Source organism: Anthropogastromicrobium aceti, assembly GCF_020687335.1.
GTDB lineage: Bacteria > Bacillota > Clostridia > Lachnospirales > Lachnospiraceae > Anthropogastromicrobium > Anthropogastromicrobium aceti.
In genome coordinates, this window is record NZ_JAJEQN010000014.1 from 1 (window position 1) to 57,671 (window position 57,671).

At 41.4% G+C, this 57,671-nt stretch carries 48 protein-coding genes, 6 tRNA genes and 1 other annotated feature (1 of these 55 running past the window's edge); of the genes, 5 read left to right on the forward strand and 49 right to left on the reverse strand.

Annotated features, from left to right (window positions below; translation table 11 throughout):
* Positions 1-2: 2 nt before the first annotated feature.
* The 11 genes from LKD48_RS06970 to rplS form a co-directional block, all read right to left on the reverse strand.
* Positions 3-76, reverse strand: a tRNA-Pro gene (locus LKD48_RS06970).
* A 7-nt stretch (positions 77-83) separates the two neighbouring features.
* Positions 84-155, reverse strand: a tRNA-Glu gene (locus tag LKD48_RS06975).
* A gap of 72 nt (positions 156-227) precedes the next feature.
* Positions 228-1,379 carry a hypothetical protein gene (locus LKD48_RS06980; protein ID WP_308731581.1) on the reverse strand — a complete coding sequence of 384 codons (1,152 nt, stop codon included), beginning with the start codon at positions 1,377-1,379 and terminating at the stop codon, positions 228-230.
* Between the two features lie 142 nt (positions 1,380-1,521).
* Positions 1,522-1,788 (reverse strand): helix-turn-helix domain-containing protein, encoded by a 267-nt coding sequence (locus tag LKD48_RS06985; RefSeq protein WP_066562318.1) that lies wholly within the window; start codon positions 1,786-1,788, stop codon positions 1,522-1,524.
* A 130-nt stretch (positions 1,789-1,918) separates the two neighbouring features.
* Positions 1,919-3,679, reverse strand: coding sequence for a DUF885 family protein (locus LKD48_RS06990; protein ID WP_308731582.1), 1,761 nt, complete (start codon positions 3,677-3,679; stop codon positions 1,919-1,921).
* Between the two features lie 48 nt (positions 3,680-3,727).
* Positions 3,728-4,576 (reverse strand): peptidoglycan editing factor PgeF, encoded by an 849-nt coding sequence (pgeF, locus tag LKD48_RS06995; protein WP_331466815.1) that lies wholly within the window; start codon positions 4,574-4,576, stop codon positions 3,728-3,730.
* A gap of 32 nt (positions 4,577-4,608) precedes the next feature.
* Positions 4,609-4,956: a YraN family protein gene (locus LKD48_RS07000; protein WP_118612112.1), complete on the reverse strand. Its 348-nt coding sequence runs from the start codon at positions 4,954-4,956 to the stop codon at positions 4,609-4,611.
* Positions 4,953-5,735, reverse strand: a complete 783-nt coding sequence (locus LKD48_RS07005) for a ribonuclease HII (RefSeq protein ID WP_118612111.1) — start codon at positions 5,733-5,735, stop codon at positions 4,953-4,955. The genes LKD48_RS07000 and LKD48_RS07005 overlap by 4 nt, the downstream gene beginning before the upstream one ends.
* A gap of 56 nt (positions 5,736-5,791) precedes the next feature.
* On the reverse strand, positions 5,792-6,658 hold the full coding sequence (gene ylqF, locus LKD48_RS07010) for a ribosome biogenesis GTPase YlqF (protein ID WP_118612110.1): 867 nt from the start codon (positions 6,656-6,658) through the stop codon (positions 5,792-5,794).
* 85 nt (positions 6,659-6,743) lie between these two features.
* Complete coding sequence (gene lepB / locus LKD48_RS07015; RefSeq protein WP_118612109.1) at positions 6,744-7,301, reverse strand: signal peptidase I; 558 nt, start codon at positions 7,299-7,301, stop codon at positions 6,744-6,746.
* A gap of 112 nt (positions 7,302-7,413) precedes the next feature.
* Positions 7,414-7,761 carry a 50S ribosomal protein L19 gene (gene rplS / locus LKD48_RS07020; protein WP_066562328.1) on the reverse strand — a complete coding sequence of 116 codons (348 nt, stop codon included), beginning with the start codon at positions 7,759-7,761 and terminating at the stop codon, positions 7,414-7,416.
* A 252-nt stretch (positions 7,762-8,013) separates the two neighbouring features.
* Here rplS and LKD48_RS07025 point away from each other — a divergent pair, with 252 nt between their 5' ends.
* Entirely contained in the window at positions 8,014-8,334 is a 321-nt protein-coding gene (locus LKD48_RS07025; RefSeq protein ID WP_262537416.1) for a DUF1540 domain-containing protein, read from the forward strand.
* Positions 8,335-8,373: 39 nt separating this feature from the next.
* Here the strand turns inward: LKD48_RS07025 and LKD48_RS07030 are convergent, their stop codons facing one another.
* The 7 genes from LKD48_RS07030 to LKD48_RS07060 all read right to left on the reverse strand — a co-directional run bounded on the left by LKD48_RS07030 (position 8,374) and on the right by LKD48_RS07060 (position 15,765).
* Entirely contained in the window at positions 8,374-9,189 is an 816-nt protein-coding gene (locus tag LKD48_RS07030; protein ID WP_118612107.1) for a metal ABC transporter permease, read from the reverse strand.
* Positions 9,186-9,905, reverse strand: a complete 720-nt coding sequence (locus tag LKD48_RS07035; protein WP_308731583.1) for a metal ABC transporter ATP-binding protein — start codon at positions 9,903-9,905, stop codon at positions 9,186-9,188. Before LKD48_RS07035 ends, LKD48_RS07030 begins: the two co-directional genes overlap by 4 nt.
* A 1-nt stretch (position 9,906) precedes the next feature.
* Positions 9,907-10,950 (reverse strand): metal ABC transporter substrate-binding protein, encoded by a 1,044-nt coding sequence (locus LKD48_RS07040; RefSeq protein ID WP_308731584.1) that lies wholly within the window; start codon positions 10,948-10,950, stop codon positions 9,907-9,909.
* Between the two features lie 317 nt (positions 10,951-11,267).
* A complete protein-coding gene (gene guaB, locus LKD48_RS07045) occupies positions 11,268-12,725 on the reverse strand; it encodes an IMP dehydrogenase (protein ID WP_227099978.1) in 1,458 nt (485 codons plus the stop codon).
* 44 nt (positions 12,726-12,769) lie between these two features.
* Complete coding sequence (locus LKD48_RS07050; protein WP_308731585.1) at positions 12,770-13,294, reverse strand: DUF6106 family protein; 525 nt, start codon at positions 13,292-13,294, stop codon at positions 12,770-12,772.
* A gap of 444 nt (positions 13,295-13,738) precedes the next feature.
* Positions 13,739-15,361: a chaperonin GroEL gene (gene groL / locus LKD48_RS07055; RefSeq protein ID WP_262537404.1), complete on the reverse strand. Its 1,623-nt coding sequence runs from the start codon at positions 15,359-15,361 to the stop codon at positions 13,739-13,741.
* 119 nt (positions 15,362-15,480) lie between these two features.
* Entirely contained in the window at positions 15,481-15,765 is a 285-nt protein-coding gene (locus tag LKD48_RS07060; protein ID WP_118612100.1) for a co-chaperone GroES, read from the reverse strand.
* A 367-nt stretch (positions 15,766-16,132) separates the two neighbouring features.
* On the opposite strand from LKD48_RS07060, the gene LKD48_RS07065 reads away from it, so the two are divergent.
* Positions 16,133-16,834, forward strand: a complete 702-nt coding sequence (locus LKD48_RS07065) for a hypothetical protein (RefSeq protein ID WP_308731586.1) — start codon at positions 16,133-16,135, stop codon at positions 16,832-16,834.
* Positions 16,835-16,872: 38 nt separating this feature from the next.
* On the opposite strand, the gene LKD48_RS07070 is transcribed toward LKD48_RS07065, so the two are convergent.
* The 10 genes from LKD48_RS07070 to ispF all read right to left on the reverse strand — a co-directional run bounded on the left by LKD48_RS07070 (position 16,873) and on the right by ispF (position 25,565).
* Entirely contained in the window at positions 16,873-17,607 is a 735-nt protein-coding gene (locus tag LKD48_RS07070) for a DUF6062 family protein (protein WP_066562354.1), read from the reverse strand.
* A gap of 12 nt (positions 17,608-17,619) precedes the next feature.
* Entirely contained in the window at positions 17,620-19,320 is a 1,701-nt protein-coding gene (locus tag LKD48_RS07075) for a glutamine--tRNA ligase/YqeY domain fusion protein (RefSeq protein WP_066562356.1), read from the reverse strand.
* Between the two features lie 133 nt (positions 19,321-19,453).
* Positions 19,454-19,526 (reverse strand) — tRNA-Thr (locus LKD48_RS07080).
* Positions 19,527-19,574: 48 nt separating this feature from the next.
* Positions 19,575-19,647, reverse strand: a tRNA-Thr gene (locus LKD48_RS07085).
* Between the two features lie 242 nt (positions 19,648-19,889).
* Complete coding sequence (gene rlmB / locus LKD48_RS07090) at positions 19,890-20,630, reverse strand: 23S rRNA (guanosine(2251)-2'-O)-methyltransferase RlmB (protein WP_118612097.1); 741 nt, start codon at positions 20,628-20,630, stop codon at positions 19,890-19,892.
* 7 nt (positions 20,631-20,637) lie between these two features.
* A complete protein-coding gene (locus LKD48_RS07095; protein WP_227099982.1) occupies positions 20,638-21,132 on the reverse strand; it encodes a Mini-ribonuclease 3 in 495 nt (164 codons plus the stop codon).
* Positions 21,133-21,165: 33 nt separating this feature from the next.
* Positions 21,166-22,566, reverse strand: coding sequence for a cysteine--tRNA ligase (gene cysS, locus LKD48_RS07100; protein WP_308731587.1), 1,401 nt, complete (start codon positions 22,564-22,566; stop codon positions 21,166-21,168).
* Positions 22,545-23,231 carry a serine O-acetyltransferase EpsC gene (gene epsC, locus LKD48_RS07105; protein ID WP_308731588.1) on the reverse strand — a complete coding sequence of 229 codons (687 nt, stop codon included), beginning with the start codon at positions 23,229-23,231 and terminating at the stop codon, positions 22,545-22,547. The genes cysS and epsC overlap by 22 nt, the downstream gene beginning before the upstream one ends.
* 105 nt (positions 23,232-23,336) lie before the next feature.
* Positions 23,337-23,565: a binding site (T-box leader), on the reverse strand.
* 57 nt (positions 23,566-23,622) lie between these two features.
* Positions 23,623-24,987 carry a putative ABC transporter permease gene (locus LKD48_RS07110; RefSeq protein WP_308731589.1) on the reverse strand — a complete coding sequence of 455 codons (1,365 nt, stop codon included), beginning with the start codon at positions 24,985-24,987 and terminating at the stop codon, positions 23,623-23,625.
* Between the two features lie 50 nt (positions 24,988-25,037).
* On the reverse strand, positions 25,038-25,565 hold the full coding sequence (gene ispF / locus LKD48_RS07115) for a 2-C-methyl-D-erythritol 2,4-cyclodiphosphate synthase (protein WP_118612092.1): 528 nt from the start codon (positions 25,563-25,565) through the stop codon (positions 25,038-25,040).
* 204 nt (positions 25,566-25,769) lie between these two features.
* Here ispF and LKD48_RS07120 point away from each other — a divergent pair.
* Both LKD48_RS07120 and LKD48_RS07125 read left to right on the forward strand, forming a co-directional pair.
* Positions 25,770-25,842, forward strand: a tRNA-Val gene (locus tag LKD48_RS07120).
* A gap of 4 nt (positions 25,843-25,846) precedes the next feature.
* Positions 25,847-25,920 (forward strand) — tRNA-Met (locus tag LKD48_RS07125).
* 114 nt (positions 25,921-26,034) lie between these two features.
* On the opposite strand, the gene LKD48_RS07130 is transcribed toward LKD48_RS07125, so the two are convergent.
* From LKD48_RS07130 to thrC, 11 genes are all read right to left on the reverse strand, one after another.
* Entirely contained in the window at positions 26,035-27,063 is a 1,029-nt protein-coding gene (locus LKD48_RS07130; protein WP_118612091.1) for a glycosyltransferase family 2 protein, read from the reverse strand.
* A 165-nt stretch (positions 27,064-27,228) separates the two neighbouring features.
* Positions 27,229-27,960, reverse strand: a complete 732-nt coding sequence (locus LKD48_RS07135; RefSeq protein ID WP_308731590.1) for a CPBP family intramembrane glutamic endopeptidase — start codon at positions 27,958-27,960, stop codon at positions 27,229-27,231.
* Complete coding sequence (locus LKD48_RS07140) at positions 27,957-28,943, reverse strand: putative ABC transporter permease (RefSeq protein WP_118612089.1); 987 nt, start codon at positions 28,941-28,943, stop codon at positions 27,957-27,959. Before LKD48_RS07140 ends, LKD48_RS07135 begins: the two co-directional genes overlap by 4 nt.
* Before the next feature lie 58 nt (positions 28,944-29,001).
* The gene (gene carB, locus LKD48_RS07145) at positions 29,002-32,196 is read right to left on the reverse strand and encodes a carbamoyl-phosphate synthase large subunit (RefSeq protein ID WP_308731591.1); all 3,195 of its coding nucleotides are present in this window, start codon (positions 32,194-32,196) and stop codon (positions 29,002-29,004) included.
* Positions 32,197-32,220: 24 nt separating this feature from the next.
* Positions 32,221-33,300, reverse strand: coding sequence for a carbamoyl phosphate synthase small subunit (locus LKD48_RS07150; protein ID WP_118612087.1), 1,080 nt, complete (start codon positions 33,298-33,300; stop codon positions 32,221-32,223).
* Positions 33,301-33,517: 217 nt separating this feature from the next.
* A complete protein-coding gene (locus LKD48_RS07155) occupies positions 33,518-33,745 on the reverse strand; it encodes a hypothetical protein (RefSeq protein WP_118612086.1) in 228 nt (75 codons plus the stop codon).
* Positions 33,746-33,764: 19 nt separating this feature from the next.
* A complete protein-coding gene (locus LKD48_RS07160; protein ID WP_118612085.1) occupies positions 33,765-35,789 on the reverse strand; it encodes a beta-galactosidase in 2,025 nt (674 codons plus the stop codon).
* 122 nt (positions 35,790-35,911) lie between these two features.
* Entirely contained in the window at positions 35,912-37,450 is a 1,539-nt protein-coding gene (gene cls / locus LKD48_RS07165; protein ID WP_308731592.1) for a cardiolipin synthase, read from the reverse strand.
* A 72-nt stretch (positions 37,451-37,522) separates the two neighbouring features.
* Complete coding sequence (locus tag LKD48_RS07170; protein WP_308731593.1) at positions 37,523-39,124, reverse strand: sensor histidine kinase; 1,602 nt, start codon at positions 39,122-39,124, stop codon at positions 37,523-37,525.
* Entirely contained in the window at positions 39,111-39,866 is a 756-nt protein-coding gene (locus LKD48_RS07175; protein ID WP_118612082.1) for a response regulator transcription factor, read from the reverse strand. The genes LKD48_RS07170 and LKD48_RS07175 overlap by 14 nt, the downstream gene beginning before the upstream one ends.
* A 270-nt stretch (positions 39,867-40,136) precedes the next feature.
* Positions 40,137-41,624, reverse strand: a complete 1,488-nt coding sequence (gene thrC, locus LKD48_RS07180; protein ID WP_118612081.1) for a threonine synthase — start codon at positions 41,622-41,624, stop codon at positions 40,137-40,139.
* 439 nt (positions 41,625-42,063) lie between these two features.
* Between thrC and LKD48_RS07185 the strand changes: the two genes are divergently transcribed.
* A complete protein-coding gene (locus tag LKD48_RS07185) occupies positions 42,064-42,957 on the forward strand; it encodes a M15 family metallopeptidase (RefSeq protein WP_308731594.1) in 894 nt (297 codons plus the stop codon).
* Positions 42,958-43,007: 50 nt separating this feature from the next.
* Here LKD48_RS07185 and LKD48_RS07190 read toward each other — a convergent pair whose 3' ends face one another.
* The 10 genes from LKD48_RS07190 to LKD48_RS07235 form a co-directional block, all read right to left on the reverse strand.
* Positions 43,008-44,792 carry an aminopeptidase P family protein gene (locus LKD48_RS07190; protein ID WP_308731595.1) on the reverse strand — a complete coding sequence of 595 codons (1,785 nt, stop codon included), beginning with the start codon at positions 44,790-44,792 and terminating at the stop codon, positions 43,008-43,010.
* A gap of 65 nt (positions 44,793-44,857) precedes the next feature.
* Positions 44,858-46,195 (reverse strand): replication-associated recombination protein A, encoded by a 1,338-nt coding sequence (locus LKD48_RS07195; protein ID WP_308731596.1) that lies wholly within the window; start codon positions 46,193-46,195, stop codon positions 44,858-44,860.
* Positions 46,196-46,305: 110 nt separating this feature from the next.
* Positions 46,306-46,962 carry a polysaccharide deacetylase family protein gene (locus tag LKD48_RS07200; protein ID WP_308731597.1) on the reverse strand — a complete coding sequence of 219 codons (657 nt, stop codon included), beginning with the start codon at positions 46,960-46,962 and terminating at the stop codon, positions 46,306-46,308.
* A gap of 188 nt (positions 46,963-47,150) precedes the next feature.
* Positions 47,151-48,572 carry a S1C family serine protease gene (locus LKD48_RS07205; protein WP_331466817.1) on the reverse strand — a complete coding sequence of 474 codons (1,422 nt, stop codon included), beginning with the start codon at positions 48,570-48,572 and terminating at the stop codon, positions 47,151-47,153.
* A gap of 182 nt (positions 48,573-48,754) precedes the next feature.
* The gene (locus tag LKD48_RS07210; protein ID WP_118612076.1) at positions 48,755-50,056 is read right to left on the reverse strand and encodes an LCP family protein; all 1,302 of its coding nucleotides are present in this window, start codon (positions 50,054-50,056) and stop codon (positions 48,755-48,757) included.
* Between the two features lie 50 nt (positions 50,057-50,106).
* Complete coding sequence (locus tag LKD48_RS07215) at positions 50,107-51,522, reverse strand: undecaprenyl-phosphate glucose phosphotransferase (protein WP_118612075.1); 1,416 nt, start codon at positions 51,520-51,522, stop codon at positions 50,107-50,109.
* A 154-nt stretch (positions 51,523-51,676) separates the two neighbouring features.
* Positions 51,677-52,654 carry a glycosyltransferase family 2 protein gene (locus LKD48_RS07220; RefSeq protein WP_118612074.1) on the reverse strand — a complete coding sequence of 326 codons (978 nt, stop codon included), beginning with the start codon at positions 52,652-52,654 and terminating at the stop codon, positions 51,677-51,679.
* Between the two features lie 24 nt (positions 52,655-52,678).
* Positions 52,679-54,838, reverse strand: coding sequence for a glycosyltransferase family 2 protein (locus LKD48_RS07225; protein ID WP_308731598.1), 2,160 nt, complete (start codon positions 54,836-54,838; stop codon positions 52,679-52,681).
* A 33-nt stretch (positions 54,839-54,871) separates the two neighbouring features.
* Positions 54,872-57,004 carry a glycosyltransferase family 2 protein gene (locus LKD48_RS07230; protein ID WP_308731599.1) on the reverse strand — a complete coding sequence of 711 codons (2,133 nt, stop codon included), beginning with the start codon at positions 57,002-57,004 and terminating at the stop codon, positions 54,872-54,874.
* A 38-nt stretch (positions 57,005-57,042) separates the two neighbouring features.
* Positions 57,043-57,671: the 3' portion of an ABC transporter ATP-binding protein gene (locus LKD48_RS07235; RefSeq protein ID WP_308731600.1), read on the reverse strand. The gene runs 109 nt beyond the window's last position; only the last 629 of its 738 coding nucleotides appear in the window; its start codon lies off the right edge, out of view; the stop codon is at positions 57,043-57,045.

Consider the following 57,671-nt stretch of genomic DNA (forward strand, 5'->3'; position numbering starts at 1 on the left):
AATCGAGGCGACAAGATTTGAACTTGCGACCTCTGCGTCCCGAACGCAGCGCTCTACCAAACTGAGCCACACCTCGAGCTAAGCAGCTTGTAGGAGAATCGAACTCCTGTTTTCGCCGTGAGAGGGCGACGTCTTAACCCCTTGACCAACAAGCCTTGCAACGCTGATTATAATATCACACTGCAAGGCTGTTGTCAACCATTTTTTTATTTTTTTTAATTTTTATGTTACCGCTCACGAAATGCCAACACAAAAATCACAGCTACCTGCAATCCCACACTGACAGCCATAAGTGCCGCTAACAGTAAATACCAGAATTTTTCATTTGTTTTATTCTGCTGCAATGTTTTTATAAGTTCTTCTGATATTGACTTTAATATTGACTCATCTGCATTTTCTTCTTTCTGCACTGCTTCTTCTTGCATTTTTTCATACGTTACATCTGCTGTTATAAGATAGCCCTGCGGATCAGACGTATACTGCGCTTTATAACACACCATTGGCAGATCAGGCTGCGCCACGTCTCCTGAATAAATTGCCTGATATCGCGGTACCATTTTGTTTCCTGTTATCCTGACACTTCTCTTCCAGTTTCCTTCCTCGTCCTGCCAGCCATCTCCATACCATTCTATTGACGTGATCTGATTAAATGCACCATCTAAATGATGCTCCTGCATAAATACCGCCTCATAGCCTTCAAACCATGGACTTTCTTCTGTCGCGTAAAAACATTCATCGTTTCTTTGATAAACCCAAGACTCTCCATTCCAGCTGTAAATATCCCACTCCTCAAGAGCACCTTCCTTCCAATCTGCGCCATCCTCTTTTAACTCAATTCTTCCAATTGTTCCATAAAGAGCTTCTCCTGTCACTTCATCTGCTGTCTCTACATCAAGCGTTTCCGAAACTTCCTGCCCTTCCTGACAGCTTAAGTATTTCGTCACATTTTTCAGACGATCTGTCTGCATCCATTCATCTTTGGAAAGTGATGTCAACGTATAGCGGATTCCTGCTTCTTCTATTTCCTGCTCCGGCTCATACGATGCATATGCCCACATTGCTTCACTTTTTTGTATCAGCTGTGTCGTCAGCTCTGTCACCTGATATTCTACATCCTTCATCGCATACCAATCGCCTTGTTTTTCAATTGTTTCGGCAAAAGCATGAGGCGTGTTTGTATCAGACACATATGTATAAGTTTCCGTCCAGATATCATCCCCATCTGACTGACTGACAAGTTCACCTTCCTGTGCTGTTTCTGTAATTTGCACTTCAGGCTGCGAGACTTCTTCAAATGCCTGTACTGCTTCCTGCATGACCATTTGTGCTGTCAACAGTGCCGATACAATCAATACTGTTTTTCTTTGTTTTAGTACCATAAAATTCTCCTTTTCTTTTTCTTTTTTCTCCTCCTTTGTATGTACCAAAAAAGCATCTGCAGACAACCACCGTTTTTATACGGATCAGTTAGTTTTGCTAGATGCTTTTTATCTTATGTATATAAATTTCCTATGCCTGTAATTACTGTGTGTCCTCGCTGTCTTCTTTTTTCAGCGGAACAATTCCAAGCTGATAGCCAAGCGGCTCAAGAAGACGATTCATAGCACGAACGGTCGGCATAATTTTTCCTTTTTCGTAACGGATGATCATCTGACGCGGAACACCTGTGATATCCTCAAGTGATTTCTGGCTCATCTTTGCCTCATCCTTACGAAGTTTCTTATACTCGGCAATCAAACATTCACTGCGCTCTGTTGAACGGTCAAAGCGAGTCTCTTTTTCTTCCATTTTTTGTATTCCTCTTTTCATTTTATTTTTGCTTTTTTCTTTCGTATATTGTAAGTGTAACGCTTATGTTTCTGTTTGTCAAGGCTTTTTTGCGGCAACTCCCGAAGGTGGCTTGGCTATAGATATTGGATTATCCGTGTAACTTTTCGTTAGCCCACTCCATGATATATGACCTTGTAATATCAAATGATGCACCGCCAACTGACAAAAGTTCTGTCACAAATTCATTATGATCAAATGATTCACCAAGCATCTCCTTTACCTCTTCTTCCAGATCGCATATCTGATAATAGCCGATTGAATAGCTAAGAATCGTACCTGGCTCTGCCATACACGCATCATATACATCACGCACATCTTCTGCGCTGTCAAGATAGAAGTAAGTTTCCCACAGATCATATACATCATCAACTGTCCATCCGCCATAATTGATTCCAATATCAGACAAACCCATTAACAGATAACTAAACTCTTGATCCAGAAAAATAACTTCCATCATATCTGGATCAAGTCCCCAGCTATCTAGTGAAAGGCGCGCTGCATATTCTGCCCATCCCTCCTCAAAGCCAATATTTGACACAAAGAAATTGATCGGATGCCACCCCTGCTGTTTTACATAATTAAAAAAGTACAGATGACCAGGATAACCTTCATGCGCCAGCGTTTCATACAAAACTCCAAGATCCGTGCCAAGCGCATCTGGATTTAAGCAAATCTGATTAACATCGTCATGATCCTCCTGAGGTGTCAGATAATATGCCAGTACGCCATCGCTTCGAAGAGCATTTGGAAGCTCCTCTACCTGATAACCAGGATCTGCAATCGGTGCAAAATTTTCCTTTGTATAAACACGAAGCGCATCTAAAATCTCAGATGGTGTTCTTTTTTCAAAGCCATACTCTGAATTCATATAGCCTTCATATATTTCATCATCCTCTAACAGCTCTGAGAATCGTTCCTCACAATCATCAAGCTTGTCATACATATAATCAAACAATTCCTCGGCATCCATAGAAACACCTGCATATGTTTCAATTAGATAATTATAATAATCCTCGCCCTCAGCATATTCAGCAAAGCCTTCCCACTCGTCAAATGTTTCCTGCCACTGTGAAAGCTGCTGTTTAAGCTTTGCAAATGCCGGATTTACAATCTGCTCTACCAATTCTTTGTTTTTTGCCTTAAAATTCGCACGTTCTTCATCAGAAAGAAATGCAGCCTCGTCAAGCTTTTTTTCGAAACCCTCAATAAAAACATTTGTGTTTTTGCCGACAAGCTCATCAATTGCCTCACTATTAACCTGCAGCATATACTTTGACGGGACTAGATCATATTCTGCATACTCATTTGTATACTCAATTGCATAATCAATATAATTTGGAATATCCTGCAAAAATTTTAAATATTCTTCTACATCCTTCTTCTCAATAAACAAATAATTTTGAAAATTATTAGCAAGAGAATTGACAATTCCATTTGACCCGCCAATAAGTGAAGAAAAGTCAAACATGTCCGCATACTTCTCATTCAGATCAATCTGCTCCATAAGCTTATCATACAAGATCTGCTGTTGTCTTGTCAGTTGTGTCTTATCAAATGACCTCAATTCCTTAAGGTCTTCCTCCTGCTGCTTTTCATATGCTTCAATTGCGGCCTCATCATACTCACTGTAATCCATCAATGTATATGAACTTAGTTCAATGCCATAATTTTCTGGATGCTCAAGATAAAAGTGAATTTGAAATGGATTTTCACTGATCCATTGTGCATAAATTCTGTCTAAATAAGCATCAAATGCTTCCTGTGTCTTTTGATCTGCCGCTGCCGGCATACACTGTATAATAAGACTGCATATCAATGATGCTGCCGCCCATTTCATTTGTCTTTTCATAGCTGCCCCTTTCTTTTTGTCATAAGAAATCGACTATACTTTTTACTTTTATTCCCTTATCATTAAAATTGCTGCCAAATTACCTCTTTGCGCCCCCATAATTCTATGAGAGTACAAAAGATCTGGGTTACATCTGGTACAAATATTTGTTACACTGATATTTTGCGGCTGCACGCCAGCCTCCTCTAAAATTATGCGGTTTGCCCGCCACAGATCAAGATAGCTTCTGTCATTTCGTCCTGCATGACATATTGCTTCCATCTGTTTTTTTGAAAATGTTTTTGCAAATTCTTCTACTACTTCTGGTCCTACCTCAAAGCAATCACCGCATATACTCGGTCCGATGGCTGCTATCACATCCTGTGGCTGTGTGCCAAACGCTTCATTCATCGCTTTTAGTGTTTTTTCACCCATGCGTCCCACGGTACCGCGCCATCCGGAATGTGATAATCCAATTGCCTTATTTTTAGGATCTGCAAAATAAAGCGGCACACAATCAGCATAAAATGTTACAAGCGGCAGCCCAGGCTCATTTGTAATTAATCCATCCACATCTGTGTAATCGCGTTCTCTTACCGTTCCCTTTCCGGCATCTTTTTCTGTCACAAGGCGTACATTTGTAGTGTGAGTCTGATGGGACAAGACCACTTTTTTCCAGTCAAAACCCACTGCGTCTCCAAGCCTTTTATAATTCTCTGCAACAATTTTATCTTCTTCTCCGCGTCCAAAACCCAGGTTCATAGACGCAAAGCAGCCACTGCTCACACCGCCAAGTCTTGTAGAGAAGGCATGTGTCAGCCAGGACTGCTTTTTCAATGCTTCAAATTCCAAATAAGGAACTTTATCTTTTTCAATTAACCGCGGGTCTTCTCCCGTACCTTTTCGAATGAGCATCATATTTTGATCTCCTTTTTACACGTACTGATCTATCAGCAAAGAAATGCATCCCTGACAAGCCGAATTTCTTCTCCCAGTATTCCCACTGCATCAAAGCGGCATTTAACACTTTGATATTTTGAATGTGTCAGCAAATAATACTGCGCTGTCCGAATAATTTTTTGCTGCTTTCGTTTATCGACTGCCTCTAACGGATCGCCTGTCTTTTCATTTTTACGGTATTTCACCTCAATAAAGCACAGGCAATCTCGCTCTATTGCAATTATGTCAATCTCTCCGATTCTACACCGATAATTGCGTTCTATTATCTGATACCCTTTCTTTGTCAGATAATCTGAAGCTTTTAATTCATACACGCTTCCGATCTGGCGTTTATTCAATCCTGTTCTCCCTGCCAAAAGGCACTGATAAAGGTTCTTCTGTGGATCGGCACAGGTCCTTTTTTCTTTAACGTTTCAATATGAGCTGCACTTCCATATCCCTTATTGTCTGAAAAGCCATATCCTGGGTAAATTCGATCATACTCGCGCATGATTCGGTCTCTCGTCACCTTTGCGATAATACTGGCAGCTGCAATCGAATAACATTTTGCATCTCCCTTTATAATCGGTGTCTGTGCCACGGTAAGCTTAGGAATACGCACTGCATCTGCAAGCACATGGCCAAGCGGCAGCGTAAGTTGACTTACTGCCTCGCGCATTGCCTCATATGTTGCCTGCAAAATATTGATTTCATCAATTCTTTTTGCATCGACAATTCCTACTCCATAGGATACTGCTTCCTTTAAAATCTGCTCGTAAAGCTGTTCTCTTTTCTTTTCTGAGACCTGCTTTGAGTCGTTGACATACGGAATTTTTCCATCACGCGGCATAATGACAGCTGCCGCCACAACTGGTCCCGCAAGCGGTCCTCGTCCGGCCTCGTCAATTCCGCAGTATATTGTGCTGCCTGCAATCTCACGTTCAAAGTCGATCATCCCCTGAACACGCTCAAGCTCCTTTTTTTCCTTTTCCAAGCGTTTCATAGCCTTTTCTGCAAGAAGCTGCACACTTTTTCTTGGATCTGTACGCAGATTGCTGCAAAGTGCAATCAGCGCCTCTTCGCTGCAATTTTGAAGTTCCTGCGTAATCGCAGCAACTGACTTTTGTTTCCCATCCATGTTCTTTATCCTGTCTTATCCTTCGTTTTTTTGCAGCAAAACATTGTTCTGACTGCTTATGCCTGCTTAGGCACCTCAAGCGAAACCTTTCCAATGCGGCCGCTTCTAAAATCATCAGTAATCTGCGCAGATACCTTATCAAAATCAGTCTCTGCACCCCTCTTTAAACAACCTCTCTGTCTGGCAATATTTTCCATCCAGAGTACTATTTCATTGTCGCGCTCATCATCTGGCTGCGGCACTGCCCCGTAGCGTGCTTCAAACAGCTGATTGTAATTCGCCTTTCCATATGAAAGCAAATGGTAGGCAATTTCCTGCATATTAAGTACTTCATCGCTGATTGAACCCACACAGGCAAGCTTCATTCCGATTGCCTCATCATCAAACTTAGGCCACAAAATACCTGGCGTATCAAGAAGCTCAAGCTGTTTGTCGATCTTGATCCACTGGTTTCCACGCGTAACACCTGGCTTATTTCCTGTCTTTGCAGCTGTCTTTCCTGCAAGTGAATTAATAAATGTAGATTTTCCTACATTAGGAATACCTACAACCATGGCGCGGATCGGACGATTTAAAATTCCCTTGCGGCGATCACGCTCAATCTTTTCCTGACATGCAATTTTCACACCATCAACGACAGCTTTTTTGAAATTTGTTTTTCTTGCATCAAGACGAATTGGTGTGATGCCCTTCTTTCTAAAATAATCCATCCAGGCAAGTGTCGCCTGATCATCTGCCAAATCTGCCTTGTTCAAAAAAATCATTCTTGCTTTTCCAGCTGCAAGTTTATCAATATCGGGATTTCGTCCTGCCAAAGGTGCTCTCGCATCTGTTAGTTCCATAACAAGATCAACTAATTTCAGATCCTCCTGCATAGCACGGCGTGCCTTTGTCATATGTCCCGGATACCACTGTATCTGCATAGTTTATCAAACCTTTCTTTTCTTTCTGAACAGCTTCGCTGTTTTCAGTATAACTCATTTTGCTGTTTGCGGTCAATCCAATTCTCTATAAAAGATGGAATGAAAGAAATGACTCTCCCACAAACCAAACCTTTCCCACAATCTGATCCTTTGATACCATACCAATATCTTCTGATCTGCTGTCTTCACTATAAACTGCATTATCTCCCAAAACAAAATATTCGTTTTCTCCAACTGTCAGTTCATCTGAAGCTGTTCCTGCATAGATCAGATCCTTACTATATTCATTCGCCTGCTCACACAAAGTTCCATTTATATAAATCATTCCTTCTTTAATGTTTATGCGATCACCCGGACATGCAATGATACGCTTGATTTGAAGCTCATCGCTGTCTTTGATCTGAAATGCAATTACATCAAACTGCTTCGGTGAAACAAAACGATACTGTATTTTATTTAGTAACAGCAGACTTTTTTCTGCGACTGCCGGTTCCATAGAATGACCCTTCATCTGCATTGGAAATGCCAAAAACAGATAAACAAACAGCGCCAGTATAATTAGAAGCGCTGTATTTGCCAATCCGCTCACAATACGCCACGGCAGGCTCTTTTTCTTTTGTTTTCCCAACGATACTGCTTTCATCTATCTGTACCTCTATTTAATCCCAAACAAAATCTAACTGACCGTCTCTCTTAAAGTCAAAAAGGAGAGGTCATACATATTGTATAGGCCCCTCCTTTGTATAGGTTCGTTATTACTTTACGATTTCCTTAACCTTAGCGCTCTTTCCTACTCTCTGTCTTAAGTAGTTCAGCTTTGCTCTGCGTACCTTACCCTTGCGTACAACTTCGATTCTCTCTACTGCTGGAGAGTGTACCGGCCAGGTCTTCTCTACACCAACACCGTTGGATGACTTTCTTACAGTGAAGGTCTCACGGATTCCGCCGTTCTGTCTCTTTAAAACAGTACCTTCGAACATCTGGATTCTTTCCTTCTCACCCTCGCGGATCTTAGCGTATACTCTTACGGTATCGCCTACGTTAAACTGATCAACATGCTCCTTTAACTGAGCCTTCTCAATGCTTTCAATAATGCCACTCATAGTGTGCCTCCTTATACTAATACGGATGTTCATAATACACGCAGTAACAGCGGACCATCTCTAAAATCACAACAGAGATACTTTATCATATTGCTCACAAAAAAGCAAGCTGTTTTTTCTTTTTTTCGCATGTTTTTTCTTTTTTTGCAGATACTGTCCATAAGCTTTTATTTGGAATGAATTGAAATGCCATTTTTTCGCTAATCAGTATCCAGATGAAAGTCTCACACAAATTATAAGGAGATTTCTATTATGACAAATTGTACCTGTACCGTTACAGAATGTAAGCATAACGACGATCACTGCTGCTGCAAATCAGAAATTCTTGTTAATACAGACTCAAAGAATGACTGCTCATGCGGCTGCACATGCTGTGCAAGCTTTGACCAAAAAACTTCCGATTCTTTTAAAAACAGCACACAGACACCAAATCCTGCTTTAAAAATTGGCTGCAATGCTGTTCAGTGCATCCACAATGAAAACCATTTATGTCAGGCAGAATCAGTGGCAATCAATGGAATGAATACACAATCAGGCAATCATACAGAATGTGCAACGTTTCAGGCCAGATAATTATAAAAGCACATGAAAAAGGCGCCTCGGCGCCTTTTATTATTTTCCACGAATTTTCTGGATTGCAGTCACAATCAATAGTACACAAAGATTTACAAGCACAATGCTTGCACCAGTCGGTGTTGAAAGTAAAAATGAAATCACTAGGCCAAGTAAGAAGTCTATTACTGCTGTGATTGCTGCTGCAATAATAACACCGCTAAAGCTTCTTTGAAGACGCATTGCTATAAGTGCCGGAAAAATAATAAGGCTTGAAATCAGCATTGCTCCCATCATTCGCATGCCAAGGGTGATCGTCACTGCTGTAAGAACAGACAAAAGTGCATTAAAACGGCCAACAGGAATGCCAGATGCCTTTGAAAAATTCTCATCAAATGTAATAGAAAAAATACGGCTGTAAAATAAAATAAACAGTGCCAAAACAATAACACATAAAACTATACTTATCATGACATCCTGCTCATTCATAACGAGAATACTTCCAAACATGTAGCTTGAAACATCTGTGTTGATACCAGTTGTCAAAGCTGTGACCGTGATGCCTATTGCAAGTGCTGATGAAGATACTACGGCAATGGCCGCATCATTTTTCATATGCGCGTTCTCACGAATCCTAAGCAGACAAAATGAGGCAATAATAACAATCGGAATAGAAATCCAAAGCGGAGATACACCTAATGCAACTGCAACTGATAAAGCCCCAAATGACACATGGGACAGACCATCTCCAATCATAGAATAATGTTTAAGCACAAGGCATACACCAAGAAGCGCCGCACAAAGCGACACAAGCACACCTACTATCAGTGCTCTTTGAATAAATGGATATTGAAACATCGTAATAATCAGATTCATTTTTCTTCTTCCTCTCTGAAAGCCGTTCCAAGCATACGCTTTCCCTCTTCACTTGCACAGTACTCTCTGCGCGTTCCAAAAAAGTAGCCTTGCGGACCAATATGAAGAACTTTATCTGCATATGGAAGTGCTCCTGCAATATCATGTGTTACCATAACAATAGCCGTATGCTCTTTTTTGTTAAGCTTTTCCAAAATCTCATACAGTTCACGTGTAACTGCCGGATCAAGTCCTGTGACTGGCTCATCTAAAATCAAAAGACTTTCCGTTGCACAAAGCGCTCTTGCAATCAGCACGCGCTGCTGCTGACCTCCTGATAATTCACCAAATGATCTTGATGCCAAATTTTCAAGTTCAAGATGACGCATCTGTCTTCTTGCCTTTTCCTTATCTTCTTTTGAATAGAAAAAGCGGCCTTTTCTTGTACTTAGACAGCCTGATAAAATCACCTCCCAGACAGTTGCCGGGAAATCTTTTTGTGAGCTTGTCTGCTGCGGCAGATATCCAATTACATGGTTTAAAATTTCCTTTCCATAATTTACCTGACCGCTTCCTGCCGGAATCAGACCTAGTAAACCTTTTATCAATGTGGATTTTCCAGAGCCATTTTCTCCTACCACACAAACATACTCACCTTCCTGAACCTGAAATGACAGATCTTTAATGACCTGCTGGTTTTCGTATCCAAATGATACTTTTTTACATTCAAACAGCATTTTACTGTAATCCTTTCTTTAAATTTTCTGCATTTTGTCTCATCAACTCCACATAAGTCACACCTTCCTGCAGCTGCTTTGAAGTCACAGTATGGCATGAATGAAGTTCTAATATCTCAACGCCTGTTGCTTCCTGTATCATCTGAGCTGTCTTTGTATTTCCCATCTCAACATGATAAATTGCTTTTATATTTTCAGATTGTATCTCTTCTATTAAGGATGCTATGACTCTAGCTGACGGCTCCGTATCTCCGGCGCAACCAGCAAATGCAGCATCATAATCTAAACCAAATTCCTGTGTAAAATATAAAAATGGGAATCGATCAGCAAATAGAATTTTCTTCACACGTGCATTGTCTACAATTTCCTCTATTTCAGACTGCACATCTGCAATCTGTTCGCGATAAGCCGCTGCATTATCGCGAAACTGTTTCTCGTGCTCAGGATCTGCCTCACAAAAAATCTCCTCAATAGCTGATACAAGAAGCTGCGCATTTTCAAGTGAAGTCCATATATGCTCATCATATTCATCATGATGATGTTCATCTTCTTCATCATGATCATGCTCCTCTTCTTCGTCATGGTCTTCGTCTTCATCGTGGTCATGTGAATGACCTGTTGTTTTCATACTTTTTGTATGCGCCTCTTCTAGCAGATCTACTGTCTCTATTCCCTGAAAGGTGATTCCATGACTGCGCGGAACTGCTTCTAACACCTCTTCTACCCACGTTTCCATCTCACCGCCATTGTAAAGAAAAATATCAGCCGACTGAAGCGCAAGAAGATCCTGTGCTGTAGGTTCAAAACTGTGGCTGTCGCGTCCAGGCGGCAGCAACAGTGTCACATCCAAATATTCACCTCCAATTGCTCTGGCAAAATCATAATAGGGAAATACCGTTGCGACAACTGAAATTTTGTGTGATGCTTCTGATGGATCAGACACATCTGCATTTATATCTTTTACTTTATTACAACCAGCAGCCATAGATACTGTCACAAGCAAAACAGCCAATATCCATTTGCATTTACCTGTTAATTTTCGCATTTTGTTTTCCTTCCATATATACTTAATATACTTATCATCAGTATAATTCGATGATTAAATAATTATTTAATTCCCCAAACACGCAGCAAGGCCGCCGTTTTCACGGCAGCCTTGTGTATGTTTTCTTCTTTTTTTTATGAATTGATACTTACGAATTGCTCCGTTGCTACGCAACTCTCGCAATTCTAAAAACATTCGGATTCGCTGATTTTCCTTGAAAATCGCTACATCCTCATGTTTTAACAGGTCTCAAGGTCACAAGCCTCTTCATGCAAGCATGATCAGCTTGTGGCTTTTCGACCCTAGTATCACTCAGTTTATAAGCTTACGCTGCTGTAGTTTGGTGCCTCTTTGGTGATCTGAATATCATGCGGATGACTTTCCTTTAAGGAAGCGGCACTGATCTTAACGAACTTGCCAGTCTCCTGCAGTGTCTTGATATTCTTTGCACCACAGTAGCCCATACCGGAACGAATACCACCAACTAACTGGAAGATGGTATCTTCTACTGTTCCCTTGTATGCAACACGTCCTTCTACACCTTCCGGAACAAGCTTCTTTGCCTCTGTCTGGAAATAACGATCCTTAGAACCATTCTCCATAGCAGCAATGGAACCCATTCCACGGTAAACCTTATACTTTCTTCCCTGATACAGCTCAAACTCACCCGGTGCCTCATCACAGCCTGCAAACATACTTCCCATCATGCAGACACTTGCACCTGCAGCTAAAGCCTTTGTCATATCACCAGAATACTTGATACCGCCATCTGCGATGATCGGCACACCATATGGCTTTGCAGCCTCATAGCAGTCCATAACAGCAGAAACCTGCGGAACACCAATACCAGCAACCACACGTGTGGTACAAATAGAACCTGGTCCAATACCAATCTTAACAGCATCTGCTCCTGCCTCGATCAGTGCCTTTGTTGCCTCTCCTGTTGCTACGTTACCAACGATAACCTGCAGATCAGGATAAGCTGCCTTGATCTCCTTTAAGGTAGTGATGATGTTCTTAGAATGACCATGTGCAGAATCGATTACGATACAATCTACTTTTGCATTTACGAGAGCTGTTACGCGATCCATAACATTCTTTGTGATACCAACAGCTGCACCACACAGAAGACGTCCCTGCTCGTCCTTTGCAGACAGCGGATACTTGATCTGCTTCTCAATATCCTTAATGGTGATCAGACCCTTTAAGTTGAAATCATCATCAACGATCGGAAGCTTCTCTACTCTTGCCTTAGCCAGAATCTTCTTTGCTTCTGCAAGGGTAACACCCTCTTTTGCAGTTACAAGATTCTTGCTTGTCATGACTTCACGAATTTTACGGGAGAAATCCTCTTCGAACTTTAAATCACGGTTTGTGATAATGCCGACAAGCTTTCTGCCCTCAGTGATCGGCACACCTGAGATACGGAACTTTGCCATCAGTGCATTGGCATCCTCGAGAGTATGCTCCGGGGAAAGGTAGAACGGATCTGTAATAACGCCATACTCAGAACGCTTTACCTTATCAACTTCCTCAGCCTGTGCTTCAATAGACATGTTCTTGTGGATAATACCGATACCACCCTGACGCGCAATGGCAATTGCCATACGATGCTCTGTAACAGTGTCCATACCAGCACTCATCATCGGGATATTTAACTGAATCTTTTTTGTTAAATGCGTTGTTAAATCAATCATGTTAGGAGTTACCTCAGAATACTGAGGAACCAACAGGACATCATCAAACGTGATGCCATCACCAATAATCTGACTCATGTCTACTATACCTCTCTCTTTGTCTTTAAAATGTATTTAAGTTATTAGTTCTTTGCCGTGATATTCTGCTCAATAATCACCTTTCTCGGCGCGGCACTCTTCATGCATTTGAGAAGATTATCATTTGGCTCGATAACATATACGAACTTGCCATTCTCATCAGAGTAAGCAATTCCGTAGGTGTTGGCATCAGCCTTTCCTGATGAAAAGTCTACTACCTTCACCTGATTGTTACCTTTGATGTAATCGAATTCATGTGACTTCATGGAAGCCATTTTTTCGATTTTCTGGATGTCCAGCTTCTTCATACGCTTGCGTGTGCGCTGTGAAAGAATACGGTCAATTGCCAGCTCATTTGTGACAAATACATATTCATACTCAACATGCAGACGCGCGCTTCCAAAGTAAGCTGCTGCAGCAGCGGCTAACAGAGCGACAAATCCAAACGGACTAATCACACTAGCATAAAACCCAATCAGAAACAGCAAAACGATACCAATATAAAATGGAACCGTAAGCGGAGACTTCTTGCGCTTTACGAGCCACTCGGCATAAATATCATTATTCATACCTTCTCTCCTTTCATCCCGCCTTGTGGCATGGGAGATATTTAAATTATTATATATTACTTTGATGGATTTTAAAAGACCTTTTTTCAACTTTTTGTTTTTTTAAGGAATTTTTGTAGAAAGATACCGAAGGAATGGGCGGAATCTGTCGATTTGCAGAGCAAAGCGCTGTTTTCGAAAACTATTGGGCGGATTGTTTTCCTCATGATTGGGCGGTTCCTAAAAAGACAGGGAGTCCCCCGTGCAAGCACGGGTACTCCCTGTCTTTTTGTAACCTGGTATTCAGCTCTCCCGCGCTGTCTCATGCGCAAAATCGCCCTATCGGGCTTACTCGCTGCTTCGCAGCTATTTTGCTTATGAGGCGGCGCTCCTTTCTAGCACAACCTTCAGAAAAAACATGCAAGCATGTTTTATTCTGAACGCGTGCTAGAATGAGCTGTTTTATCACATCATTCCGCCCATGCCTGCGCCTGCCGGTGCTGCCGGGGTTTCTTCTTTAATGTTTGCTACTACAGACTCTGTTGTCAGTAATGTAGAAGCTACGCTTGTTGCATTCTGCAGTGCGCTTCTTGTTACCTTTGCCGGATCAAGGATACCTGCCTCGATCATATCTACATAAGTCTCATTGTAAGCATCATAGCCTACGCCATCCTTTGCCTCACGGACATTGTTGATGATAACAGCGCCCTCAAGACCTGCGTTGCTTGCGATATGGAACAGTGGAGCCTCAAGTGCCTTCATGATGATCTTTGCACCTGTCTTCTCGTCTCCCTCAAGGGAAGCAACCAACTCGGCAACCTTCTTGGATGCCTCAATATATGCAGTACCGCCACCTGCAACGATACCCTCTTCTACAGCTGCTCTTGTTGCATTTAATGCATCTTCCATACGCAGCTTGCATTCCTTCATTTCTGTCTCAGTTGCTGCACCTACACGGATTACTGCTACTCCGCCTGCTAACTTTGCAAGACGCTCCTGCAGCTTTTCCTTGTCAAACTCTGATGTAGTCTCAGCGAGCTGACCCTTAATCTGACCAATTCTTGCCTCGATATCTGCCTTCTGTCCGCAGCCATCTACGATAACTGTGTTCTCTTTCTGAACCTTTACAGACTTTGCACGTCCAAGCATATCAATAGTGGTATCCTTTAACTCGTAGCCAAGATCAGAAGAAATTACAGTACCGCCAGTCAGAATTGCGATATCCTGCAGCATTTCCTTTCTGCGATCACCATAACCCGGAGCCTTTACACCTACTACCTGGAAGGTTCCTCTTAACTTGTTTACAATAAGTGTGGTCAATGCCTCACCCTCGATATCCTCAGCGATGATTAACAGCTTTGCTCCTGCCTGAACGATCTGCTCCAGTAATGGAAGGATCTCCTGAATGTTGGAAATCTTCTTATCGGTAATCAGGATATATGGATTATCTAAAACTGCTTCCATCTTCTCCATATCAGTTGCCATGTATGCAGATACATAACCTCTGTCAAACTGCATACCTTCTACAAGATCCAGCTCTGTCTTCATGGTCTTGGACTCCTCGATAGTGATAACACCATCCTTAGAAACCTTCTCCATTGCATCTGCAACCATCTCACCTACAGACTCATCTGCTGCGGAAATTGCTGCTACCTTTGCCATCTGTGCTTTTCCTGAAATCGGCTGGCTCATTCTTGCGATCTCTTCTACTGCTGCGTCAGATGCCTTCTTCATACCTTTTCTTAAAACGATCGGGTTTGCACCTGCTGCCAGGTTCTTCATACCTTCATTGATCATTGCCTGAGCAAGTACGGTAGCTGTTGTGGTACCATCACCAGCAACATCATTTGTCTTTGTTGCAACTTCCTTAACAAGCTGTGCACCCATGTTCTCGAATGCGTCCTCAAGCTCAATCTCCTTTGCGATAGTAACACCATCGTTTGTGATTAACGGAGTACCGTAGGACTTATCCAGAACAACATTTCTTCCTTTCGGTCCGAGGGTTACTCTAACGGTATCTGCCAGTTTATTTACACCAGCCTCTAAGGCTGCTCTTGCTTCTGCGCCATATTTAATTTCCTTAGCCATGATTTTGTTCCTCCTGATACTATTTCAATTCTTTTCAATCCACACAATACAAGTTTTCAACTCGCATCAAATCAATCATCTTTGACCAAATTATTTAATTTAAGATCTACTACAGATAATTATTCAACAATTGCAAGAATATCACTCTGCTTTACAATAATGTAGGTCTCATCCTCAAGCTTTACCTCTGTTCCGGCATACTTGGAGTAGATAACAGTCTGACCAACCTTTACCTGCATGGTTACTTCCTTGCCATCAACAACTCCGCCTGGACCAACTGCGATGATCTGTGCCTGCTGTGGCTTCTCTTTCTCAGAACCTGGAATAACAATACCAGACTTTGTAGTGGTTTCTGCTGCGACCTGCTTTAATACAACTCTGTCACCTAAAGGTACTAACTTCATAATGGAAACCTCCTTAATAATTAACACTATACTTTATTATAGTTTTTATTTTCTTATCTTATGTCTTATTGCTAGCACTCATTTCATCTGAGTGCTAATTATGACATTGTTTATAATAATGATTTTGGCAAAATATTGCAACCTTGTATACGGCTATATATTAGTATTTATCTTTATTTTTCTCTTGTTTTCTTTGTTTTTCTATCGTTTTTCTATTATTTTCTTTTCTTATACAAAAATTACATTTTGTCTTTCCATTTTGTTCAAAATAGAGTATACTAGTCATGACATCCCGATGATACCAGACAATAAAGTTGTGAATCCTTAGTATCATTGGCAAAAATTTTGTGAAAGAAAGGAGTTTGCTATGGCTGATTTTATGAAGAAAGTGACCAAGCTGGCACTCAAGAGCGCTGCTGTATGTGCAGGAGTTGCAGCAAGTGCCGCTCTGCTGCATAAGTACGTGAAGATCCAGTCAAATTGCAGCGAATGCGGACCTAGCGAAGATGATTTTGATGAAGACAGAAACGAGGATGACACCACGAAAAACGTGGATGAGGCTGCAAACACAGCATCTGAAGAAGAGTCTGATGCAATTTCTTCCGATGAGGCAACTGATTCCTCTAGCCGTCGATATATCAATATTCATGTAACTGGAAAAAACAGCGATGTAGACATCAATATTGATAAGGGACAGCTTTTAGACGACGCCGCAAAGCTTGTTGCTGATGCAGCTCACCTTACAAAAAATCTGCGTCCAGGTTCTCACAGTGACAAGAAGGCTGATGAAAACAAATGTGAAGAAACTACAGAAGAACAAGCAAAGGACGATGATTCTAATTTCCATTTTAAACACATGAATGCTGACAGTGATATCGCAGATCTTGACATTGAAGATCTTAGTGTCGATATTGACGAAGATCTTAGTGAGGGTGTTTCTGATCTGTATGAAATGGACGGTGTTTCTGATGAAGATGCTGCTGTCGATACTAAACCACTTCACGAGGATGATGTTAATCCAGAAAAAACAAAAGAAGAAGATTCTGTTAATTCTTCTATCCATCTTTAAAAATCAAAAAAACGGCCGGTTTCCCGGTCGTTTTTTTGTCAGTCTTTTTTCTTTTTGTCATCCATCTCCATGATGCCGTTTGTTTTAATCATTGCTCTCGGAATTGAATCCTTGGAGTTTTTCCAAGGTGCATCTTTAAATCGATAATCAAACTTATCTGCAAACCAGTCAAGTTCTTCTGCAAGACGCTTCATATTGTCCAGATACAGCTTTCCTGTAATTTCTGTAAACTCGTCAAGCTCCTTCTGATTAAGACATTTCGCACCTTCCTTTAACAGATCACCATAATGCTCAGTACAAAAACCCTTTCCCTTTGCGTACAGCTCTCTAAATGCAGCGTCACTCTTCCAAGTTGCTACTACAGTATGCAGATAACGCTCGAAGGTGTTATTTATACGATCACAAATAAAACATGACTTATTTAACTCATCAATATAATCTGTTAACGGATTGCTTGTCTCCTTCTTAAAGAAGGATGCCTTTTTGGGCGGCATCTTCATGCGCTTTTCAATTTCTTTGTTTGTACGGTCGATGTGTGTCTTTAAGACTAATGCAAGACCAAGCTTATTATTCTGATCAAATACCATCTTCATGTGTGCCTTACAAAATCCCATTCGATCTGTCTCCATGCGGATATCATCCTCCATGTAGCTAGGACCCATGGTAAATTCGACTGCATTATTTTCAAGAATTGTCTTCATAGCGCAGATAGGACACTCACTGTCCATCGCAAACGCATCGTTAATCGGAATCGTATACAGTTTTTCTTTCATGCCGTCTGCTCCTTATTTTGGCAGCTTAAAGCTTGACTTTAATGAAACAATGCGGTTAAATACCGGCTTTCCTTCCTCGGAATCCTTGCAGTCTACGCAGAAAAAGCCATTGCGCACAAACTGGAAGCTGTCGTAAGCCTTTGCATCCTTTAAAGATGGCTCCAGCACACAATCCTTTAATACGGTTAAAGAGTTCGGATTAAAGTTTAATGTGCCATCTTCATTGAGCTTACCTTTTTCCTCGTCTACTAAGTTCTCATACAGACGAACCTCAGTGTGGAATGCAGTCTTCGCTGCTACCCAATGAATAGTTCCCTTTACCTTTCTGCCATCCGGGCTGTTTCCGCCCTTTGATGCCGGGTCGTAAGTTCCATGAACCTCAACTATATTGCCATTTTCGTCCTTAACACAGCCTGTACACTTTACAAAATAAGCATTCATCAGACGAACCTCATTGCCAGGGAACATACGGAAATACTTCTTTGGCGGCTCCTCCATGAAATCATCCGCCTCAATGTAAAGCTCTCTGCCAAACGGAATTGTTCTGCTTCCAAGCTCTGGGTTTTCAAGGTTATTGACAACATCAAGTTCTTCCATCTGATCCTCTGGGTAGTTATCAATGATTAACTTAATTGGATTCAGTACTGCCATAACTCTTGAACGCTTAAGCTTTAAGTCCTCACGGATACAATATTCAAGCATTGCATAATCAACAGAAGAATTTGCCTTTGCCACACCACAAAGATCAACAAACATGCGGATAGACTCTGGTGTAAATCCACGTCTTCTGAGTGCACTGATTGTAACAAGACGCGGATCATCCCATCCATCTACTACGCCGTCTTCTACGAGCTTTTTAATATAGCGCTTTCCAGTAACAACATTAGTCAGATACAGCTTTGCAAACTCGATCTGCTTTGGCGGCATAACAAACTCACACTCTTTTACAACCCAGTCATACAGCGGACGATGATCCTCAAACTCCAAAGTACAGATAGAATGAGTAATGTGCTCAATTGCATCCTCGATTGGGTGAGCAAAATCGTACATCGGGTAGATGCACCACTTATCTCCAGTATTATGATGAGTCAGATGAGCCACACGATAGATAACAGGATCTCTCATATTCATGTTCGGGGAAGCCATGTCAATCTTTGCACGAAGTACCTTCTCTCCGTCTGCATACTTGCCGTTTTTCATCTCCTCAAACAGCTGCAGATTTTCCTCTACGCTTCTGTTGCGATATGGGCTCTCCTTACCTGGTTCAGTCAAGGTTCCTCTGTACTCGCGAATCTGCTCTGCTGTCAGATCACAAACAAATGCCTTTCCCTTCTTAATCAGGAATACGGCATACTCATACATCTGATCAAAATAATCTGATGCAAAAAACAGTCTGTCCTCAAAATCAGCACCAAGCCACTTTACATCCTCGGTGATAGACTTAACAAACTCAGTCTTTTCCTTTGTTGGATTTGTATCATCAAAACGCAGGTTGAACTTGCCATTATATTCCTTTGCCAGTCCACTGTTCAATAAAATAGACTTTGCATGTCCAATGTGCAGATAGCCATTTGGCTCCGGTGGAAATCTTGTCTGAACGTGGTCATAAGTTCCCTCCGCTAAATCCTTATCGATGATCATCTCTATAAAATTTTTTGAGACTGTCGTCTTTTCTTCTTTGTTTTCTTCCAGGACGATGTCTTTATTCTCCATAGTCTTCCTCCTTTAATTAAGCGCAATGCCCTTATCTACTAGGATATGTCAAAGGTCTTTAAATGTCAACCTTTTCTTTCTGATTTCAATGTATCAAAAAGGCCTTCTGATCTCTCAGAAAGCCTTGTCAAAAAGCTGATGACGGGACTCGGACCCGTGACCTCCTCATTACCAATGAGGTGCGCTACCACCTGTGCCACATCAGCTTATATTCTTTTTTCAATAAATCTTTGATCTCTCAAAAACTTATCGAAAGCTGATGACGGGACTCGGACCCGTGACCTCCTCATTACCAATGAGGTGCGCTACCACCTGTGCCACATCAGCTTGTTTGCCGAACTTTATTTCGCTCGACACGCACTACTATACTACTTTCCGAATGTTTTGTCAACACCTTTTTTAAGTTTTTTTATTTTTATTAAAAAAGACATCAATTTAGCTCTCCGACTATACAAAGAGCTAAATTGTGTCAAAATTCGTGCTATCTGCTCATGTTATTTCAACTCACAGTCGGTATTTTTACGGAGTCTGACATGTCGAAAATAGTTTGATCAAAAACATCGTATGCTTTAAAAGCGTCTCTGTCTTACAATCTCGTATGCCAGAACACCCATAGCTACAGATGCGTTTAATGAATCGATGTCACCCTTCATTGGGATAGAGGCAACCATATCACAATGTTCCTTTACAAGTCTTGATACACCTTCTCCTTCATTTCCAATGACAAGACCGATAGGTCCCTTCAAATTAAGGGAATACATTTCCTCGCCGTCCATATCTGCACAGACAAACCACATTCCCTCTTTCTTTAAGTCTTCCATTACAGTAACAAGATTTGTTACTTTTGCAACAGGCGTATAATTCACTGCACCTGCAGAGGTACGTGCAACTGTCGCTGTTAAACCAACTGCTCTGCGCTTTGGAATGATTACACCATGTGCACCTGCCTGATTTGCAGTACGAATGATAGCACCTAAATTGTGCGGATCTTCAATCCCATCAAGAAGCACAATAAACGGTGCCTCACCCTTTTTCTTTGCATTCTCTAAAATATCAGAGACCTCTGCGTACTCACATGCTGCACAATATGCAATCACGCCCTGATGATTCTTAGTCTCAGACAGCTGATCAAGACGCTCCTTCTTTACATACTGCACCATCGTATCCTGCTTCTTTGCTTCACGCAGGATCGTCTTTACAGGTCCGTCCTGACAGCCATCAAGTACAAACAGTCTGTCAACAGTTTTTCCGCTTCGAAATGCTTCAAGAACCGCATTTCGGCCCTCTGTTAATGATTCATGATATCCCATATTTTCTTTATTCCTTCGTCCTTTCTTCTTTCTGATGCAGCTTCTCTTTTTCTGGTGCTTCGACGCACAGCACACCTGTGCGCACAAAGCCCTCTGAAAGAAGATCAAGCAAACGCTCCATCTCACCATTTAAATACAGATAACCACAAAGTGCCTCTAATCCAGTTGCATGACGATAATCAGACATCGTTGCATTCTTTGCTTTTGTAAAAGATCTTGCATTACGACCTCTGCGGTAAGCAGATGTCTCTTCCTCTGTCAAAAGCGGTGCAATTGCAAATGCAATCGCGGCCTGTGAAGAGGCACGGCAGACATTGCTTGCCTGCTTGTTTAATTTATCAACCTGTGTATTTCCGTAGCTTACAAAAATCGTGCGGACAATCATATCGTAAATCCCATCGCCAATATAAGCAAGCACCAAAGGTGAATATTCCTTTGCAGGCATCTGCTTTAATAAAAATTTCTGTTGGATCTGTTCAAGCAGCTGCTGATTTTGTTCCATGTATTTCCTCTTTCTATATCTTTCTGATTTTTATTACACACGCTTCCAGGTCACACCCTGTCTTGTATCCTCAAGAATAATGCCCTTATCTGCAAGCTCCTTACGAATTTCATCGGCACGCGCAAAGTTCTTTGCCTTTCTTGCCTGTTTACGCTCCTCGATCAGGGCTTCGATATCAGCATCCAAAAGTTCTTCTTTTTTCTCAATGATAATACCAAGGATATCGCAAAGCTGCTTTAAAATCTCATACAGTGCCTTTGCTGCTTTTCCTGAAAGCTCATCTGTCTTATTTGTATTTACATATTTTACAAGCTCGAAAATAGCTGCAATTGCATCTGCTGTATTAAAGTCATCCTCCATTGCTGCCTCAAACTTGCCTACATATTTCTTTGCTTCCTCGACTACTTCGCTCTCCTGATTAGTAAGCTCACCCTCGTTAGCAGACTGCTTCTGAAGCCATGCAGCACATGTTAAGATACGATCAAGACCGTTCTTTGCTGCTTCCATAAGCTCTGCACTGAAATTTAATGGACTTCTGTAGTGTGCGCTTAACATAAAGAAACGAAGTACCTGAAGATCATACTTCTTCTCAATATCTCTTACTAACAGGAAGTTACCAAGTGACTTACTCATTTTTCTGTTATCAATATTTAAGAACGCATTGTGCATCCAATAATGAGAAAACTCTTTTCCGTTGCATGCCTCACTCTGTGCAATCTCATTTTCATGATGTGGGAAAATCAAATCCTCACCACCGGCATGAATATCAATCTGCTCGCCTAAGTATTTCTTTGACATAACAGAGCACTCAATATGCCATCCCGGACGTCCTTCGCTCCACGGAGATTCCCAGTATGGCTCTCCTTCCTTCTTTGGCTTCCACAAAACAAAATCAAGCGGGCTTTCCTTGTCTTCCTCGCCACTTACCTTTAAATCACGAAAACCTGACTGAAGATCATCAAGGTTCTTATGAGAAAGCTTACCATAATCCTTAAAACTTGCAGTACGGAAATAAACAGTGCCATTCTTCTCATAAGCATGACCTTTTTCGATCAAGGTACTGATCATATCGATCATTCCATCGATTTCCTGTGTTGCAAGCGGATGAGTTGTCGCCGGCTTTACATTCATAGCAGCCATATCCTGCTTGCACTCCTTTATGAAACGCTCAGAGATAACAGATGCCTCAACACCTTCCTCATTTGCCTTTTTGATAATCTTATCATCTACATCAGTAAAATTTGAAACATAATTTACGTCATAGCCCTTGTATTCCATATAGCGGCGCACAGTATCAAATACGATCATCGGGCGTGCATTTCCAATATGAATATAATTGTATACTGTAGGACCGCAGACATACATTTTTACCTTTCCCGGCTCAAGCGGCTTAAATTCTTCTTTTCGTTTTGTTAATGTATTGTAGATTTCCATGTTGTTTCCTTTCTTCTTTTCGTTTTCATCTGTGATTTCTCAACCATTTGATACAGCTTAGCGTACTGCTTTTTAAGCTGTTCAATATCAGCAAGCACCGGATCTGGCATATGCACCTGATCAAGATCAGTTTGCGGCAATCGTACATTGTCACGTTTGACAACACGTCCTGGAACTCCTACCACCGTAGAATTGGGCGGAACTGGTTTTAGTACAACACTTCCAGCACCGATTTTACAGTTGTCTCCAATTGTAATGGAACCGAGAACCTTCGCGCCTGCACTGATCATAACATTATTTCCAATTGTCGGATGGCGTTTTCCATGCTCTTTTCCTGTACCACCAAGTGTAACACCTTGATATAAGGTAACATTGTCACCAATCTCTGCTGTCTCTCCAATCACAACACCATGACCATGATCAATAAAAAAGCCTTTTCCGATCTTAGCTCCTGGGTGGATCTCGATTCCAGTTCTTCGCGCTGTACACTGAGAGATCATACGCGCTGCAAAATACCTTTTTTTCAGGTAAAGTCTGTGCGCAAGACGATACCAAAGTACCGCCCAGAAACAGGGATACAAAAATACCTCTGCCGGCGAATTAATTGCCGGATCCCGTTCTCTGATAAGCGAAATTTCATCAAGTACATATTGAACGATTCTCATGCCACTCCCTTCCTGCTTCGAAAATCTTTGTCCGCAGTTTTTGATACATACGACTTGCTCCACTGCTTCGCAGTTCTCGCACAAAAAAACGTCCCCTGGCAAAAGCCAGGAGACGAAAAATTTTCCGCGGTTCCACTCCTGTGAGAGCATAGATGCTGACACTTATTCTGTATACACAGCCGGTGATAACGCAAACCAGCGTGCCATGCTACTTTATTCACACAGCCAGCTCCCGGATGCACTTCCTGTCCCGTTCCATGAAGCAGGTTTTCAGCCTGGGCCTGCTCTCTCTGACATTTCCTGCGACAGTACTCTTTCCGTTCAAAGCCTTTTCGAAGCTTTTTTTATTGTATGATGCAAAAATATCACAGATGTCTGTTTATTCACTGTATTACAGTGCTGCATCATTTCTAGTGTTACTATATGTGATGTTTTCGGATTTGTCAACCTTTTTTGGCTTCTTTGCCTTTGGATAAATCTTATAAAGTGTTTCATCATCATAATTTTCATCCAGCCACTGCTGTACAACATTGCTTGCTGGAATATTTTTTTCACGCTGATCCTGGCGCATAAGTGCCGCTGCTGACACAAGACTGTCTGCTGCCATAAAAATGATAAGACACCATGTTATGATTTTTCCAGCAAGCATTGGAATCTTTTCAATCCACTTAGAAAGATAAGGATAAACTCCTTTCAACCATACAACACCTGCAATTCCCCAGAAAAAACAAAACAGCAAATTAATTCGTCCTCCGATATTAAACATAAAACCGCTGTAATCCCAGAAGATCTTTCCAAATACGATTTCCGTAAAAACGCTGCACAAATACTCGTATACACCGCCTAATACGGTTCCCATCGCAAAAATAAACGATGAGGAGCGATTTCTGTAATTGTACAAAAGCGATGTTGCCACCACCATTGCAAGACCCCATACAATACTAAATGGACCCCATACAACGCTGCTTCTGCTCATCCAGTACCCCATCGTGATACGGCAAAATATAGTCTCTATCAAATCGCCTGCAAATGCACCTATAAAAAACAATAATACAAGCTTGTAAAAACTGCAGCCTTCAGCAAAAACGGTTATTTTTTCCTTCTCTACGCGTTCTCCCTCATTGATCGCAGGATATGCTTTTTCCACACGCATAAGGATATGCTTTTCAAGCCATCTTCCAAATCGTTTTTTTCTGCTATAGAGTTCGTGATCAATCTTTTGAATCGTATCATTTCTCTTTACACTGCCGCGAATGATATATGTAGATCCCAAAATATCAACTATTAACACACCAAGCAGTGCCCACAATGTAATCTGCATCATAAATGATGGTACCATATGATAAAATTTCATCAAAACAGGTGTTACAAACTTAACTGATAAAACGCCTAAGATACCCCATACAATAGAATACTGCAGACAGATGTATCCATCAAGATTCCATCTTTTAGAAGAATAGTCCCACCATTTTTTATGATCCAATTTTTCAAGAATCTTTGCTGTAAACCACTCAAGAAGTGTACTAACTCCCGCACAGCCCAGAAACAAAATCGGTACCTCATCAAACAATTCTGGAAAGCCAATTGTTATAATTACTGCTGCAATGCCGTATACAATACAAAGTGGGCTGTTTAGCATACCTCTGTTCATAAATTTTCGGTATTTTAAGACACAAAAACATGTCTCCGCAATCCATCCCAAAAATGAATATACGAAAAAGAGCCAAAGACACCCGAATAAATCAAGTCCTCCCATTATTTTCCAGTTATCCTTTCAAATTTTCAATTCCTAAAGATCAGTATAGATCAATTTTTACAGCCGCCACAGCCACCGCAGCCAATCGTACCGTCCATATAAAATTCTGGCTTATCAATTAAGCAGACTGCCTGTGAAGAGATGCCCTCTCCTGTTCCTGTAAAGCCTAGTCCTTCTTCTGTTGTTGCCTTAATGTTTACCTGATCGAGTTCAAGATGAAGTGCCTCTGCAATATTTGCTCTCATCTGCTCACGATATCCGGCAAGCTTCGGTCTCTGTGCAATAACAGTTGCATCTATATTGCTGATGTAGTAACAATTTTCCTCAAGAAGTTCTCCTACTCTTTTTAGCAATTCTATGCTTGATGCTCCCTTATATGCCGGATCCGTGTCTGGAAAATGCTGACCAATATCTCCAAGTGCAGCCGCACCAAGCAGCGCATCCATTATTGCATGAAGCAGCACATCTGCGTCAGAATGACCAAGAAGTCCTTTTTCATACGGAATCTCTACACCGCCTAAAATCAGTTTGCGTCCCTCAACGAGGCGATGCACATCATATCCCATACCAACTCTCATATCAAATCTCCTTACCTTTCTTTATGTTAAGGGCAAAATGTTTTTGACTCCTTTGATACCAGATTTCTAACCTTTTGACCCTGATATTATTATCATATCACGACTCACTTTTATTTTCCACGCAGAATCTATAAAAATTTTCGGAATTTTTTGAAAAATTTGCTTGACATTTTCTTTGATATGCGCTATACTTCTCTTCGTCAAGGGGTCTTAGCTCAGCTGGGAGAGCATCTGCCTTACAAGCAGAGGGTCATAGGTTCGAGCCCTATAGGCCCCATCTTGGCGGAATAGCTCAGCTGGCTAGAGCACACGGTTCATACCCGTGGTGTCGAGAGTTCAAATCTCCCTTCCGCTACTGACTACAAGGATCGCGCAAGTGGTCCTTTTTTTGTGTCATAAAATTTCATCCCACAAAAAACACAAAAAAGGAGAGTCTTAATAATAACTCTCCTTTTCCCCCAAAAAATTATTAGCTAAATCCAAAGAAGCGCTGTGCCAAACCATATCCCCTGCATACAATCGCTCTTCCGACCTTACCTGGAAGATTTAGTGCAATTCCCTGAGCACTAAAACGAAGATGACGCCACATAGTTTGATTTTCTTTTTTCATATAACTCCAAAGTGCTTCCTTTTTTTGTTTTGAATCCTCTGTGTTAATTAACGCATAATGAACTGTAGTTACCGTACACATAATCTGCAGATAGCTATATAAATAGCTGCGCAGCTTTTTGTTGCTGATTTTTTCAAGATCAAATGCATCAAAGATGATGCGATTGACGCGATCCTGCTGGTCGATTCGCTTCATCATAACCTGCTGATTAACAGACTGATCTTCTCTTCCCGTATAGTACATATAAAAATCTACATCCAGATAGTACATAACGCGCACATATGGAAATGGCTTGTATACATAAATATTATCAACATAGAATGTATGCTTTGGAAGCGTCAGGTTAATTCCCTTTAACAGACTGGTGCGGTATATTACTGCATGCATCAAAAGATAATGACCTGTCTGGAACTTACCTATTTCTTTCCAGCTAAAGAAACGTCCCCTTGGAAGTGTCTTGCGATAATCAATTGACTTCTGGCGAAGCACATCACCATTCTCGTCATGACGATCGTAAACAAAATTGGAAATCAGCATATCAAGCTCATGATTTTTTTTGACAATACGGCGTAAAAAATCAAGCACCTGCTTATAAGCTTCTGGTGCAAGGCTATCATCACTGTCAACTACTTTAAAGAACAGACCTGTTGCATTTCTGATTCCCGTCGTTACTGCGTCTCCATGACCTCCGTTTTCCTTATGAATTGCCCGCACAATATTCGGATATTTTCTCTCATATTCGTCCGCAATTTCTGCTGTACGGTCTGTTGATCCGTCATCCACGATCAAAATCTCTACCTCATCACCACCCGGAAGCAGCGTTGCCATGCAGCGATCCAAATATGCCTCTGAATTATAGCTTGGAACTGTTATTGTTAAAAGTTTCATCATAAATACCTTTCTGTAGCCTAGCAGCATATGCTGCAGTGCAAATTTTCCTGTACAAATACCATACAAGGTGATTATATACAATTTTTCAGGCTACTGCAAGGTCTTTTTGTCAAATACAAAAGTTACTGTTCATGAAAGCCCCTCGGTGCAATAGTTTCCGGCTTATTCGTGAATTGTAATATACACAACTCCTGCAGCTGTTCCTGCAAAACCAATGATGCAGGCAGCCACTGCATATGTCTGCAAATAGCTGCTAAGCCATGTGCTTTGCTGTACAAGAATGGATATGAGGTTGGCTGATACATGCAAAATAATTGGTGCTGTAAGCTTTGCGAACCGTTCATATGTCCAAACAAGAAGTGCTCCTAAAATAAATGCGTACAGTGCCTGAAGCAGATTGCCATGAACTGCGGCAAAAATCAAAAGCGCTGCCAAGGCTGACGGCCCCACACTAAGCCACGTACGCATTCTTCTGTAAAGGATACCGCGAAATAAAAGTTCCTCTGCCACTGGTGCTGCAATGCCAACTACAAGTATCTGAAGCCACAGCTTGTCTGAATAAAGTGCCTTTGCTACGTTTTTTGCATCTTCTTCTCTGATTGTCTTTAACCCAGTTAACTCAAACAGCATATTAACGCCAATACAGGCACATATTCCAATGATAATCATGATGATTGCAGAATAAAGTGATAGCTTCTTGCCTTCCCAGCGAATCTGTTTGGAATCTTTGTAAAATAAAATTCCCATAATTATAATACAGGACACTTTTTCAATCAGATTTGCCATCAGACCGCCGTTTGGATAAAGACCTAGCACTGCCATTCCTATAGCCATATAGATGACGAGCGGATAGATCAAATTGATCAGTCGCCTCGACAATGGTTGATATCTCATTTTTTATTTCCTTTTCTTATTTTTTCTTCCCGTTTTTTCTGATCTGCTTTTTTCATGCGAGCACGAAAAGCCTCTTCTGACTGCCGCTTTTGCTGCGCTTTTGACACAGCAAGAGCTACTGCCTGTTTTTTCTCCTCAAAGGCTATTTTTTTCTCTTCAACGGCCTCCTGCACTAGCTGTTTTCGCTCCTCTGCTGCCAGTCTCCGTTCTTCTGCTGCCGCTTCTGCCGCCAATTTTCCCTCTGCTACAGCATCCGCCACTGCCTGCTTCTTCTCTTCTACACTCTCCTGTACAGCCTCTGCCTGTGCCTTTAGCTTCTCTGCAAATTTCTTAGAATTGATTTCTAAGTTCGGATATGCCTCTCCGATACGGCGAAGCAGTACCGGATCCTCGCGAAGAAGTTGGCGCACCTTTGTGCTGACTTCCTCAGAATTATCTGCTTCTACACCATCAATTTCCTTTTTAACAAGATTAAATGCAATATGTGATACAATATTATCCCAGATCATCAGCATAACAATTGCACCTGACAGCGTATAAAGAATCCACTGCGGAATGGCATGAATCCATTTCATCAAAACTGGATCAATCAGCTTTACAATTGCCACACCTCCAATTCCAAATAATACCAAGTTTCCAATCCAAATACGGCCATGCAGATTCATTGGCTTTTGGCTGTAATCCCACCAGCGCGCATGGAACATTTTTTCCATGTACCAGCTGACAAAATATTCTAGGACTCCGCAGAGTACAAAAGACGCCAAAAACGTCACAATATAGCTTGCATTTCCAATCAGTCCACCAACTAAAACTGTTACAACAACGGCACCTGAGCCATAAATCGGACAATATGGACCAATTAAAAATCCACGGTTAATAAAACGGTGAAACTGTATATACTTTAATATCACTTCCATGCACCATCCGGCGACAGAATAGCAAAAAAATAGTACGATAAGCTCTGCTATTGTTTGTCTAAGCATTAAATTTTCTCCTTTCAAAACGCATAAGGGGACAATATTTCTATTGTCCCCTGGTGTCTTAAATGGTTGCGATATCGATCAGTGTCAGCTGCTCTTCTCTATTCTCAAGACTAGTAATCAATGCCTTTGCTGTATCGATTGCTGTCAGTACATTTACACCTGTCTCGATTGCATTTCTACGGATAATAAAACCATCATGGCTGTGCTCTGCGCCCTGTGTTGGTGTATCAATGACAAGATCAATCTGATGGCCAAGAATCAAATCAAGAAGATTCGGTGAATCCTGCTCCAGCTTGCTTATATAAAGTGTATCCACTCCCTTTGCACGAAGTGCTGCTCCTGTTCCCTTTGTCGCATAGATCTCGTAGCCAATTGCCTTGAAACGTCTTGCAATATCTACGATCTCTTCCTTATCATCATCGCGAACTGTAATAATCATCTTCTTATACTTTGGAAGATGGAAGCCTGCACCAAGGAAAGCCTTATAAAGTGCCTCGTTAAAGGTCTTGCCAATTCCAAGACACTCACCTGTTGACTTCATCTCTGGTCCAAGTGCAATATCAGCTCCGCGCAGCTTTTCAAAGGAGAATACCGGCATCTTAATTGCATAATAATCTGCTTCCTTTTGCAGACCTGGCTCATAACCAAGACCACGGATTGTGTTTCCGATGATCACCTGTGTTGCCAGATCGACAATCGGGATACCTGTTACTTTACTGATATATGGTACAGTACGGGAAGAACGCGGATTCACCTCAATTACATAGACCTCTCCCTGATACTCGATAAACTGAATATTAATCAGACCTCTTACATGAAGCGCTCTTGCCAGACGCTTTGTATACTCAACGATAGTTTCTTTTGTCTTCTGACTGATGCTCTTTGCCGGATAAACAGAAATACTATCACCAGAGTGGATACCAGCACGCTCAATGTGCTCCATGATACCAGGAATCAGAATATCCTGTCCATCGCATACAGCATCAACCTCAAGCTCCTTACCCATCAAATATTTATCGACAAGAATCGGATGCTCTTGTGCATAACGATTGATAATACCAATATACTGCGTAATATCCTCATCATTAATTGCGATCTGCATACCCTGACCGCCAAGAACGTAGGATGGACGAACAAGCACTGGATAACCAAGCTCATGTGCAACCTTTAATGCCTCTTCTACTGTAAATACAGTTCCGCCTGATGCACGCGGAATCTTTGTCTCGCGAAGAATCTGATCAAACAGCTCACGGTCCTCTGCTGCATCAACGTCTTTTGCGCTCGTTCCAAGAATCGGAACTCCCATCTTCATTAAAGCCTCAGTCAGCTTGATTGCTGTCTGACCACCAAACTGAACAACAGCGCCGTCTGGATGTTCCAGATTTACAATGCTCTCCACATCTTCTGGTGTCAGTGGTTCAAAATACAGCTTATCTGCAATATCGAAATCGGTTGAAACTGTTTCAGGGTTATTATTGATGATAACAGTCTCATAGCCTTCCTTTGCAAATGCCCACGTACAATGAACAGAACAGAAGTCAAACTCAATACCCTGTCCGATACGGATAGGTCCAGAACCAAGAACAAGAACCTTCTTTCTTCCCTCTGTCTTTTTCGCCTCATTCTCGCTTCCAAAAACAGAATAATAATATGGTGTAGTTGCTGCAAACTCTGCTGCACATGTATCAACCATCTTAAAGGCTGCTGTGATGCCATTGTCATAGCGCATCTTCTTTACCTGATCCTCAGTCTTGCCGCTTAAGGATGCGATTAACTTATCCGGGAATTCAATACGCTTTGCTTCCTTTAACAGATCAGGAGTAAGTTCTTCTGTTTTCAGACGTGTCTCCATCTCTACAAGAATAGCAATCTTGTCAATAAACCACGGATCAATCATTGTGATCTGATGGATCTTTTCATAGCTGTAGCCTCTGCGGATTGCCTCTGCAATGCGGAAGATTCTGCGGTCATCGACAATACTCATCTGCTCCTCAAACTCATCTGCCGTCAGCTTGCTGTACTCATCTGTTACAAGGCTGTCAACATGCTGCTCAAGAGAACGAAGTGCCTTCATAAGACCACCCTCGAAGTTATCACAGATTGCCATAACTTCTCCTGTTGCCTTCATCTGTGTTGTCAGCTTTCTTGATGCACTGATAAACTTATCAAATGGCAGTCTCGGAATCTTGACAACGCAGTAGTCTAACATTGGCTCGAAACTTGCGAAGGTTTTCTTTGTGATGGCATTCGGAATCTCATCAAGAGTGTAGCCAAGTGCAATCTTTGCTGCAACCTTTGCAATCGGATAACCTGTTGCCTTTGATGCCAGTGCAGAGGAACGGCTTACACGCGGGTTTACCTCAATAACACAATACTCAAAGCTGTCTGGCTTTAATGCGTACTGAACGTTACATCCTCCAGTAATCTTTAACTCACTGATGATATTTAACGCTGAGGTACGAAGCATCTGATATTCCTTATCACCAAGCGTCTGAGACGGTGCAACAACTATACTATCTCCTGTATGAACACCAACAGGGTCAATGTTTTCCATGTTGCAGACTGTAATTACATTTCCTGCACCATCACGCATTACCTCGTACTCAATCTCTTTCCATCCTGCGATACAGCGCTCAACCAAAACCTCACCTACACGGGAAAGACGAAGACCATTTCCTAAAATTTCCTCCATCTGCTCTTTGTCATATGCGATTCCGCCGCCGCTTCCTCCAAGTGTGTAGGCAGGACGAAGAACAACTGGATAACCGATCTGTTCTGCAAATTCAAGACCATCTGGAATGTTGTGAACAACCTTAGATGCTGCACAAGGCTCTCCAATCTTTTCCATTGTATCCTTAAATTCCTGACGATCCTCTGCCTTTCTGATCGTCTCTGGTGTAGTACCAATCAAACGGCATCCATATTTTTCAAGAATACCTTTCTCTGCAAGCTCCATACCAAGATTTAGACCAGCCTGACCTCCCAGTGTCGGAAGAACACTGTCAGGACGCTCTTTTTCGATAATCTGCTCTAACACCTCTGCTGTTAACGGCTCGATATAGACATGATCAGCAATTCTTTTATCTGTCATAATCGTCGCTGGATTAGAGTTTACAAGAACAACTGATACACCCTCCTCCTTTAATGAACGGCAGGCCTGTGTACCTGCATAGTCAAACTCTGCTGCCTGGCCGATGACAATCGGACCCGAACCAATTACAAGAACCTTCTTTATACTGCTATCCTTTGGCATTGCTGTGTTTCCTCCTGTCGTCTATTATTTATTTTTTCCTGCTGCCATCATATCCAAAAACCTGTCAAACAGGTACGCACTGTCCTGCGGTCCCGGGCAAGCCTCTGGATGATACTGAACTGTAAAAATGTTCTTTCCTGTATAAGAAAGACCTTCATTTGTTCCATCGTTTACATTTACAAATGCCGGCACAGCAACCTTTGGATCAAGCTTGTCGGTATCTACAACATAGCCATGATTTTGAGAGGTAATATAAACTCTTCCTGTCTTTAAATCCTTTACCGGATGATTGCCGCCGCGATGACCATATTTCATCTTATGTGTATCAAGACCATTTGCCAGTGCCATCAGCTGATGGCCAAGGCAGATTGCAAAAATCGGAACGTTAGAATCATACAGCTTTTTGATCTCCTTAATGATCTCTGTACACTCCTTCGGGTCTCCAGGACCGTTTGAAAGCATAATGCCATCAGGATTTGCTGCAAGAATATCCTCTGCTTTTGTGTCAGCAGGATAAATGTTAACTTCACAACCTCTCTTATGCAGTGAGTCGCCAATATTTTTCTTTGCACCAAGATCAAGAAGTGCTACCTTGTAGCCATCTCCCGGCAATACTTCTCTTTCCTTACATGTAGTTGCCATTACTACGCCAGTCGGGGAATATGCCTTAAGCTTTGGAAGGATCTCCTCCAAGTCAAAATCCTCTCTGCGTGTAATCATACCATTCATGGTTCCCTTCTCACGCAAAAGCTGTGTCAATGCTCTAGTATCAATTCCACAGATTCCTGGAATTTCATTTTTCTCAAGAAACTCCTGAATAGTTCCCTGACTTCTGAAGTTGCTTGGCATACGGGACAACTCACGTACAATATAGCCATCCGGCCACGGACGCTTTGACTCCATATCCTCATAACAGATTCCATAATTACCGATCAGCGGATAAGTCATTACAACAGCCTGACCCGCATAAGAAGGATCTGTAAGTACCTCTAGGTAGCCTGTCATTGAAGTATTAAAAACAATCTCACTGATGATTTCTTTATCTGCGCCAATCGCTGTACCTGTAAATACATGTCCATCCTCTAAAATTAGAAATGCCTTCATTGGTTCACCATGCCCTTTCGCCAAAAATAAAGACGGTACACATACGTGCACCGTCCGCAATTCTCTATCCAGGCGGTACCTCGCCTTGAATTTTGTTGTTATCTAAAATATAGTACCATGGATAAATTATTTTTTCAAGTCCTAAAACAAATTTCTGCATAATTGCAAAATTTTTGTGCTCTTTATTTATGTGCACCGTTCAATTCCTACAAAATAATCAGTTTTCGAACTCAACATAGATTTCAAACGTACTGCCCTTTCGTTCCTTTGAAACAACTTTGCCCTCACGGCTCTTAATGCGCTCCGCATTCTTATAATTTTTGGACATAGCCAACGCCGGAACAATTGTATAGTAATACGAAAATGGAAGCTGTCCCTCAATGATCGTCACACTATCTCCTATATTTAAGACATCGCGCTCCATATGAAACAATTCTTTTCTCATCTCAAAACCTCACAATTGCTTACTTTACAACAACTGCATTAAATGGTAAGATCTCAACCTTGCCGCTTACTGCCTCGCCGTTTAAAAGATTAGTTCCATTTTTTGCCAACTGAACAGTTGCCGGCGTTGCGTTATAGTTGACATAGAAATCAAAGGTGCTGCCATCTTCTGCTGTACGTGTCAGATACTCTACTCCCTCTGGAAGCTCTTTTTCCTTAATACCGCATTCTGACCAGATTGGTGTAAAGAATTTAATCAGATCCGTCTCTTCCATTCTTGTTCCAATATAATATGCCTTTCCCTTTCCATAGGAGTGTACAGTTACTGCCGGCATACCTGCATAGAAATCGCTCTCGTATGTACCAAGAACTTCTGCCCCTGTAAGCTTAATCAACTCACAGTAATCCTTTACTAAAGCCTTGTTTCCATCCTTCATCAAAACTGAATTTGAATCCGTTGGATATAATGTGTCAAGCTCTTCAGCATACAGACCAAAGACCTCTCCAAGACCTGCGCCCGGAAAGCCGCCTAAGTATGCCAGCGTATTTTCATTTACATATGCAGTCAGATATGTTGCCACTACTGTTCCACCATTTTTTACATATTCCTTTAACCATTCACCAGCCTCCTTGGATACAGCATAATACATTGGCAGTACAACAAGACTGTATGAAGACAAATCCTCAAGTGGGAATACTATATCTGCATTGATGCCCTTCTTTAAATGAATATTGTAAAATTTGCGTACTTCCTTCTCATAATTTTTAGTATCACGCGCCATGCCCTGCATGTCCTTAATCGCCCAGCGGTTGCTCCAATCAAAAAGAACAGCAGCCTTTGACGTTACCTTTGAACCTGTAACTGGTGCCAACTTCTTTAAAATTTCTCCAACCTCTGATACTTCTTTGAATACTCTTGTGTCATCTCTTCCAAGATGATCTACAACAGCGCCATGGAACTGTTCCGCTGCACCGCGACCTTTTCTCCACTGGAAATACTGAACTGTATCGCTTCCACAGCCAATTGTCTGAATGCTGCTTGCGCGAAGGATGCCCGGACGCTTTAATTTATTAAATGAATGCCAGTTAACAAGACTTGGTGTGCTCTCCATAAGCATAAATGGCTTATCCTTCTTTAAGCTTCTCATAACTGTATGATCAAAGCTAAGCTCTGCCGCAGTATCTGCCGGTGTCTCATAATCATTATTCCAGCTCGGATAACCATCCCACGAAATAATATCAATCTCCTTTGCCAGATCCACATAATCTAACTGCTCAAACAGCTTCATAAAGTTTGCTGTTGCTGGAACCTGAGGCGTATACTTCTTTAAAATTCTGCGCTCAAATGCAAGGTAATCTTTCATATTCCAGGAGTTAAAACGCTTCCAATCCAAATTTAATCCCAGAATAGAATGCTCTCCATTGTCATACGGCGGCTCTATCTGCTCAAAAGAGTCAAAACGGCGGCTCCAGAAGGAGGTCCACCACTGCTTATTCAGTTCTTCAATGTTATTGTGATACTTCTCTCTTAAATATTCCTGAAACCGCTTTTTACAGTTTTCACAATAGCACTCTCCTCCAAACTCATTTGAAATATGCCATAAAATGAGTCCTGGATGATTTCCAAATTCCTGCGCAAGCTTTGTATCCATCTTCTCAACAAGTGAACGGTATTCTAAAGAACTCATGCAGTGATTGTGTCTGCCGCTGTGATGATTTCTGCGTCCATCTTTCTCGACGCGAAGAACGGACGGATATTTTTCATCCATCCATGCCGGTCTGGCTCCTGTCGGCGTTGCCAAAACAGTATAAATACCATTTTCATATAATTTATCCATGATATCATGAAGCCATCCAAACTGGAAGTTTCCTTCCTGCGGCTCAAGTGCAGACCAGGAAAATACACCAACTGTTGCCGTGTTTACTCCTGCCTTTTTCATCATTTTAATATCCTCCTCAAGGATATCAGGACGATCCAGCCACTGGTCTGGATTGTAGTCGCCTCCGTGCAGGAGAGCTGGGATTTTTGGAAATAAAACAGACATATTCTTTTTCCTTTCGTAGATTTATTTATATAGTGTTATTACATGATGTTGGGGTCAAGAGTTCAAAAAACCTCTTGCAAGCAAGCTTGCATCGGCTTTCTGACCTTTTGACCCTGGTATCATTACATAAGAGGTGAGAATAACCTTAATATCAGCTGTGATAAGCGAAGGCGTCTTGTCCTTTCAGATGGCTCCTTTGACATATCCTTGCAGATTGGAAATAGTGCTTCAAAATCTTCCTTGACATGAGAAACTGCTTCATACCCACAAAAAAGCGCTGCATTTTCAAAATGAAGATACAAACTTCTAAAATCAAGATTGATAGTTCCCACTACAACAATCTCTCCATCGCAGATACATTGCTTTTCATGCATGAAGCCCGGCGTATATTCATAAATCTTAACACCATGCTTTAAGAGCTGCGGATAATAAGATTTTGTTACCTGAAAAATTGTTTTTTTATCAGGAATGCCAGGTGTAATAATTCGCACATCAACACCGCGCTTTGCTGCTCCAGTGAGCTCTCTTGTCATCTCATCGCTTAGAATCAAATATGGCGTCGTAAAATAAATATATTTTTTTGCATGACGTAGCAGATTCATATAAACATTTTCACCTGCTGGTTCCTTATCAAGCGGACTATCACCGTAAAGCGCAAAAAATCCCTGTTCCTTTGCTTTATAAGGATATACTGGAAGATACTTTTCAATATCGACATCCTGTTCTCTAAGTGCATTCCACATTTCCAGAAACAGAATAGTTGCCGTTTGCACGGCATCTCCCTCAAAACGTATTCCACTGTCCTTCCACTGCCCATACGGATGCGTGATATTAAAATATTCATCTGCTAAATTATAGCCGCCCGTATAAGCAACCTTTCCATCAATAACGGTAATCTTTCTGTGATCACGATTATTCATGAAAATATTAAGCACCGGCATAATTGGGTTAAACACACGGCACTGAATCCCCATACTTTCCATGTATTTGATAAAACGTGGATTTAAAAATCCTATACAGCCGGCATCATCATACAAAATACGAATTTCTACGCCTTCTCTTGCCTTTGCCATCAAAACCTTGCGCAATGCCTGAAAAGACTCTGCCATCTCAATCGCATGGTACTCCAAAAAGATAAACTTTTTTGCCTGCATCATATCTTCTAGCTGAGCCGCCATTGCATCACAGGTATCTCCATAATACTTCACATCTGTATTTTTGTAAACAGGACTTGATGCACATTTCCACAAATATTTAAAGTCATTTGCAAGTCGCTCATCCTTTTTTGACAGTTCCTCAATAATCTGTTCATCCTGATCAAGATATGCAAACAATTGCTGATCAATTTTGCGATAACGTGCTCGCACTTTTTTTGTTGCCCCTGATCGGCCAAACAAAAAGAAAACGCATATTCCAACAATGGGTGCCACTGTAATTAATATGATCCACGGCAATTTAAACGCAGCATTGGTATCCATACTATATACAGCTAAAACAAGCACAAGCTCAATTGCTACTGTTAATAATGTAATAATTTGTGAATACTCGTTTAAACGCATTAACAGCACCACCACCCAGATAATCTGGATCAATACACCAATTCCTGCTATAATTATCCTTCTGACACTGTTTTTCATTGAAGACTTATTTTCTTCTATCATATATCCTCCCTTTTTCATACTGTTGTTTCTAATTTTTACTATTACTTTTTACCTTTTGCTCTAATTTGTTCATTACTCATCTGATACTTTCAGGCAAAACCAAAATGTACTTCCTTGCCCTAGTGTACTGTCAACACCATACTGCGCATTATGAAGTTCTAAAATCTTTCGCACAATTGCAAGACCAAGTCCACTTCCATTAAAGCTTCGCAGGTGTTCCTTATCTACCTTATAATAGCGCTCCCAGACAAGTGGTAAATTTTCCTTTGCAATGCCCGGTCCAAAATCCTGCACAGATACTTTTACAGTGTCGTCTATGCACTCCTGACGCACGGTAACGTGTCTTGAATCTCCCGAATAATTTAACGCATTATTGATCAAATTGTAAACAACCTGATATATCTTAAACTCATCAGCATCTACAAAAACTTCTTTATCATGATCACAAATTAGCTCAATCGTAAACTCGTTTGCTGATGCCATTCTGCCAATGCGCTGCACTGCTTCCTCAAGGTTTGCTGTGAGGTTGAAATGCGTCTTGTTTAGCTGCGTTACACCGGCCTGCAGCTTACTGATATCGAGAAGATCATTTACCATACCTGTCAGATGACCTGCCTCATCAATGATAACCTGTACATTTTCTTGTGTATTATCACCTGGAATATCACGCATCATCTCAGCATATGCCTGAATCATTGTAAGCGGTGTACGAAGATCATGAGACACATTTGCAATAAGCTCATGCTGAAGCTGCTCAGTCTTTTTAAGCTGCCTTGCCGTGTAATTCAATGTGCTCCCCAGTTCACTTATCTCAAGGCTGCTCTGATCATGAAATTCAACATCATAGTTACCCTTTGCTAGCTCCTTTGCACTCTCATTCATCTGGCTTAGCGGCTTTGAGATGAAGCGTGAGATCACCATGGCCAGCACAAGTGCCAAAATAATCATAATAATAGAGACAAATATTAGTTCCTGACGAATCATCTGCACGGTGGCATTTACTGGTGTAAGGCGTGCGCTTACAATTGTAAGATATGGTGTACTGCTGATTGTCAAAATTCTTACGCTCACCATGCTTTCCTGTGCAATCCCGCTCGGTGGTGTCTGATCTAAGCTGACTCCATTTCCAGTATTCTCATTTTGAGGAGGTTGACCAGCCTCGTTTCCGTCACCGGTTGACTTCTCGGGCGGCAGAACAGCCTCATTCTCCTCATCGGTTGGCTTTTCAGGCAGCTCCCCATTTCCTTCAAACAAATCAAATGGATCTCTCTGAATGTCTCCAGCGATTTCTTCGGTAAAACTGCCGCCATTTTTTTCTGCCCGTTTGTAAAAGTCCTGATAAAATTGCTTTGGAAGTGTATTCTCATACATGCGAAGCGAGCTGTAAAGAAGTGTACCATCCTCCCCAGAAATTTGTATATCAATATCATATTCCGCGGTAAGTTCATCAAGCTGCTGCTCCATCACACTTAGATTTCCTAGCTGATCATCCAAAATCTGCTCTACATTGTCATTCGCATTGTTCAGTGTATTCTTTTTTGCTGCCTTATAGATATCATCCAGATAAACTGTCTGCAACAAAAACAGCAAAAGCAGGAGAATTGCCAAAAAGACAAGAATCCCGGCAAATATCCCCCACTTAATGCTCAAATGCTTTCTTTTAAATATGATCATCGAAACGATACCCCACTCCCCTTAACGTTACGATACAGCTTCTATATTCCTCAAGACTACTTCTAAGACGTTTAATATGTGTATCCAACGTTCGGTCATCTCCGTAATAATCGTATCCCCATACATTTGTAATCAATTGATCACGGCTAAGTGCAATATTTCTATTTTCAACCAAATAAAACAATAAATCATATTCCTTCGGCGTCAAATCTAGCCTGTGATCTTTTATCATCACGCTTCTTCCGGTAAAGTCCACCACTAAATCGCCATGACAATACACCTTGCGATCTGTAAGAGTGTCTTCAATCTCCTGGCTTTTCTCACTCTGCCCTGCTTGCACTGAACTTTGCAATGCAGATTTTGTATACGCAGTACCTGATACGCTGTTTCGCTGCGCGACAACACGCACACGGCACATAAGCTCTTTAGGCGAAAACGGTTTTACTACATAATCATCAACACCTAACTCAAAGCCTTTGATGCGATCATACTCCTCGCCTCTGGCTGACAGCATAATAACTGGAATCTTTTTATAACGACGCACCTGCTTACACACTGCAAAACCGTCCATTCCCGGCATCATAACATCAAGTATTATCACATCAAAATCTTCTAGTGCACAAATAGAAACTGCCTCAATTCCATCCTTTGCCTCTGTAACCTGATGTCCTTCCATCTCGGCGTATTTTCGAATGATTAAACGAATTTTTTCTTCATCGTCTACCACAAGAAGCCTCGCCATATTAAACCTCCCTGTTACTTAGGGCGCCGAAGCGCCCTAAAACAATAATCAATAGATATGATGTTGGGGTCAAAAGGTATTTTGCCCCCTTTGATACCAGATTGCTACGTGCTTTGCACTCTCGCAATCTTCAAAAACATTCGTAATCCGCTCATTTTTCTTTGAAAAATGGCTACTTACTCATATTTTTGGCGAGTCAAGAGTTCAAAAAACCTCTTGCAAGCAAGCTTGCATCGGCTTTCTGACCTTTTGACCCTGGTATCATAGATATTACAGTCCAAGAAACTCAAGCACGGTCTGCTTCATCTCATCTCTGTCTACAACAGTATTGTGAAGAACGGCTGCGCTGCGAATCTCTTCTACTGCGGCTGGAATCTTTACACCAGAAATGCGGCAAAGCTCGTCAATCAAAGCAAAATCCTCGCCGTTTTCATACTTGCTATCAATTGCAGACATAACGCTTCTGGCAAACTTATATGGGCTTGCGGTGGAGGCGATCAATGTCTTTGTTGTATCTCCTGTCTCAGCCTTATACTTTTCATATACGGCAGAGGCTACTGCAGTATGGGTATCCATCACATAGCCGTCACTCTCATATACGCTCTTGATCTGTGCTGCAGTCTCGTCCTCATTTGCATAGTTTCCATAGAAATCTCCAAGTCTCTCTGCCATTTCCTCTGTGATGGTATATTTTCCGTTCTTAGACAATGATGCCATAAGCTCTGCATTTACAGCTGAGTCATCACCTGCAATACGATAAATCAATCTCTCTAAGTTGCTTGAAATTAAAATATCCATAGATGGAGATGTTGTTAAAATAAACTCTCTGTTTCTGTCATAGCTTCCGCTTCTAAAGAAGTCAAATAAAACCTTGTTATCGTTTGATGCACAGATCAATTTTCCAATCGGCACACCCATGTTCTTTGCATAGTAGGCAGCTAAGATATTTCCAAAGTTTCCAGTCGGAACAACTACATTTAACAGCTCGCCATCCTTTAACTCACCATCACGAAGAAGATTTGCATAAGCATATGCATAATAAGCAACCTGCGGAACAAGACGGCCAATATTGATGGAGTTTGCAGACGAGAACTGAAAGCCGCCTTCTGCAAGCTCTTTTTCGAGTTCCTTATCACCAAACAGTGCCTTTACACGGCTCTGTGCATCATCGAAGTTTCCGTGAATGCCAACTACCTTTACATTCTTTCCCTTCTGTGTTACCATCTGCTTTTCCTGAACAGCGCTGACACCGCCCTTTGGATAGAATACAACAATTCTGGTGCCTGGTACATCTGCAAAGCCTGCCATAGCAGCCTTTCCGGTATCACCGGAAGTTGCAGTCAAAATAACAATTTCTTTATCACAATTGTTCTTCTTTGCTGCCGTTACCATTAAATGAGGAAGGATTGAAAGCGCCATATCCTTAAATGCAATTGTCGGACCGTGGAACAGCTCAAGATAATATGCGCCTGCCTTCTTTACAGTCGGTGCAATTGCCGGTGTGTCAAAGCGATCATTATAGGCATTTTTGATACAAGTCTTTAATTCCTCTTTTGTATAATCTGTCAAAAACTGCTTCATAACTTCGTAAGCCACTTCCTTATAATCCATGGCTGAAAGTTCTTCCATTGTCTTATCGAGCTTTGGAAGTGCGTCCGGAACGAACAATCCACCGTCCTTTGCCAATCCCTGCAGAATTGCCTGTGATGCTGTATATGCCTGCTTGTCTCCTCTGGTGCTATAGTATAATACTCCCATCCTTCTCCTCACATTCTGCTGCAGAAGCAGCCTTTTTTGCTATGTTAGACGGCTAACCGCCGTTGCTCACAAGTATATCAGACTTTCTTTACCGCGTCAACACTCTACTATACAACAAAAAGAGACCTACTAAGATTTCGTTACTGTTCACGGTGCTATGTTACAAAAGCCCTACGGTGCAATGGTTTCGTCGCCGGACCAAACTCCGCAGGCTCCTTTTATGTTCTTTCTTATTATACATTACTTTGAAAGACCTGCTTCAAGTGTCCGGCTCGTGAAATCCATTCACCTTCGGGCTTGCCGCAATATTGGCTTATCTATGAACAGTAACAACTCTTTTTTTAAGATTTCTATAAGTTTTTGGCTCTCCCCTTTTTTTTCCTGTTTCTGTCTGCTATACTGGTCGCATCTTACACTTTTCAGAAAGGAACAATATCATATGACTACTACAACTATATCGAAAAAAAAGACGCGCCGTCCCAGACGCATCCTTTTCATTCTGCTGCCGATTCTCCTTATTCTGGTTCTCGGCTTCAGTATTTTATTCTTTTTAAGTCACCAAAATCTTCTCTTCCAGTTTCGGAATGATCTCGCTGCCACGTTTCATCAACAAAGTCTCCCGCAGACCGTTTCCGTCTCCACATACACCATACAGCTTGATGATCTTCTTTCTGATCCAAACTGCACAAAGAATCAGGCATTGATGCTGATCAATGACACATATCCGCTTTCCGATTCTTTTCAGCCAGAAATCTCTTCCTATAAAGATACGGATGTACAGATGAATTCCTGCATTCAGGACGCTTATGCAGCCATGTCTGCCACCGTGCGAGAGCAGTTTGACGTTCCACTTTATGTGCGGGAAGCATACCGTACCGCCAAAGAACAAGAAGAGAAAACAGAGGAAAACAGCGCGGTTGCCGCTGAAGTCGGCGCAAGCGAACATCAGGCAGGTCTTGCGCTCGATCTTTATGTCCCACAGTTCGGCGGATGGGCTTTTACAAAATCGGCAGCCGGACGTTTTGTTGATACCAACTGCCGGGATTATGGTTTTATCGTCCGCTATCCGTCCTACGGAGAAAAGCAAACTGGCATCCCCTACGAACCGTGGCATCTGCGCTATGTCGGCCTTCCCCATTCCCAGATCATCATGGACGAATATCTGACTCTCGAAGAGTATATTGACTTGTTGAAACCAGGTTCCTTTTATCAGTATGGTTCTTATCTAATTTCCCACCAGAATGGCAGGGTCATCGACGCGCCATCCGGCTGGAAACATGTAACCGTATCCGAAGATAATCTCGGCGGCTACTTATTTACGTGGGAGCTTTAACATCACAGCAAAATTTATGTAAACTTTATAGATTAGAAAGCAAGCAGCCCTTAAATTTCTCTTGTATATTCCTTCAGCCACTCATTCTCCTCTGGTGTCATGTATGGAGAAATCTTCTCATAAACCATCTTATGATAGTCGTTGAGCTGCTTTACATCCTCTGCATTTAAATACTGCTTGTCGATTCCATCTAGATCAATGGGAACGTATGTAATGTTTTCAAAGCCCATAAACTGACCGTACTGGTTCTTCTCACCCTTAAAGCAGATAAGCTCATTCTCAGTGCGGATTCCGTACTGATCCTGTAAATAGATACCTGGCTCATCTGTTGTTATCATACCAGCCTCAAATGGATTGTCAAAGCCTGGACGATACTGCCAGCGGAAGCTGTTTGGTCCCTCATGAACGTTTAACAGATAGCCTACGCCATGACCTGTTCCACACTGATAGTCAAGATTCTCCTTCCAGATTGGCTCACGGCAGATTACGTCAAGACTGATGCCGCTGCAGCCGTAAAGAAATTTCACATTTGCCAGATTCAGGTTACTCTTAACTACCATGGTGAAGTGCTTTTTCTGGATATCAGAAATTGGTCCTAACACGAATGTTCTTGTAATATCTGTTGTTCCAGTGTCATAATGACCGCCTGAATCAACTAAAAGCATACCCTGTGGCTCTAGCTTTGCTGCCGTATCCGGCTCTGCCTTATAATGCATCATTGCTGCATTTGCATTATAACCTGCAATTGTATCAAAGCTGATATCACGATATCCTTCCATCTGCTCACGAAGACTTTGCAGATAGTCTGATACACTAACCTCATCCATCGGAATCTTTCCGACATTCTTCTTTAACCAATACATAAACTTAGTTACGGCAATACCGTCAAGAAGATGAGCCTTTCTTGTATTTTCAAGCTCAATCTCGTTCTTGATAGCTTTCATCAGCTGAGATGGATTTGCCTTACTTACAATATGAACTGTCTCAGGCAGTGCATTTGTGATTCTAAAATTAACCTTTCTCTTATCAAGAAGAACAGTGCTGTGCTCAGGAATAGTCGCTGCATATGTATAAACTTCCTCATATGGGCGAATGATAATGCCACACTCTGCTGCCATCTCTTTAATTGCATCACTTAATGCATTCTCCTCAACAAACCACATTGCATCTTCTTTTCCGATTACAAGGAAAGAAAGCACAACAGGAACGTGCGGAATGTCATTTCCTCTAACATTTAAGATCCATGCAATATCATCAAGTGTACTTATGATGTGATACTGTGCCGCTTCCTTTTCCATCTGCTCACGGACACGTGCAAGCTTAGAAGCAGTTGCTTCACCATTAAATTCGTCCTTTAAGACATCGGCTGGCTGATGAACAAGTGCCGGTCGATCTGTCCACACCTCATCTAAAAGATCATTGTCAGTCTTAAGACTTCCATGCTTCTTTGCTGCGATCTTTGCAAACTCCTTTGCATCATTTGTGTTGACTACTCTTGCGTCAAAACCGATGCACTGTCCTTCCTGCAGCTTTTCACCTAAATACTGCATAACAGTCGGAACACCTTCCTGTCCCATCTTCATAAGGCCAAAGCCTGATCCTTCAATCTGGGCTGCCGCCTGAATAAAGTAGCGTCCGTCTGTCCAAAGCCATGCTTCTTCCTGTCCAATAACTGCTACACCTGCAGAGCCGGTAAAGCCAGTTATAAACTTTCTTGCCTTGAAGTACTCTACCACATATTCAGACTCATGAAAATCTGCTGTTGGAATGTAGTAATAATCAATTCCCTCTCTCTTCATGATTGCCCGCAACGCGGTAATTCGTTTGCTGTCCATTTTTTCTCCTTTTTCCTTTGCGTCTGTCCGTTCTCATTATTACAATCGGTCAATTTAGCCGATTATTACTTATTATTTTTGTCTTCAGCCTCTGCATGAAGCCGTGTTAGATGCTGCACAATCGTTCTTTCATATCCATTCTCAGATGGGCGATAAAAATGCTCATTTTCCATGGTATCAGGCAGATACTGCTGTTTCACATAATGGTTTTTATAATCGTGCGCATACTTATATCCATCTCCATGACCAAGCTTTCCTGCACTCTTATAGTGTGTATCCTGCAAATGTGACGGCACTGGCGGTGTCTTATGATTCTGTACATAATTCATCGCCTCTGAAATTGCCATATACGCAGCATTGCTCTTTGGTGCACATGCCACATAAGTAGCAGCATGTGACAATATAATCTGCGCTTCTGGCATACCAATACGCTCAATGGCCTGAGAAGCCGCAACTGCTACGACAAGTGCCTGAGGATCAGCATTTCCCACATCCTCCGATGCACAAATCATGATACGACGTGCTATAAAGCGGATATCTTCACCTGCATATAGCATGCGCGCCAGATAATAAACTGCGGCATCAGGATCAGAGCCACGCATACTTTTAATAAATGCACTGATCGTATCATAATGATTATCGCCGCTCTTATCGTAACGCACAGCACGCTTTTGAATACATTCCTGCGCCGTATCAAGTGTGATATGAATCATTCCATCGTCAGAGCGATCCGTCGTCAGCACTGCAAGCTCAATGCCATTTAATGCGGCGCGTGCATCACCGTTTGCAGCATCACTTAAAAATTCAGCGGCATCATCATCAAGCATAGCATGATAGCTTCCCATACCACGCACAGGATCGCTCACGGCACGCTTAATCAGCTCTTTGATGTCTTCCTTTTCCAAATTGTGCAGCTCAAAAATAATGGATCTGGAAATCAGAGCTGGATTTACCTCAAAATATGGGTTTTCTGTCGTTGCGCCAATCAAAATGATTGTTCCATCCTCTACAAATGGAAGCAGATAATCCTGCTGTCCTTTATTAAAACGATGAATCTCATCAATAAAAAGAATAGTCCTGCGTCCGTACATTCCCTGAAGGTCTTTTGCACGCTTTACTACGTCCTCCATATCTTTTTTTCCGGCTACAGTTGCATTAAGCTGTGTAAACTCAGAGCTTGTCGTATTGGCGATCACCATCGCAAGCGTTGTCTTTCCTGTTCCTGGCGGACCATAAAAAATAACGGAGCTAAGCTTATCTGCCTTAATTGCGCGGTACAGCATCGTATTCTTCCCGATGATATGCTTTTGACCAACAACTTCATCAAGTGTTTTTGGACGCATACGCGACGCAAGCGGTGATTCCTTTTGCTGAGTTTCTCTCATATAATCAAATAAATCCATACTCATTGTCCTGTCCATCTCTTACTATTCACGGTGGAGACTGGCAAATCACTTTGCAAGTTTCTTTGTGAACTGTATCCAATCTTAGCACGTTTAGCAGCAAAAAACAACTATGCAAACAGCAATTCCTCAACAGTAACAAATTCATATCCCTGACGCTGCAATTCATCAATCACAATAAAGGCAGCCTGCACACTTGTCTTATAAATATCATGTAATAAAATAATATCCCCCGGCTTAACCTGACGCAAAATATCTGCTGCGATCTGTTTCGTATCTGTGCGCTTCCAGTCAAGCGGATCAACATCCCAGTAAACTGCAATCATATTTTGCGGACAATCTTTTTTATGATCCCATTCTCCATACGGTGGTCTTAAGTAAATAACTTCCTGCCCTGTAATCTCCTTAATTACATCATTTGCTGCCTTTACCTGTGAACATGCCTGACTGCTGCTTAACATATTCAGCTGAACATGACTATATGTATGATTTCCAATTAAGTGACCTTCCTCACTCATACGGCAAATCAACTCTGGATTTTGCTCTGCCTTCTCACCAATCACAAAAAAGGTGGCACGTACTTTTCTTGCCTTAAGCCCATCAAGCAATAACGCTGTTGTCTTAGCATCCGGGCCATCATCAAATGTAATAGCAACCTTTTTTTCATCCCTCTGCCAGACGATTTGCTCAGACTCTCCTGCTGCCAATACATAAAAGCCACAGGAAATAAGTACTGCTATGGACAAGAGCACTACTATACTCCGCATTTTATTTACTTGTGTTTTGTATATTTTTGACTGTTTGGACATACCAGACTCTTTCTTTATGTCTTACCTATTTTTATGTCACATTCAAGTTTCTAATGCATTGCACTCGAACCATTTGCCTAGATATCGGGACACATACAAAAAGGCACACCAGCCTTCTAAGCTGATGTGCCAATGTAAAATCAAATTTACTGTGCCTTCTGCATCTGAACCTGAGGTTCTTGAGTCTCTGCTTCGGAAGAACCCTCCTCTGTATCTGCCTCAGTCGTATCAGTAATAGTTGAACGATCTGCCAGTGTTACAGTAATCTGAGTCTCTGTATACTGGTTGCCGTTTGGTCTTTGGACTGTGATTGTAACACTCTCACCTGCTGCGTAGTAAGAAAGTGCAGATCTAAGTGTTTCAAAACTAGATACCTTCTGTCCATCAACTGCGGTAATGATATCATTCAGCTGCAGTCCCGCATCAGATGCCGGGCTTCCCTCTGTGATCTTCGTTACCATTGCGCCTTCTGGCATACCAAATCTCTGTACATACTCAGTAGGTACGTCAACACCCTGAATGCCAAGATATCCTCTCTGATCCTCGTCTACCTGAACCTTTGTCTTCTGGTTCATCATGTTGTTGATCAGATCCTCTACGGAAGAAATCGGAATTGCATATCCCATGCCCTCTACGCCTTCACCTGAGCTCTTTGCAGAGTTAATTCCAATCAGATGACCGTTTGCATCAAACAGTCCGCCGCCGCTGTTACCAGCATTGATAGCCGCATCAATCTGCATCATACTTCTTGTTACATTATCATCAGATGTAGTTACGTCCTTGTTAAGTGCACTTACATGACCAAATGTGGTAGTCTGACCAAGACCAAGTGCATTTCCGATTGCCATGACACCCTGACCAACCTTAACATCATCAGAATTGTCAATAGTAGCAACAGAAATTGCATTTAAGGTATCCTCTGGAATGTCAGACAGCTTTACTGCCAAAACTGCGATATCTGCATCAGAATCGGCACCCTTTAAGTTTGCCTCTACCTCAGTTCCATCAACAAATGTAACTTTTCTTTCCTTGGTGGAAGCTGTATAGCTGTAATACATTGTGTTGCCTGTTTTGTCATATACAGCAACATGATTATTTGTAACCATCAGAAGCTCATCCTCTGTCTTTCCGATAATTACACCTGAACCATATGCCTCAGACTCCTGTGTTGATGTCTGGTTCTGATTCTGACCATTTCCATAGAAGAAATTAAAAAGATCAGAACCACCGTTTGATGTACTGGTAACTTCAATTACATTTGTTACAGAAACAACCTGCGGCAGGCACTGTGCAGCCAGATCTGAATAATCAGTAAGGGAAGATGCCACAATATCAGGTGTTGTCTCATCCTTTGAAAGATTCATTGTGGATGCTGCCTGAACGGTATTTTCTGTGTTCTGTGTCAGAAGTGATCCGCCCCAGAAGCTTCCGCCAATAACTGCAACACCTGCAAGAACTGCTGCTGCCTTGTGCAGATTTCTTCTTGACTTATTTTGTCTTCTCTGCTTTCTATTTCCTTTATTTTCATTATTGTTGTCATAATTAAAATTGGTTTCTGGATACATCATAGTAGAACCTCCTATATAATAAGCCTTGCATTTAGCTTGGCTTTGTTTCTTTGTTATGTCTATATACTATCAGTGATCTGTGTTTAAATTGTGTACTTTTCTTTAAGCATTCGTGAAAAAAAGCCCCATATACCACATATTTGTGATATACAAGGCTTTTTAACTTTATATCGTTTCTGTATTTACTGTCCGACTCCAAATGCTTTCTGAATGGTATAGCTAATGTCTTTTACTGTCTGGGATGGTTCATATCCATCATCGCCAAACAAATATGTGTGAAGCTTCTTTACATCTCCTGCCAGATCAGTGCAGACTAATGAATCCTTTACGCCAAAGACACCAAGCGTTCCAAGTGTCAGATCATACGTATACGGGAATCCTTCTGTATCAGTAATACTATAGCTGTTTACATCTGCTGCCAGAGCAAACAATTCATCATTCGACAGCGTTGTATTGATATTTGGACACGCATAGCGCACTGCTGTAAGAAGTGCTGATGGTGACGCTACCTTTGCCTGCTGAAGCATCTTATCGATTACTTCGCGCTGACGGCTTGTTCTTCCCATATCCATACCTGTCGTATAACGGTTACGACAATATGCAACTGCATATACACCATTACAAAGCTGATAACCTGCCTGTGTCAGCTGAGGCTGCCAGATACCTGTTGCCTCCTCGATCTCCGTGATGTAACCTGTAATATATCCCTTTTCAACTTCTTCCGGAGTGATATCAAGATAAATGCCGCCGATCGCATCAATAACACGAATAAGTGCTGCCCAGTTAACTACAACAACATCCTGAATCTGAAGATCAAGATTCATATTGATCATACTGATCATATCAGTGTCGCTTCCCTTTGCAAACTCAGAATTTGCAAGGTCAAATTCATCTCTTGAATACATCTTAAGAAGTGTATCACGATAAATAGACACCAGCTTAACTTCCTTTGTTTTTACATTGATGCTGCAGATCATCATAACGTCAGACTGAACACCATTTCCACCGCCAAGATTAGCCTGATCTCTTGCATCAACACCAACTAATAAAATATTCCAGTAACCATTTACTGTTTCCTGATGACTTAAAATATCATCGACTGTCGTAGCCTGTGTAACCTCACTTACATTGATCACACTTCCAGGCTTTGCAGATGAAGACTCTGGCACACTTTCCTGCTCACCAGATTTTTCAGACTCTTTTTCCTGTTCCTTGCTTTGCGGCTCCGTCGTGGCTGTCTGCGCCTCCTCCTGCTGATCATTATCTCCATTATTTGCAAACGTTGCTACGTAAATTTCTTTCTGATTAATTGTTGAACGCTGCATCGTGTTGAGAATACTAACTGCATAACAGCAAATAGAAAGTGCACAGACAAGAAGGAACTCTGTAATTACTAAAAGAGTTCGTCTGACTCTTCTTGCCTTAGCAGCCTTTTTTCTCTGCTGCTCTCTTTTGTTTTTCATTGAGGAACGTTTTTCAGCCATTTTCTTATTATGCCTTTCTGTAGCCTGCCATCTATACAGGTACTATTTTTTTAATATGCATTCTTATTGACAAAGCCTTTAAATACAGTCAAGAATAAAATCCGGATATCAAAGCTGACACTCCAGTTTTCAATGTAGAAAAGATCAAGTTCAATGCGCTTACGAATGGATGTATCTCCTCGAAGACCATTCACCTGTGCCCATCCAGTCATACCTGGACGAACCTGATGCTTAATCATGTAACGTGGAATCTCTTCCTTAAACTTATCGACAAAAAACGGTCGTTCCGGACGCGGACCAATCAGGCTCATATCGCCCTTTAAAACATTAAAGAGCTGTGGAAGCTCATCAATACTTGTTTTCCTTATAAATCGGCCAACCGGAGTCACTCTCACATCGTTCTTTGTCGTCCATTTGCTTACCTCCTCGGAAGCCTTCTGAACAGTCATTGAACGAAACTTATACATTTTGAATGTACGATTGTGAAGCCCGACACGCTCCTGCTTAAAAATGAGCGGTCCCGGTGAGCTTAACTTTACTGCAATAGCAGCTGCCAGCATAATTGGTGAAAACAAGACTATGCAAAGCAGCGATCCTACAATATCCATCGCACGCTTTATAAATGCATTTCCTGCCTCCATAAGCGGTACATGGCGTATATGGATAAGCGGAAGGCCAAGAAAATCAACCGTATATGGCTTCGTGGAGATGATATCGTTATAATCTGGAACAAACTCAGTGTGAACACCTGATTTCTCACAAACATGAACGATCTCCTCGAGACGGTCGTATTCCTTTAGCTTCAATGTAATGATGATGCTCTCTGCAATATTTTTTGAAAGATATTCCTCCAAAGACTCTATTGGACCAAGAACTGAAATGCCCCTCACTGACTCATTTGTGTGTAAATGATCATCTAAGATACCTAGAATATCATATCCCCACTGCTTATGCGTCATAACACGTTCAATATAAGCCTCTGCTGCCTGACTGTAACCGACAATCAATACTGGTTTTCGGTTGAAGCGGCTGTTTCCAAGCTTCATCAGGATGAATCGGAATATATTTCTCCAGACAACCATAAATATTGTATTTAAAATGGTCATCCATAAAATCATCATTCGCGAAAAGCCAACAATCCAGTTGTAGCCCTCTGTGTTTGAAATCACAAAGAATACGGCAAATAAAATCAATGCGCCAATAATATTTACTTTGCCGATTAAAACTGCCTCTTTTCTTCTTCCTGTCATGCGAAACGAACCATATATATGGAAGAACGCATACAGCATCAGATAGCTTATAACAATAATCATAAGCGGCGGCCAGTAATTACGGCTGTCAAATGGCGCCAGATTATTTTGAAGTGCAAACTGGATCAGATAACTGATCACGTAAGATACGGTCAGCACAATTGCATCAATCACAACACTTACTGCCGTATAGGTTTGTTGTTTTCCTGTATTCATAAAAACCCTTTCAGGAACTGCTTTTTAAGCAGCATGTAAGCCTTTGATAAAGAAAAACTGTCAAAAGCCGTACCTATCATACTTGAAAATTGCCAAAAGTACAACCCCAAATTTCCTGTATTTTGAAATTGTAAGAAAAACGTAACTATTCTGCTTATAGCTTTCGCTTTGCCAGCTCTATAATATACGTAATTGTATTTTCCCACAGTTCCTTTTGTATCTGCCAATAATTTCGTATATCTCTTCCTCTAAAAAATACCTTTTTACATTTTTTTCTAGTTGAGATTCCTTCCTTTAATCCATCGACATAATCCTTTCCAAAGCCGATCTTCATAAAGAAACACCATTTTACAAAATATCCTGCTACCAATGCCGGTGCATTTAAAATAAGCTGTGGCAGCGGCATATTCTTATAGTTGACATACACTGAATTTCGTGCAGAAAGCTTTACCTTGAAACTATTATATTTAGAACCGCTTGTTCCACTGCCCACATGGTATACCTTTGCTGTCGGACAATATACATTTCGATATCCCTGAATCTTCGCCCTATAGCCAAGATCTAGATCCTCTAAATACGCAAAATGCAGTTCATCAAATAATCCTACCTTTGCAAACAGTTCTCTTCGGTACATAGCAGCACCTGCACAAGCTGAAAAAACTTCAGCCGGCTCACGATAGTCACCAACTGGCTGACCCACACCTCGCTGAAATGCCCAGCCAAGACAAGTGTAAAGATCACCAGCATCATCCATCTTTTCATGGTCATGAAACTGAATCATCTTGCAGCTTACAGAAAAAATATCATCAGCTGATTCCATTGTCTTTATCAGTTCCTCTACCATCTTCGGGAAGGAACGTGTATCGTTATTTAACAACAGTACATATGGTGTCGTGCACATGCCAATTCCCACATTGACACCTCCGGAAAAGCCAAGATTGTGTCTCATTACTGCAATCTTTACCCACGGATAATGTTCTCTTATATAAGAAACACTGTCATCCTGCGATGCATTGTCAATCACAAGCGTCTCAAAATCCTTGCTTGTCTGACGCTCCAATGAAGAAAGGCAATCATCTAAAAAACGCTTTCCATTATAGTTCGGAATGACAATCGTTACTTTCTTTTCCATTCTGCTACCCATGCCTTTCCACAATTATTTTTTTGATGCTGAATATTCTCCTCGCGCAATCAGCTGCTGCTTACGCGCTTCTTTTATAGTATGGTTAATTTTGTAATACTCCAGATAAGACAAATTCGGGTTATAATATGGATCAACAAAAGTTGACAAAATATCCCACTTTGAATTTAAAAGCATCATCTCGTTTCCAAAACGAATGAAACGCTCTGTCGTATCTTCCATACCTCTTGATTTTGACTCATAGTGGAAAAGTTTTACATCGGCATCATATACAATAAGATAACCAGCTTTTCTTACCTTCAGACAAAAATCAACATCATTAAACGCAACCTGGAACTCATCTTCAAGTCCGCCTACTTCCTCATATACTGATCTTTTTACAAGAAGACATGCTGCTGTAACTGCTGACACATCCTGTGAAGAAATAGCTCTTCCCATGTAACCTGGATCATCCTCATGAATACCCTTAAAGACATGATCTGCCAGTCCGCCAGCGCCTACCAAAACACCGGCATGCTGGACGGTATGATCATTGTATAACAGTTTTGCACCAACAATACCAACCTCAGGACGCATGCAAAAGCCCAACATGCTCTGGAAAATATCTGGTGTTATAAGCTCAACATCATTATTCAGCAGCATGATATAATCACCCTTTGCAAACTTAAAGCCAAAGTTGTTGATTGCAGAGTAATTAAAGCCAGCTTCCCAATACACAACCTTTACGTTGTCATGCTCCTTTTCAATCTTTTCATAGTAAGCAAAAGTCTCCGGCAATACACTATTATTTTCAATGATAATAAACTCATAATTTTGATAGTCAGCACGCTCAAAAAATGAATTTAGGCATACATCTAAATCGTCTGTGTGGTCCTTATTAGGAATCAGGATAGATACAAGCGGTTCTTCTTTTAATGTAAACTTTGTCTGATACCAGCCATCAACAGCACCTTCCTGTGCACGTGCGTTCCATCCAATACGCTTATAATGCGCATTTAATGCTGCCTTTCCTGCATGAATTGCATACATCTTGTTTCCCTGATTTGCTGCGGTTGACTGATTTGAGCAGCGCCAATGATACAAAATGCGCGGACAGTGATAGATTTTTTTGGTGTTCTCCGTCAGACGAAGCACAAAATCATAATCCTGTGCGCCATCAAATTTCTCGTTCAGTCCTCCTACAGTGTCTACAAGTGATTTTCTCACTGCAAGAAAATGACACATATAATTATTTGCATGGAGCAAATCGATATTAAAATCAGACTTGAAATGCGGATAAAAATAATGAGCTGCATACTCATCTGTCTTATCCTCATCACTGTAGAATACATCAATCGTCTTGTCTTTATTTAGTGCATCTGCGTAGCAAAATAGTGCATCTGGCTCCAAAAAGTCATCATGATCCAAAAAAGCAATAAACTCACCTGTTGATGCGGCAATACCAGCATTTGTGTTTTGTGCAATTCCAAGATTTTTTTCAAGACGAATCACCCTGATACGCTTATCTCTCATTGCCCAGTTTTCTAATAGTGATGTCAGATGTACATCCTCTGGAGATGCATTTACAAGACACAGCTCCCAGTTTGCATAGCTTTGGTACATCATAGAACGCACCAAATCCTTTAAAAATTTTGCCGGAGTATGATAAAGCGGAACAACAACAGAGAACTTCGGTGCATACGAAAATTTTGTTTTACGCTGTGCAAAAAGCTCCTGTCTGCTGACACGCATAATACGAAGCCATGTATCGTAATCCGCATACTCATTTCCTGTCAGCTTCTTTTTTAGCCAAATCAGGCTTTTCTTTGTACTTACGTACTGTGCCTTGCTTTCCTTTAAAAACTTTCTTGCTGCAATCAATGCTGGGTTTAATGGAAGGCTCTGCTCAGAAATAACATTTCCCTGTGCATTCTTTTCCTTAAAATAAACTGTTACCAGATGCTGACCATGAAATGGAATCTCAAGAAAGATTCCAACATGGCCTGCCTTTGGATCGCCATATTTAGCAAGACCTACATCTGGTCTTGCTGCCCATGTAACGATTACATCAACTGGTGTCTTTTTCTCATCGGTAACTGTAATTTCTATCTCATTCTCCGTAACAGATGACACAGCCCAACCAGTTGCAAATATTTTTCCGTTTTTTACAAATATCGAATCAAAACAATATTCCATTGCTTTTCCTTTCGCGTTTGATACCATCCTGCCTTATGGCAGCTTGTAATAACCGTTTTTCAGTGAAAGATTTCTATTGTAATAAGGATCAGTGCCCATTACATGCTTCCACTTATTTTTCATATATTCTGCTTCTCTTGCCAGTCTTACCTGCTTCTGCGGTGAATCCTCATATCCTCTTGAACGTGACTCATAATGATACAGATGTGCAAATGCATCATACACAACAAGATATCCTGCCTCGCGAAGCTTAAGACACAGATCCACATCATTGTAGGATACTGCAAGATGCTCGTCCATACCACCAACTTCTTCATACACCTTCTTACGAATAAGAAGACATGCTCCGGTTACTGCAGAAAGATCCTGTGAAAATGAAGCTCGTCCCATATAGCCTGGATCATACTCTGGGTATTCCAAAAACTGATGGAATGCCACTCCCTCAACACCAACTATAACACCAGCATGCTGGACTGTATCATCCTCATATAACAGCTTTGCACCTACAGCACCTACATCTGATCTTCTTGCATAGCCAACCATGCTTACAAGAAAATCTGGATCAATTACCTGTGTATCGTTATTTAATAAAAGAAGATATTCTCCATTAGCTTTTTTAGCTGCAAAATTTTGAATTGCTGCATAATTAAAGCCATGCTTCTCAGAATGACGTGCATCATCCATCTTCCAGGTTTCTACACGTATGCGCTCATCCTGTTTCTTTAACTTTTCATAATAGTCAAAAGTTGCCTGATCCTCACTATTATTTTCGATAATAAGAATCTCAAAATTTGTATATTCTTTTGTGGCAAGAAGTGATCTCACACAGCGATCAAGATCCTCTGTATGGTCTTTATTAGGAATCACAATTGTCACAAGAGGACGCTCTGTATACAGATACGTTGTCTTATAATACCCTGGTAAAAATGTATTGTCAACCTTCGCCTCAATTCCATGACGATCATAATATTCCTGCAGTGCACGCTTTCCAGCCTCAAATGCATATGATTTACTGTCTGTATTTGCAGAAGTGGAACCTTTATGGCAGCGCCAGCTATAGAGAATCTTTGGAACATGAACAACACTCTTACTCTCATCAATACAGCGAAGCACCAGATCAAAATCCTGCGCACCATCAAAATTCGGGCGGAAACCGCCGACCTTTTTTATAATAGATGTCTTCACTGCAAAAAAGTGACAGATATAATTGTTTGTGTGAAGAAGATCTGGATTATAATCTGACTTAAAATGAGGAAAATAATGAAGCTTTCCTTCCTGATCTACCTTATCCTCATCACTGTATATACAATCAGCATCACCATTTTCGTTTATTGCTTTTACAAATTCAAATAAAGCATTCGGTGACAGAAAATCATCATGATCAAGAAGTGCTGTATAGCTGCCTGTCGCAAGCGCCAGTGCCTCATTTGTATTTCCTGCAATTCCCAAATTTTTTTCCAATTTACGGTACTTGATTCGTGGCTCTTTGCTCATATATTTACGCACCTGCGCATCAAGTTCTTCATCCTCTGGGCTTCCATTTGCAAGGCACAGCTCCCAATTTTCGTAAGTCTGCTTTTGTACACTTTGAATCATATCATCTAAAAAATCTAGCGGTGTATGATACAGCGGAACAATAATTGAAAACTTCGGATGAAGTGCAAAGTGAGTAGTCTTTTCTTTCAGGCGCTTAGCAAACCCTGGATACTGCTTCTCGTACCAGATTGCGTATTTTTTTTCCTCTGGTTCAAGATCCATATATTTTTCCTCGAGACAGAAATCTTTAATGCTTTTGGCACGCTGCAGTCGGCGAATACGACCCTTAATGCCATGCTGATAGCGATAAGCAGCCAAAAGACCTGGACAGTCAATAAGCTGCTCTAATACATCCTCTGGATGTTCCTTACTTGTAAATACCGCGTAGCAATTTGTCATTTCACCCGGCTCAAATGAAAATGTAAGACCATATTTGTCAAAGGACGCATCCTGATAAATGACCTGTCCTACATCGGCACGTTTTACGCGGCTTACCTGAGCATCAAGGATGCTTCCATCCTCCTTGCGAATGGTAAGACACACCTCGTCTCCTGCCATTTCTGGTGCCGCCCATCCAGCACAAGTCACTTTTCCATTCAGATATACAACTGAATCTAACGAACTTCTCATACCAATCCTTTCTGCCCGAAGCTTTGCATCTGTTTTTGTTACAGTCTGTAGGCGTCACACACTTCCTTAACATCGCCAAACATCTTCACCGTATGGTTTTCAAGCCATACAACACGGTTGCACATTTCACGAATCTGGTCCAGATTGTGTGATACATATAAAACTGTAGTTCCTCCCGCCATCAATTCCATCATACGTGCGTGGCTCTTTTTCTGGAAATTTTCATCGCCAACAGAAAGGATTTCATCAACGATCAAAATTTCAGGGTTGACAACCGTTGCGATTGAAAAAGCCAGACGCATCAGCATACCTGATGAATAATTTCGAATCGGTGTATTGATAAACTCACCGAGTTCTGAAAATTCCAATATGTCGTTATAGCGTGATTCAAGAAATTCCTTTGAATATCCTAAAACCGCACCGTTTAAATAAATATTTTCCTTTCCGGTCAAATCGTAGTCAAAGCCGGAGCCAAGCTCAAGCATCGGCACAATACCACCTCCGCGATAAACGCTTCCTTCTGTTGGTTTTAAAATTCCGGAAATGATCTTTAAAATTGTACTTTTTCCAGCTCCGTTTCGGCCTATTAAACCGATTACCTCGCCTCTTTTTACATCAAATGACACATTCTTAAGCGCCCAAAAATCCTTATATTCCACCTGGCGCT

Coding starts and splice junctions, on each gene's coding strand:
- LKD48_RS06980 (WP_308731581.1), bottom strand. CDS start 1,379: ATGGTACTAAAACAAAGAAAAACAGTATTGATTGTATCGGCACTGTTG.
- LKD48_RS06985 (WP_066562318.1), bottom strand. CDS start 1,788: ATGGAAGAAAAAGAGACTCGCTTTGACCGTTCAACAGAGCGCAGTGAA.
- LKD48_RS06990 (WP_308731582.1), bottom strand. CDS start 3,679: ATGAAAAGACAAATGAAATGGGCGGCAGCATCATTGATATGCAGTCTT.
- pgeF (WP_331466815.1), bottom strand. CDS start 4,576: ATGATGCTCATTCGAAAAGGTACGGGAGAAGACCCGCGGTTAATTGAA.
- LKD48_RS07005 (WP_118612111.1), bottom strand. CDS start 5,735: ATGGATGGGAAACAAAAGTCAGTTGCTGCGATTACGCAGGAACTTCAA.
- ylqF (WP_118612110.1), bottom strand. CDS start 6,658: ATGCAGATACAGTGGTATCCGGGACATATGACAAAGGCACGCCGTGCT.
- lepB (WP_118612109.1), bottom strand. CDS start 7,301: ATGAAAGCAGTATCGTTGGGAAAACAAAAGAAAAAGAGCCTGCCGTGG.
- rplS (WP_066562328.1), bottom strand. CDS start 7,761: ATGAGTGGCATTATTGAAAGCATTGAGAAGGCTCAGTTAAAGGAGCAT.
- LKD48_RS07025 (WP_262537416.1), top strand. CDS start 8,014: ATGACAAATTGTACCTGTACCGTTACAGAATGTAAGCATAACGACGAT.
- LKD48_RS07030 (WP_118612107.1), bottom strand. CDS start 9,189: ATGAATCTGATTATTACGATGTTTCAATATCCATTTATTCAAAGAGCA.
- LKD48_RS07035 (WP_308731583.1), bottom strand. CDS start 9,905: ATGCTGTTTGAATGTAAAAAAGTATCATTTGGATACGAAAACCAGCAG.
- LKD48_RS07040 (WP_308731584.1), bottom strand. CDS start 10,950: ATGCGAAAATTAACAGGTAAATGCAAATGGATATTGGCTGTTTTGCTT.
- guaB (WP_227099978.1), bottom strand. CDS start 12,725: ATGAGTCAGATTATTGGTGATGGCATCACGTTTGATGATGTCCTGTTG.
- LKD48_RS07050 (WP_308731585.1), bottom strand. CDS start 13,294: ATGAATAATGATATTTATGCCGAGTGGCTCGTAAAGCGCAAGAAGTCT.
- groL (WP_262537404.1), bottom strand. CDS start 15,361: ATGGCTAAGGAAATTAAATATGGCGCAGAAGCAAGAGCAGCCTTAGAG.
- LKD48_RS07060 (WP_118612100.1), bottom strand. CDS start 15,765: ATGAAGTTAGTACCTTTAGGTGACAGAGTTGTATTAAAGCAGGTCGCA.
- LKD48_RS07065 (WP_308731586.1), top strand. CDS start 16,133: ATGGCTGATTTTATGAAGAAAGTGACCAAGCTGGCACTCAAGAGCGCT.
- LKD48_RS07070 (WP_066562354.1), bottom strand. CDS start 17,607: ATGAAAGAAAAACTGTATACGATTCCGATTAACGATGCGTTTGCGATG.
- LKD48_RS07075 (WP_066562356.1), bottom strand. CDS start 19,320: ATGGAGAATAAAGACATCGTCCTGGAAGAAAACAAAGAAGAAAAGACG.
- rlmB (WP_118612097.1), bottom strand. CDS start 20,630: ATGGGATATCATGAATCATTAACAGAGGGCCGAAATGCGGTTCTTGAA.
- LKD48_RS07095 (WP_227099982.1), bottom strand. CDS start 21,132: ATGGAACAAAATCAGCAGCTGCTTGAACAGATCCAACAGAAATTTTTA.
- cysS (WP_308731587.1), bottom strand. CDS start 22,566: ATGGAAATCTACAATACATTAACAAAACGAAAAGAAGAATTTAAGCCG.
- epsC (WP_308731588.1), bottom strand. CDS start 23,231: ATGAGAATCGTTCAATATGTACTTGATGAAATTTCGCTTATCAGAGAA.
- LKD48_RS07110 (WP_308731589.1), bottom strand. CDS start 24,987: ATGGGAGGACTTGATTTATTCGGGTGTCTTTGGCTCTTTTTCGTATAT.
- ispF (WP_118612092.1), bottom strand. CDS start 25,565: ATGAGAGTTGGTATGGGATATGATGTGCATCGCCTCGTTGAGGGACGC.
- LKD48_RS07130 (WP_118612091.1), bottom strand. CDS start 27,063: ATGAAACTTTTAACAATAACAGTTCCAAGCTATAATTCAGAGGCATAT.
- LKD48_RS07135 (WP_308731590.1), bottom strand. CDS start 27,960: ATGAGATATCAACCATTGTCGAGGCGACTGATCAATTTGATCTATCCG.
- LKD48_RS07140 (WP_118612089.1), bottom strand. CDS start 28,943: ATGCTTAGACAAACAATAGCAGAGCTTATCGTACTATTTTTTTGCTAT.
- carB (WP_308731591.1), bottom strand. CDS start 32,196: ATGCCAAAGGATAGCAGTATAAAGAAGGTTCTTGTAATTGGTTCGGGT.
- LKD48_RS07150 (WP_118612087.1), bottom strand. CDS start 33,300: ATGAAGGCATTTCTAATTTTAGAGGATGGACATGTATTTACAGGTACA.
- LKD48_RS07155 (WP_118612086.1), bottom strand. CDS start 33,745: ATGAGAAAAGAATTGTTTCATATGGAGCGCGATGTCTTAAATATAGGA.
- LKD48_RS07160 (WP_118612085.1), bottom strand. CDS start 35,789: ATGTCTGTTTTATTTCCAAAAATCCCAGCTCTCCTGCACGGAGGCGAC.
- cls (WP_308731592.1), bottom strand. CDS start 37,450: ATGATAGAAGAAAATAAGTCTTCAATGAAAAACAGTGTCAGAAGGATA.
- LKD48_RS07170 (WP_308731593.1), bottom strand. CDS start 39,124: ATGATCATATTTAAAAGAAAGCATTTGAGCATTAAGTGGGGGATATTT.
- LKD48_RS07175 (WP_118612082.1), bottom strand. CDS start 39,866: ATGGCGAGGCTTCTTGTGGTAGACGATGAAGAAAAAATTCGTTTAATC.
- thrC (WP_118612081.1), bottom strand. CDS start 41,624: ATGGGAGTATTATACTATAGCACCAGAGGAGACAAGCAGGCATATACA.
- LKD48_RS07185 (WP_308731594.1), top strand. CDS start 42,064: ATGACTACTACAACTATATCGAAAAAAAAGACGCGCCGTCCCAGACGC.
- LKD48_RS07190 (WP_308731595.1), bottom strand. CDS start 44,792: ATGGACAGCAAACGAATTACCGCGTTGCGGGCAATCATGAAGAGAGAG.
- LKD48_RS07195 (WP_308731596.1), bottom strand. CDS start 46,195: ATGGATTTATTTGATTATATGAGAGAAACTCAGCAAAAGGAATCACCG.
- LKD48_RS07200 (WP_308731597.1), bottom strand. CDS start 46,962: ATGCGGAGTATAGTAGTGCTCTTGTCCATAGCAGTACTTATTTCCTGT.
- LKD48_RS07205 (WP_331466817.1), bottom strand. CDS start 48,572: ATGATGTATCCAGAAACCAATTTTAATTATGACAACAATAATGAAAAT.
- LKD48_RS07210 (WP_118612076.1), bottom strand. CDS start 50,056: ATGGCTGAAAAACGTTCCTCAATGAAAAACAAAAGAGAGCAGCAGAGA.
- LKD48_RS07215 (WP_118612075.1), bottom strand. CDS start 51,522: ATGAATACAGGAAAACAACAAACCTATACGGCAGTAAGTGTTGTGATT.
- LKD48_RS07220 (WP_118612074.1), bottom strand. CDS start 52,654: ATGGAAAAGAAAGTAACGATTGTCATTCCGAACTATAATGGAAAGCGT.
- LKD48_RS07225 (WP_308731598.1), bottom strand. CDS start 54,838: ATGGAATATTGTTTTGATTCGATATTTGTAAAAAACGGAAAAATATTT.
- LKD48_RS07230 (WP_308731599.1), bottom strand. CDS start 57,004: ATGAGAAGTTCGTTAGATTCAGTTGTATATCTGAATGGAAAAGTGACT.